56 protein-coding genes (2 of these 56 cut by a window edge) are annotated in these 57,671 nt (G+C 33.2%); 26 read left to right on the top strand and 30 right to left on the bottom strand.

Translation table 11 applies throughout. From position 1 onward, the window contains the following. The 6 genes from AC4FRF_RS03710 to AC4FRF_RS03685 all read right to left on the bottom strand — a co-directional run. A protein-coding gene (locus AC4FRF_RS03710) for a CopD family protein (RefSeq protein ID WP_491158110.1) crosses the window boundary here: on the bottom strand, nt 1–530 show its 5' portion. 16 nt of this gene lie to the left of the window's left edge; 530 of the gene's 546 nt are visible here — the first part of the coding sequence; its start codon is at nt 528–530; the stop codon falls past the left edge of the window. Next, on the bottom strand, nt 517–1,872 hold the full coding sequence (locus AC4FRF_RS03705; protein WP_491158109.1) for an MATE family efflux transporter: 1,356 nt from the start codon (nt 1,870–1,872) through the stop codon (nt 517–519). The genes AC4FRF_RS03710 and AC4FRF_RS03705 overlap by 14 nt, the downstream gene beginning before the upstream one ends. Then, complete coding sequence (hemH, locus tag AC4FRF_RS03700; protein WP_491158108.1) at nt 1,873–2,892, bottom strand: ferrochelatase; 1,020 nt, start codon at nt 2,890–2,892, stop codon at nt 1,873–1,875. 101 nt (nt 2,893–2,993) lie between these two features. Further along, the gene (locus tag AC4FRF_RS03695; RefSeq protein WP_491158107.1) at nt 2,994–3,860 is read right to left on the bottom strand and encodes an AraC family transcriptional regulator; all 867 of its coding nucleotides are present in this window, start codon (nt 3,858–3,860) and stop codon (nt 2,994–2,996) included. Nucleotides 3,861–3,998: 138 nt separating this feature from the next. Further along, on the bottom strand, nt 3,999–4,538 hold the full coding sequence (locus AC4FRF_RS03690; protein ID WP_491158106.1) for a YceI family protein: 540 nt from the start codon (nt 4,536–4,538) through the stop codon (nt 3,999–4,001). 16 nt (nt 4,539–4,554) lie between these two features. Further along, the gene (locus AC4FRF_RS03685) at nt 4,555–4,923 is read right to left on the bottom strand and encodes a hypothetical protein (protein WP_491158105.1); all 369 of its coding nucleotides are present in this window, start codon (nt 4,921–4,923) and stop codon (nt 4,555–4,557) included. A gap of 182 nt (nt 4,924–5,105) precedes the next feature. Here AC4FRF_RS03685 and AC4FRF_RS03680 point away from each other — a divergent pair, with 182 nt between their 5' ends. The 13 genes from AC4FRF_RS03680 (at nt 5,106) to AC4FRF_RS03620 (ending at nt 15,256) form a co-directional block, all read left to right on the top strand. Next, a complete protein-coding gene (locus tag AC4FRF_RS03680) occupies nt 5,106–5,495 on the top strand; it encodes an OB-fold protein (protein ID WP_491158104.1) in 390 nt (129 codons plus the stop codon). A 36-nt stretch (nt 5,496–5,531) separates the two neighbouring features. Then, a complete protein-coding gene (locus AC4FRF_RS03675) occupies nt 5,532–6,371 on the top strand; it encodes a DUF5777 family beta-barrel protein (RefSeq protein WP_491158103.1) in 840 nt (279 codons plus the stop codon). A 137-nt stretch (nt 6,372–6,508) separates the two neighbouring features. Further along, on the top strand, nt 6,509–6,937 hold the full coding sequence (locus AC4FRF_RS03670; protein WP_491158102.1) for a hypothetical protein: 429 nt from the start codon (nt 6,509–6,511) through the stop codon (nt 6,935–6,937). A 19-nt stretch (nt 6,938–6,956) separates the two neighbouring features. Then, nucleotides 6,957–7,544, top strand: a complete 588-nt coding sequence (locus AC4FRF_RS03665) for a globin family protein (protein ID WP_491158101.1) — start codon at nt 6,957–6,959, stop codon at nt 7,542–7,544. 403 nt (nt 7,545–7,947) lie between these two features. Beyond that, nucleotides 7,948–9,207 carry a glutamyl-tRNA reductase gene (gene hemA / locus AC4FRF_RS03660; protein ID WP_491158100.1) on the top strand — a complete coding sequence of 420 codons (1,260 nt, stop codon included), beginning with the start codon at nt 7,948–7,950 and terminating at the stop codon, nt 9,205–9,207. Between the two features lie 75 nt (nt 9,208–9,282). Then, nucleotides 9,283–10,209: a hydroxymethylbilane synthase gene (hemC, locus tag AC4FRF_RS03655; protein WP_491158099.1), complete on the top strand. Its 927-nt coding sequence runs from the start codon at nt 9,283–9,285 to the stop codon at nt 10,207–10,209. Then, on the top strand, nt 10,209–10,892 hold the full coding sequence (locus AC4FRF_RS03650; protein WP_491158098.1) for a uroporphyrinogen-III synthase: 684 nt from the start codon (nt 10,209–10,211) through the stop codon (nt 10,890–10,892). The genes hemC and AC4FRF_RS03650 overlap by 1 nt, the downstream gene beginning before the upstream one ends. Nucleotides 10,893–10,945: 53 nt before the next feature. Beyond that, nucleotides 10,946–11,974 carry a uroporphyrinogen decarboxylase gene (gene hemE / locus AC4FRF_RS03645; protein WP_491158097.1) on the top strand — a complete coding sequence of 343 codons (1,029 nt, stop codon included), beginning with the start codon at nt 10,946–10,948 and terminating at the stop codon, nt 11,972–11,974. An 81-nt stretch (nt 11,975–12,055) separates the two neighbouring features. Continuing rightward, nucleotides 12,056–12,436, top strand: coding sequence for a hypothetical protein (locus AC4FRF_RS03640; protein WP_491158096.1), 381 nt, complete (start codon nt 12,056–12,058; stop codon nt 12,434–12,436). Next, nucleotides 12,433–13,335 (top strand): oxygen-dependent coproporphyrinogen oxidase, encoded by a 903-nt coding sequence (gene hemF / locus AC4FRF_RS03635; protein ID WP_491158095.1) that lies wholly within the window; start codon nt 12,433–12,435, stop codon nt 13,333–13,335. The genes AC4FRF_RS03640 and hemF overlap by 4 nt, the downstream gene beginning before the upstream one ends. Before the next feature lie 45 nt (nt 13,336–13,380). Then, on the top strand, nt 13,381–13,734 hold the full coding sequence (locus AC4FRF_RS03630) for a four helix bundle protein (protein ID WP_491158094.1): 354 nt from the start codon (nt 13,381–13,383) through the stop codon (nt 13,732–13,734). Nucleotides 13,735–13,799: 65 nt separating this feature from the next. After that, nucleotides 13,800–14,795, top strand: a complete 996-nt coding sequence (hemB, locus tag AC4FRF_RS03625; RefSeq protein WP_491158093.1) for a porphobilinogen synthase — start codon at nt 13,800–13,802, stop codon at nt 14,793–14,795. A gap of 65 nt (nt 14,796–14,860) precedes the next feature. Next, a complete protein-coding gene (locus AC4FRF_RS03620) occupies nt 14,861–15,256 on the top strand; it encodes a c-type cytochrome (protein ID WP_491158092.1) in 396 nt (131 codons plus the stop codon). Between the two features lie 155 nt (nt 15,257–15,411). Here AC4FRF_RS03620 and AC4FRF_RS03615 read toward each other — a convergent pair whose 3' ends face one another. Beyond that, nucleotides 15,412–16,119 (bottom strand): class I SAM-dependent methyltransferase, encoded by a 708-nt coding sequence (locus tag AC4FRF_RS03615; protein ID WP_491158091.1) that lies wholly within the window; start codon nt 16,117–16,119, stop codon nt 15,412–15,414. Between the two features lie 305 nt (nt 16,120–16,424). On the opposite strand from AC4FRF_RS03615, the gene AC4FRF_RS03610 reads away from it, so the two are divergent. The 3 genes from AC4FRF_RS03610 to dcm all read left to right on the top strand — a co-directional run bounded on the left by AC4FRF_RS03610 (nt 16,425) and on the right by dcm (nt 19,134). Then, nucleotides 16,425–17,303, top strand: coding sequence for a LysR family transcriptional regulator (locus AC4FRF_RS03610; RefSeq protein WP_491158090.1), 879 nt, complete (start codon nt 16,425–16,427; stop codon nt 17,301–17,303). A 3-nt stretch (nt 17,304–17,306) separates the two neighbouring features. Continuing rightward, nucleotides 17,307–17,792, top strand: a complete 486-nt coding sequence (locus AC4FRF_RS03605) for a methylated-DNA--[protein]-cysteine S-methyltransferase (RefSeq protein WP_491158089.1) — start codon at nt 17,307–17,309, stop codon at nt 17,790–17,792. A gap of 88 nt (nt 17,793–17,880) precedes the next feature. Next, nucleotides 17,881–19,134, top strand: a complete 1,254-nt coding sequence (gene dcm, locus AC4FRF_RS03600; protein ID WP_491158088.1) for a DNA (cytosine-5-)-methyltransferase — start codon at nt 17,881–17,883, stop codon at nt 19,132–19,134. On the opposite strand, the gene AC4FRF_RS03595 is transcribed toward dcm, so the two are convergent. Then, on the bottom strand, nt 19,106–19,819 hold the full coding sequence (locus AC4FRF_RS03595) for a PmeII family type II restriction endonuclease (protein WP_491158087.1): 714 nt from the start codon (nt 19,817–19,819) through the stop codon (nt 19,106–19,108). The genes dcm and AC4FRF_RS03595 overlap by 29 nt on opposite strands. A gap of 169 nt (nt 19,820–19,988) precedes the next feature. On the opposite strand from AC4FRF_RS03595, the gene AC4FRF_RS03590 reads away from it, so the two are divergent. From AC4FRF_RS03590 to AC4FRF_RS03575, 4 genes are all read left to right on the top strand, one after another. After that, nucleotides 19,989–21,158 (top strand): serine hydrolase domain-containing protein, encoded by a 1,170-nt coding sequence (locus tag AC4FRF_RS03590; protein WP_491158086.1) that lies wholly within the window; start codon nt 19,989–19,991, stop codon nt 21,156–21,158. A 6-nt stretch (nt 21,159–21,164) separates the two neighbouring features. Further along, nucleotides 21,165–21,878 carry a 3'-5' exonuclease gene (locus tag AC4FRF_RS03585; RefSeq protein WP_491158085.1) on the top strand — a complete coding sequence of 238 codons (714 nt, stop codon included), beginning with the start codon at nt 21,165–21,167 and terminating at the stop codon, nt 21,876–21,878. 110 nt (nt 21,879–21,988) lie between these two features. Then, on the top strand, nt 21,989–23,428 hold the full coding sequence (locus tag AC4FRF_RS03580) for a nucleoside recognition domain-containing protein (RefSeq protein WP_491158084.1): 1,440 nt from the start codon (nt 21,989–21,991) through the stop codon (nt 23,426–23,428). A gap of 387 nt (nt 23,429–23,815) precedes the next feature. After that, nucleotides 23,816–25,417 carry a fumarate hydratase gene (locus tag AC4FRF_RS03575; protein WP_491158083.1) on the top strand — a complete coding sequence of 534 codons (1,602 nt, stop codon included), beginning with the start codon at nt 23,816–23,818 and terminating at the stop codon, nt 25,415–25,417. A 91-nt stretch (nt 25,418–25,508) separates the two neighbouring features. Here AC4FRF_RS03575 and AC4FRF_RS03570 read toward each other — a convergent pair whose 3' ends face one another. From AC4FRF_RS03570 to AC4FRF_RS03495, 16 genes are all read right to left on the bottom strand, one after another. After that, nucleotides 25,509–25,706 carry a hypothetical protein gene (locus tag AC4FRF_RS03570; protein ID WP_341699153.1) on the bottom strand — a complete coding sequence of 66 codons (198 nt, stop codon included), beginning with the start codon at nt 25,704–25,706 and terminating at the stop codon, nt 25,509–25,511. A 3-nt stretch (nt 25,707–25,709) separates the two neighbouring features. Next, entirely contained in the window at nt 25,710–27,107 is a 1,398-nt protein-coding gene (locus tag AC4FRF_RS03565; protein ID WP_491158082.1) for a radical SAM protein, read from the bottom strand. After that, on the bottom strand, nt 27,097–27,837 hold the full coding sequence (locus AC4FRF_RS03560; protein WP_491158081.1) for a prolipoprotein diacylglyceryl transferase: 741 nt from the start codon (nt 27,835–27,837) through the stop codon (nt 27,097–27,099). Before AC4FRF_RS03560 ends, AC4FRF_RS03565 begins: the two co-directional genes overlap by 11 nt. Nucleotides 27,838–27,840: 3 nt before the next feature. After that, a complete protein-coding gene (locus AC4FRF_RS03555; RefSeq protein WP_491158080.1) occupies nt 27,841–28,500 on the bottom strand; it encodes a CoA transferase subunit B in 660 nt (219 codons plus the stop codon). 112 nt (nt 28,501–28,612) lie between these two features. Further along, entirely contained in the window at nt 28,613–29,314 is a 702-nt protein-coding gene (locus tag AC4FRF_RS03550) for a CoA transferase subunit A (protein WP_491158079.1), read from the bottom strand. Between the two features lie 120 nt (nt 29,315–29,434). Next, nucleotides 29,435–31,744, bottom strand: a complete 2,310-nt coding sequence (locus AC4FRF_RS03545) for a penicillin-binding protein 1A (protein WP_491158078.1) — start codon at nt 31,742–31,744, stop codon at nt 29,435–29,437. Between the two features lie 6 nt (nt 31,745–31,750). After that, nucleotides 31,751–32,230: a gliding motility lipoprotein GldH gene (locus tag AC4FRF_RS03540; protein ID WP_491158077.1), complete on the bottom strand. Its 480-nt coding sequence runs from the start codon at nt 32,228–32,230 to the stop codon at nt 31,751–31,753. Beyond that, nucleotides 32,214–33,515: a PSP1 domain-containing protein gene (locus AC4FRF_RS03535; protein WP_491158076.1), complete on the bottom strand. Its 1,302-nt coding sequence runs from the start codon at nt 33,513–33,515 to the stop codon at nt 32,214–32,216. Before AC4FRF_RS03535 ends, AC4FRF_RS03540 begins: the two co-directional genes overlap by 17 nt. Before the next feature lie 185 nt (nt 33,516–33,700). Next, a complete protein-coding gene (gene trhO / locus AC4FRF_RS03530) occupies nt 33,701–35,059 on the bottom strand; it encodes an oxygen-dependent tRNA uridine(34) hydroxylase TrhO (RefSeq protein WP_491158075.1) in 1,359 nt (452 codons plus the stop codon). 187 nt (nt 35,060–35,246) lie between these two features. Further along, the gene (locus AC4FRF_RS03525; RefSeq protein WP_491158074.1) at nt 35,247–37,517 is read right to left on the bottom strand and encodes a helix-turn-helix domain-containing protein; all 2,271 of its coding nucleotides are present in this window, start codon (nt 37,515–37,517) and stop codon (nt 35,247–35,249) included. Between the two features lie 22 nt (nt 37,518–37,539). Beyond that, complete coding sequence (locus AC4FRF_RS03520) at nt 37,540–39,312, bottom strand: ABC transporter ATP-binding protein (protein ID WP_491158073.1); 1,773 nt, start codon at nt 39,310–39,312, stop codon at nt 37,540–37,542. Between the two features lie 6 nt (nt 39,313–39,318). Beyond that, on the bottom strand, nt 39,319–39,939 hold the full coding sequence (cysC, locus tag AC4FRF_RS03515; protein ID WP_491158072.1) for an adenylyl-sulfate kinase: 621 nt from the start codon (nt 39,937–39,939) through the stop codon (nt 39,319–39,321). A 285-nt stretch (nt 39,940–40,224) separates the two neighbouring features. Continuing rightward, nucleotides 40,225–40,659, bottom strand: coding sequence for a lasso peptide biosynthesis B2 protein (locus AC4FRF_RS03510; protein WP_491158071.1), 435 nt, complete (start codon nt 40,657–40,659; stop codon nt 40,225–40,227). Continuing rightward, the gene (locus AC4FRF_RS03505; RefSeq protein ID WP_491158070.1) at nt 40,643–40,921 is read right to left on the bottom strand and encodes a PqqD family protein; all 279 of its coding nucleotides are present in this window, start codon (nt 40,919–40,921) and stop codon (nt 40,643–40,645) included. Before AC4FRF_RS03505 ends, AC4FRF_RS03510 begins: the two co-directional genes overlap by 17 nt. A gap of 16 nt (nt 40,922–40,937) precedes the next feature. Continuing rightward, nucleotides 40,938–41,783: a sulfotransferase domain-containing protein gene (locus tag AC4FRF_RS03500; RefSeq protein ID WP_491158069.1), complete on the bottom strand. Its 846-nt coding sequence runs from the start codon at nt 41,781–41,783 to the stop codon at nt 40,938–40,940. Continuing rightward, a complete protein-coding gene (locus AC4FRF_RS03495) occupies nt 41,773–42,687 on the bottom strand; it encodes a hypothetical protein (protein WP_491158068.1) in 915 nt (304 codons plus the stop codon). Before AC4FRF_RS03495 ends, AC4FRF_RS03500 begins: the two co-directional genes overlap by 11 nt. A 57-nt stretch (nt 42,688–42,744) precedes the next feature. On the opposite strand from AC4FRF_RS03495, the gene AC4FRF_RS03490 reads away from it, so the two are divergent. The 4 genes from AC4FRF_RS03490 to AC4FRF_RS03475 are packed head-to-tail and all read left to right on the top strand — an operon-like array spanning nt 42,745 to nt 47,013. Continuing rightward, complete coding sequence (locus AC4FRF_RS03490) at nt 42,745–44,538, top strand: asparagine synthetase B family protein (protein WP_491158067.1); 1,794 nt, start codon at nt 42,745–42,747, stop codon at nt 44,536–44,538. Nucleotides 44,539–44,555: 17 nt separating this feature from the next. Further along, on the top strand, nt 44,556–45,221 hold the full coding sequence (locus tag AC4FRF_RS03485) for a sulfotransferase family 2 domain-containing protein (RefSeq protein WP_491158065.1): 666 nt from the start codon (nt 44,556–44,558) through the stop codon (nt 45,219–45,221). Further along, nucleotides 45,211–45,729 (top strand): aspartyl/asparaginyl beta-hydroxylase domain-containing protein, encoded by a 519-nt coding sequence (locus AC4FRF_RS03480; RefSeq protein WP_491158064.1) that lies wholly within the window; start codon nt 45,211–45,213, stop codon nt 45,727–45,729. The genes AC4FRF_RS03485 and AC4FRF_RS03480 overlap by 11 nt, the downstream gene beginning before the upstream one ends. Nucleotides 45,730–45,762: 33 nt before the next feature. Continuing rightward, entirely contained in the window at nt 45,763–47,013 is a 1,251-nt protein-coding gene (locus AC4FRF_RS03475; RefSeq protein ID WP_491158063.1) for a nucleotidyltransferase family protein, read from the top strand. A gap of 31 nt (nt 47,014–47,044) precedes the next feature. Here AC4FRF_RS03475 and AC4FRF_RS03470 read toward each other — a convergent pair whose 3' ends face one another. The 5 genes from AC4FRF_RS03470 to AC4FRF_RS03450 all read right to left on the bottom strand — a co-directional run bounded on the left by AC4FRF_RS03470 (nt 47,045) and on the right by AC4FRF_RS03450 (nt 54,755). Further along, nucleotides 47,045–47,662, bottom strand: coding sequence for an OmpH/Skp family outer membrane protein (locus AC4FRF_RS03470; protein ID WP_491158062.1), 618 nt, complete (start codon nt 47,660–47,662; stop codon nt 47,045–47,047). A gap of 259 nt (nt 47,663–47,921) precedes the next feature. Beyond that, entirely contained in the window at nt 47,922–48,770 is an 849-nt protein-coding gene (locus tag AC4FRF_RS03465; protein ID WP_491158061.1) for a class I SAM-dependent methyltransferase, read from the bottom strand. 248 nt (nt 48,771–49,018) lie between these two features. Then, nucleotides 49,019–50,890 carry a tRNA uridine-5-carboxymethylaminomethyl(34) synthesis enzyme MnmG gene (gene mnmG / locus AC4FRF_RS03460; RefSeq protein ID WP_491158060.1) on the bottom strand — a complete coding sequence of 624 codons (1,872 nt, stop codon included), beginning with the start codon at nt 50,888–50,890 and terminating at the stop codon, nt 49,019–49,021. A gap of 164 nt (nt 50,891–51,054) precedes the next feature. After that, nucleotides 51,055–51,474 carry an rRNA maturation RNase YbeY gene (ybeY, locus tag AC4FRF_RS03455; RefSeq protein WP_408080353.1) on the bottom strand — a complete coding sequence of 140 codons (420 nt, stop codon included), beginning with the start codon at nt 51,472–51,474 and terminating at the stop codon, nt 51,055–51,057. Then, complete coding sequence (locus AC4FRF_RS03450) at nt 51,471–54,755, bottom strand: hypothetical protein (protein WP_491158059.1); 3,285 nt, start codon at nt 54,753–54,755, stop codon at nt 51,471–51,473. The genes ybeY and AC4FRF_RS03450 overlap by 4 nt, the downstream gene beginning before the upstream one ends. 145 nt (nt 54,756–54,900) lie before the next feature. Between AC4FRF_RS03450 and gltX the strand changes: the two genes are divergently transcribed. Next, nucleotides 54,901–56,406 (top strand): glutamate--tRNA ligase, encoded by a 1,506-nt coding sequence (gene gltX / locus AC4FRF_RS03445; RefSeq protein WP_491158058.1) that lies wholly within the window; start codon nt 54,901–54,903, stop codon nt 56,404–56,406. A gap of 35 nt (nt 56,407–56,441) precedes the next feature. Here the strand turns inward: gltX and AC4FRF_RS03440 are convergent, their stop codons facing one another. Next, the gene (locus AC4FRF_RS03440; RefSeq protein ID WP_491158057.1) at nt 56,442–57,083 is read right to left on the bottom strand and encodes an outer membrane beta-barrel protein; all 642 of its coding nucleotides are present in this window, start codon (nt 57,081–57,083) and stop codon (nt 56,442–56,444) included. Nucleotides 57,084–57,160: 77 nt separating this feature from the next. Between AC4FRF_RS03440 and AC4FRF_RS03435 the strand changes: the two genes are divergently transcribed. Next, nucleotides 57,161–57,671 carry the 5' portion of an SPFH domain-containing protein gene (locus AC4FRF_RS03435; RefSeq protein ID WP_491158056.1) on the top strand. The gene runs 470 nt beyond the window's last position, so the window shows 511 of its 981 coding nt (coding positions 1–511); it begins with the start codon at nt 57,161–57,163; the stop codon falls past the right edge of the window.

Here is a 57,671-nt window from a genome sequence, read left to right as displayed (position 1 = left end):
CTTTTATAAAATTTAAAGCCTAACATAATCAAAACCGAAAACAACACAATTCCGATTACGCCAAAAATCCAATTGAAAGCATTTTTTAAAACAACTAAAAACACAACCGCAAAAAGAATAATGGTAGCACCTTCATTCCACAAACGCATAAAATTAGTGGTGTATTTTACCTCATTATTTTGCAATTGTTTGAAAATTTGATGGCATTTTAAATGATACAAATACAGCACAAAAACAAAGCCAAGTTTTACATGCATCCAAGGCATATGCAACCAGGCATTTCCCGTAGGTGTGAATAATAGCATCCAAAAAGCAAAAATACTAGCTAAAATTGCCGATGGCCAAGTGATAATATACCACAAGCGATAACTCATGATTTTAAATTGGGCTTGCAAAATTTCCTTTTCTGGCGAAGCTTTATCGGCAGCTTCAATTTGGTACACAAACAAGCGTACAATATAAAACAAACCGGCAAACCAAGTAATTACAAAAATTAAATGCAGTGATTTTAAGTAGTTATAATATTCCATCCGTAGTTTGAATCAATTTGGTGTTCATTTCTTGTTTTAGAAAATAGGCTGTTAATAGCGTCGAACAAACGTCCGCAATTGGGAATGCAACCCAGACTCCAAAAATACCGAAAAAATTTGGTAGAATGATAACCAATGGAATTAAGAAAAATCCTTGCTTGCTTAATGTAAGCAACAATGCCTTTCTAGCTTTTCCTGCCGCCTGAAAATAGGCCGCTCCAATGAGCTGAATAGCAATAACTGGTGATGCCGCAAAAACCCAACGCAAAGCAACAATAGTATCGGTATTTACCTGTGTATCATGAGTAAAAACAGCAACAATCTCAGAAGCATAAAACAGAATAAAAAGATAAATAATAGTAGCTAATAAGGCTGCATATTTAATAGAAACTACAATAGTTTCATTAACTCGGTTGTAATTGTTGGCACCATAATTATAACCCGCAATAGGAATAAATCCTTGGGTAATTCCTAAAATAGGAAACAAAGCAAACATCAACATTCTACTCACAATTCCATAAACGGCAATAGCATGTTCACCTCCATAAGAATATAAAATATGATTAACAATAATGGCTAAAAGACTCACTACACTTTGTCTAGCAAAGGTTACAAAACTTAGTCCTGTAATTTCTTTTACTATGGGCAATTGGAATTTAAAATGGTGTTTTTTAAGTCGCAATTCACTTCTAAAAAGAAAAAACCATAACACAAACAAAAAGCACATAATATACGAAATGGTAGTTGCCATTGCCGCACCAAACATTCCTAAATTCAATAATTTTATAAAAACAATATCTAGTGAAATGTTTACAAATGCTGGAATAATCATAGCTACCATGGCAAACTTTGCTTTACCTTCGGCACGAATGATATTATTTCCCATCATGCATAAAGCCAAAAAGGGAACAGAAAAAATTAGTGGAGAAAAAAAATCGGCAGCCATTTTCATTATGGAACCCTTGGCCCCAAAAAGCAACAAAATTTGTGTTTTAAAAAACACACAAACGAGCACAAAAAATAAGGATAACAACAAGGTCATCATGATTTGATTTCCAAAAACCAACTCTGCTTTTTCCTTATTTTTTGCACCCAAAGCTCGAGAAAGTACTGAACCTCCTCCTACTCCAATGGCCATTCCTAAGGACGAAATCAAAAAAGTGATGGGCAATACAACAGTGATGGCAGCAATTGCCAATGAACCGATCCATTGCCCAACAAATATAGTATCTATTAAAATGTTTAGCGAAAGAAACAAGATTCCAACAGAAGCTGGTACTGCCTGTTTAACCAAGAGTTTTTTTATACTTTGAGAACCTAATTCTTCTGCTGATATGGCCATTTATGCAATCTTTGCCCAATCATTAATCCAATTGCTTACGGTTTTACACCAATCGTCGCTGTCGTTCAAACAAGGTACAGCAAAAAATGCTTCACCACCATGTTCTTTGAATTCTTTATTGGCTTCCATAGCAATTTCTTCTAATGTTTCTAGACAATCAGCCACAAAAGCTGGAGTCACTACGGCAAGTTTTTTAATTCCTTTTTCAGGCATTTTATTAACCTCAACATCTGTATATGGTTCTAACCATTTGTCTCCTGCTAGTCTGGATTGAAAAGTTTGACTGTATTTTTCTTTTGGAATTCCAAGCGCTTCTGTAACTAATCTCGTTGTTTCATAACATTGGTGACGATAGCAAAACTCATGTGCTGGCGATGGTGTATTACAACAAGATCCATCAATTTTACAATGTGATTTAGTAACATCTGTTTTACGAATGTGACGCTCCGGCAAACCATGGTAAGAAAACAACAAATGATCGTATTCAAAATCAGCTAAATGTTTTTGGATAGATTCCGAAAGGTTTTTTATGTAATCCGGTTTATTGTAAAAAGCAGGAACCGAAGAAAACTTCATATTTGGAAAATGCGCTTTACGCACTTCTTCGGCTTTTTCTAAAACAGTAACTGTAGATGACATGGCATGGTGCGGATACAAAGGAAAAAGCAAGACTTCAGTAACTCCTTTATCGGCTAATTCTTTTAATCCCGAATAAATATCCGGATTCCCATAACGCATAGACAATGCCATCGGGATTGAAACCTGTGGTTTTACTTTTTCAAACATTCTTTTAGAAAGCACAATTAAAGGCGAACCTTCATCCCACCAAACTTTTGCGTAAGCAGCAGCCGATTTTTCAGGTCTTTTTCTTAAAATTATTCCGCGAACTAGTAAAGCTCTTAGTAAAAATGGAACATCGATTACGTATTTATCCATCAAAAATTCGTCTAAATACGGTTTTACATCTTTGGGAGTTGGGCTTTCAGGCGAACCTAAATTGATCAATAATGTACCTTTCATCTTATTGTTTTTGTTGTCGCAAAAGTAATCTAAGCTGCGATTGTATAATTACAATTAACTATTTTTTATTTATTGTTTAATTTAAAAAATCAATACCCTAATTATGAATTGGGATTAATTGACATTAAATATTTTTTTGGTGTAGTTCCAAATTTTTTCTTGAAAGCAGCAATAAAATGACTTCCGGTGCTGTATCCTATTTTCAAACCTACTTCGTTTACATTATAGGAACCACTGTCGAGTAATTTTCGAGCAAAATCCATTTTGTAATCAAAAAGAAAACCATAAACCGTATCGCCATAAATTTGCTTGAAACCCATTTTAAGTTTTTTCAAATTCAAACCTACCTGATCGGATAATTCCTGTAATCCTGGCGGTTCTGCCATATTAGCAATAATAATTTCTTTGGCTTTCTTTAGTTTTAGAACATTTTCTTCGTCTACTAAAAACGGACATTGTTCGGCATTAGGATCTTCGTTTCTATTAAAAAACAAGCTCAATAATTCGTATCCTTTTCCTTTGTAATACAGATTTTTAATAGATGGATTTAGGTTGTAATGAAACATTTGATTCAAAACAATAGCCATCGACGGACTAATATCGCTTTCGTTATAATATTTTTTCTCCTGATTTTCTTTGCTTAAAAAAGGAATATGCTCTGCGTCATTGGTAAACAAACCATGAAACTTTCTGATGGAAACAAATATAGAAATCAGCCAAGTTTTAGGGGCAATTTCTACGTTTAATGGCAACTCTTTTTCGGTATTGTAAAACAATAAGGCTTTTTCTTCTTTTAGATTGAGTACATAATTCCCTTGATTAAAAATGTAGTTGGCGCTGCCTTTTAAACCAAAATGAAATTGTATCAAACCCAGCTGTACGGGACGTTGAAAGGTTAAAACCTCATCGGTATTATTTTGAAAACGAATTAAAATAAAATCATCGTCAATTTTTATTTCTTCCTCCATTTTTATTGATTTACTTAATTCAACTTAGTAGTGCCGTTTTTAATTAAACGTTACATTTGGTCTTTCAAAATTAAATCTTTTTGATGGTTTATTGTTTACTTCCTTCTAAATTTATAAAATCTTTATTGTTTTAATCCATTATTGCAAGACTGCATTGAGTTGAATATTAATTGTATTGGACAGCTTATTTTTAACTACTGCAGGAATAGAAATATCAAAATCACTAGCATTTACTGAAAAATTAGAAACTAAAATTATTCCTGAAGATGTTTGACTCATTTTTAATACGGTTTTCACATTTACCGCTTTGCCATGCAGTTCCAGTTTTCCATTCACCACAAAATCCTTAGGAGTTGGGGTTAAACTATTGGCATCAAAATTTTCTATTTTCCCTTTAAAAAGTGCTTTAGGATAGCGATCGCTTTCTATATAATTTTCATTAAAATGTTCTTCCATCAAAGCTACTTTAAATCGGAATGCTTTCATTAAAGCCAAACTGGCAATTTCACCTGTATTAGGATTTAAAACTACCGTAACGCTTTTATTGGTTGCTTTTACTTCTTCAAAAGAAGGCACCGAAGCTTCAAAACTAATCACCGCCGATTTACAAATCATTTTTTGTTGTGCTACGGTCATATTGACCACACATAACAGAGCAAAAATTATTATTTTTTTCATGCTTTCTCTATTTAATTTATTCTTCTAATAAACCATCTTGTTGCCATTTGGTCACAATATCAATGGTTTTTTGAGGCAATCTAGGTCCTCCCTGAGGCATTAACAAACTGTTGCCATTGTTTAATGAAATTCGATTTAACAATCCTCGGTTTTGAATAGCTTCTTTTACTTGGTTATAAGTAACTAAAGACATAGGCGCACCATTTCTAGGCGTTGCAGCGTGACAAGAAATACAATTATTATCAATAATAGATTTCACATTTTGCTTATAAGTTACCACAGCATCAATGGGAGTATTATCCATTAAAGTATCTGGATTGTCATTAGAACACGACAATAATAAACTGGCTATGGCCAACAAAGGAAAAAGGTTTTTGGTTTTCATAATAATTGGTTTTTAAAGATTAAAACACAGATTCTAATAGACCTTACAATCATAATAGCAATCCAACACTATCACTTACGAGGAAAAGTGCATTGCAGTTTTAAGGAAACATTTTTTTTTCTAAACAAAACCAAGCTTCCTCTTTTAGCGTACATAGCAATACACCACTAAAAACCAATCTCATGAAAAAAAAGATAGGATACGGAATTGTATTTGTTTTGGTTGCTGCCTTTGCCGGCTATCGCTACATATACCAAGACCACAGAAACATAAGCAGTGAAAAAGCTACTTATACTATAAGCCTTCCTGAATTAGAAAAGGAATTTGCTACTAATGACAGCTTGGCCTTTCTAAAATACCAAGACCAAACTATTGAGCTAACTGGAAAAGTAAGTTCAATAGATCCTAAAAACAAAGCGATTATTCTAGACTCTAAACTCTTTGCCACATGTACTGATAGCCTGCCTAAAGACATTATCTCGGGACAACAACTGAGCATCAAAGGAAGATTTCTAGGTTACGATGAATTATTAGACGAGTATAAAATGGATCAAAGTTCCATTATTCGCTAAAAAAACTATTACACTAACAACCCAAAACTATATTTTATGAAAAAGTTCCTTTTACTCCTAGCATTACTTCCTTTAGCATCCTTTTCTCAAAACGATTTACTAAGTGGAATCAGCACCGATACTCCAAAAGAAAAAGTGACAGCCGCTTTTAAAGGATTAAAAATTGTCAATTTAGAATCGACCAAACTGGCAGCTAAAGGCGATTTGTATTTTATTGTAGCCCATCGGTTTGGTTCCGTAAAAGATGGTTTTGAAGGTTTCTACGGATTAGACAATGCCAATACCCAACTAAAATTTGTTTATGGATTAACCGATTATTTGAGCATAAGTGGCGCCAGAAGTGAACTTGCCTATGATTTTGCTGCAAAATTTACTTTGCGCAATCAAATAACAGACGGTTTTCCGGTAACCATTGCTGGATTTAGCAGTTTAGCTATAAACAATACACTCAAAGAAAGCCTATATCCAAAATTGACATTCGACAATCGCTTGACTTATGTAGGTCAATTATTGATTTCTAGAAAATATTCCGAAAAACTATCCCTTGAATTAGCACCAACAATTTTTCACGAAAACTTTGTAGATAATCCCCAACAAGACAATTCTCAATATGCTATTGGTGTTGGAGGTCGTTACAAATTATCCAAACGCTGGTCACTAAACATTGATTATGCTGCCCATTTAAACCGAGCTTCAAATTCTATTTATAAAAACCCATTGTCCATAGGTTTTGATTTAGAAACTGGCGGACATGTTTTTCAAATGCATTTTACCAGCTCACAAGGCATTCACGAAGCGGGATACTTAGCACAAACCACAGGAGATTGGACTAAAGGCGATGTGTTTTTTGGATTCAATTTGCTAAGAGTATTTTAGAAAATCTGCCTTTTTTGCCTCAATCCAAACGCAGACAGTATTTAAAACAATTCTAAATTAATCTTTTTCTCATAAATCTTAAAACCATACTTAAGAGTCTCTCGTAAATGACATTGAAAACCTAAAAAATTATTAAAATGAATAAAACAATTAAAAAAGGGCTACTAATTCTCGGTGGAATTGTGCTACTATTCATTGCTATTTTGCTGTATCACATAATAACAGTCAAACCGGCTGAATATGATAATCCACATATCCAAGTGAGTCGTATTGATTTTGAAAACACAATAGATTCTTTGCAAGCCAAGCAAATTTGCACCGACCTAAGAACCATCAAAGGCTTGACCTCCGATTCTATTATTGTAAAAAGAAACGTTGTGGTGTATTTTCACAATAATACAATTACCAATTCAGAAAAAGTATTTAATGAATTAATGAGTAAAAGACCTTATAAAGCGAAACGTTTTTTAGTTCCAGCCAATTTAGCCAACAAAGAAGTTTGTCCAATGGATCGAAATAGTTTCAGCTATAAAGCATTTAAAACAATAAATCAATTTTTTAATTAATCCTTTAAATCCAATTATTATGAAAAATTATTCTAAAATTACACTTTGTGTGTTACTTATGGCATCGGCGGCATTTACTTCTTGCAGCAAAGACGATGATCCAGAACCAGAAGTAAAAGCATCTATTTACACTCGTTTAGGTGGAACAAAAATGGTTACTGATCCTGATGATAATAGTAAAATGATTGAAGCTGGAAGATTAGCTTATCGTAAAGTAGTAAATTCTACAGTTGGGTTAATTGTTGCTGATGTTGAAAATAATGCTTCAGGAAACCTAGGCGCACATTTTGCCCCTCTTTTAGCAGAAGTTGGTGCAGACAACACTACTAATTTAGCTAAATTAGTAGACAACTTAACTGATTTCTTTTCTTTCAATACAGGGGGAACTAATGCAGTAAATACCTATTCTGGTTTAAGCATGGCAGCTGCTCACAATCCAGCTATGAATCCTCGTATGGGAGTAAAATCAACTAATGCTGATTACACCAAATTTGAAGGTTATGTAGGTGCTGCTGCTGTTGCTAATGGTGTTCCTGCTGACTCAGAACTTTATGCAGATGTTGTTGCAGTATTAGAATCATTAAGAACAACAATCGTACAAAATTAATTTTGATAATACGATTAAAAACGCTGCCTTTTAGGTAGCGTTTTTATTTCTCTTGTGATTTATTTAATACCTCAATCACAAACATTTTAACCAACAACCAAAAAATTGAATTGTTATATATTTTTAAAAAAATACCCAAAACCGTATTTTAGTAACATTTCTTCAGAACCCTAAGCGATATTTTTTCGTATATAATATAGAAATCAGACAACAGTCTTATTTAGAACAAATCTATATAAAACACTAAAAAACGCCTGATTTTACTCTATTTCTAAATATAATCGATTTTGTAATTACTATTTTGAATCAATTTAACTCGAAGCGATACAAAAAGAACTTACAGCGTTGTTTTTATAAAATAGATAATAATAATTTTGTTGAACTTTTTAAGGAAAGTATAATTATGGAAAATTTTAATATGTCCAGAAACAGCACTTTTTACGCTTTAGGCCTAAGTTACAAAAAAGCAGATGCAACGATTAGAGGAAAATTTAGCTTAGATGCCAAAGCACAATCTATTTTATTAATGCAAGCTGAAGCCGAAGGAATAGAATCGTTAATCGTTACTTCAACTTGTAATAGAACAGAAATATATGGTTTTGCTAATCATCCCTATGAACTAATTAAATTACTTTGTGAAAATAGTAATGGTTCAGTACAAGAATTCCAAGAAGTAGCTTATATCTATAAAAATCAAGATGCTATCAATCACATGTTTCGTGTTGGAACGGGATTAGACAGTCAAATTTTAGGAGACTTTGAAATCATAAGCCAAATTAAAAATGCTTTTAACCAAAGTAAACACTATGGTTTGGTTAACACTTTCATGGAGCGTTTAGTAAACTCTGTGATTCAAGCCAGTAAAAAAATCAAAACTGATACTGAAATTTCTTCTGGTGCAACCTCTGTATCCTTTGCATCAGTTCAATATATCATCAAAAATGTAGCAGATATTTCTAATAAAAATATCTTACTTTTTGGAACAGGAAAAATTGGTAGAAATACCTGCGAAAACCTAGTAAAACATACTAAACACGAACAAATTACCCTAATAAACAGAACCAAAGATAAGGCTGAAAAATTAGCTGAAAAATTGGATTTGATTGTTAAAGATTATTCGGATTTACAATTAGAACTTCAAAAAGCAGATGTTTTAGTAGTGGCAACTGGCGCACAAAATCCTACTGTGGACAAAGCCATTTTAAATCTTAAAAAACCATTGTTGATTTTAGATTTATCGATTCCTAAAAACGTACATGAAAATGTTACCGAAATTGAGGGTGTTACGCTCATTCACATGGATCATTTATCTCAAATGACCGATGAAACTTTAGAAAACAGAAAAAAACATATTCCTGCTGCCGAAGCTATTATAGAAGAAATAAAAGACGAATTCAGAACCTGGACAAAAGGAAGAAAATTTGCTCCAACTATCAATGCCTTGAAAGCCAAGCTAAACGATATTAAAAATTCGGAATTGGATTTTCAAAGTAAAAAAATGGCTGATTTTAACGAAGAACAAGCCGAAATCATCAGCAACAGAATCATTCAGAAAATCACTACTCATTTTGCTAATCATCTTAAAGACGAAAACACTCTGGTAGATGAAAGCATTGAATGGATTGAAAAAGTGTTTAAAATTGAAGCACTGGTAAGTAAATAAACCAGAAAAAAAGAAAGAACCTCAATTCCTTAATGGATATTAATTTATATCCTATTTTTGGAATAAAATATAAAAATGGCAGATAAAACAATACGTATAGGTACAAGAGATAGCGAACTCGCATTATGGCAAGCCCACACTGTTCAAAATAAACTAAATGATTTAGGTTATAAAACTCAAATTGTAGCCGTAAAATCCCAAGGCGACATTATCCTCGACAAACCCTTATACGAATTGGGAATTACTGGTATTTTTACCAAAACTCTGGATATTGCCATGATTAACGGTGATGTGGATATTGCCGTACATTCCATGAAAGACGTGCCAACGGCTCTTCCTGTTGGAATTGTTCAGGCTGCTGTTTTAGAAAGAGCCAATACCTTAGATATTTTAGTGCATAAAGGAAGCTTAGACTTTTTGGAAGGCAACGGAACTATTGCTACCGGAAGTTTACGTCGTCAGGCACAATGGCTGAACAAATACCCAAATCATACTGTAGTTGATTTACGTGGAAATGTAAATACCAGAATGCAAAAACTACAGGACAACGACTGGAACGGAGCTGTTTTTGCAGCAGCGGGATTAGAAAGAATCAATTTAAAACCGGGCGATTATATTGACTTAGATTGGATGATTCCAGCACCGGCTCAAGGCGCTATGTTAGTGGTTGCTATGGGAAATGACAATTATACACTGGATGCTCTTTCTAATTTAAATCATGTTGAAACCCAAATTTGCACGCATATAGAACGCCAGTTTTTAAGAACTTTAGAAGGTGGTTGTACCGCTCCTATTGGTGCTTTGGCAAAATACAATGAAGAGGAAGACACCATACATTTTGATGGCGTTTTATTCTCATTAGATGGAAGACAAAAAATTGAAATCAATAAAATCGTGGATATTTCGGAATGGAAAAAACTAGGATTTTATATGGCAAAAGAAATTCTGGAAAATGGCGGAGCTGAACTGATGGCAGCAATTAAAACTAATTTGAAAAAATAATGAGTCAAATAAGTATTCTGTCTACCAAAACCTTATCCCCCGAACAAAGACAAGCATTTCTTGATGCTAATATTGATCTTTTAGAACAGGATTTTATCGAAATTAAAAACAGTAATTTCGAATTAAAAGACCTCAATACAAATCTGATTTTCAGCAGTCAGAATGCCGTTTTAAGTTTAATGGAACAAAACGGCTGGGAAAAACTGCAAACCAAAAGTGTTTTTTGTGTGGGCATAAAAACTAAAGAATTACTGGAGCTTAACGGTTTTACAGTAGATGTGTATATGGATTATGCGTCGGAATTAGCCGAAATTATTACGCTAATCTACAACAAAGAAAGCTATACTTTTTTCAGCGGAAACCTACGTAAAGAAACTTTGCCACAAGCATTAAAAAATGCAGGCATCACATTCAATGAAATTGAAGTGTATCAAACCGCATTAGCTCCTTTTAAAATATCCAAAGAGGAAAAATTTGATGGAATTTTGTTTTTTAGCCCTTCGGCTGTTGAAAGCTATTTTACCAATAATAAAATCAAAAAAGAAATTTGCTTTTGCATCGGCAATACCACCGCAAAAACATTAGAAGCAAATAAAATTAAAAAAATTATAATTCCGGAAACACCAACAATTGAAGATGTTATTGTTGAAGTTATAGAGTATTATAAATCTGAAAGTGTCTAGCTGACAATAAAAAAATCCAAAAAACCCGTTGAGGAATAAAAAAAGATAGAATTATGTTAAAAAATGACTTGTTTTTAAAAGCACTAAAAGGAGAAACTGTACAACGTCCACCGGTTTGGATGATGCGTCAGGCAGGAAGATATTTACCAGAATTTAGGGCTTTACGTGATAAATATGATTTTTTTACCCGTTGTGAAACTCCGGAACTGGCTGCCGAAATCACGGTACAACCTATTCGTCGTATTGCTCCGGATGCCGCTATCTTATTTTCGGATATTTTGGTAGTACCAAGAGCCATGGGAATTCATGTAGAATTAAAAGACAATTTGGGACCTATTATCCCAAATCCAATTCGTACCATGGAACAGGTAAATCAGGTTTATGTTCCGGATGTGAATGAAACTTTAGGATACGTTTTTGATGCAGTGAAATTAACCAAAGAAATGCTGAATGACGAAGTACCTTTAATTGGTTTTGCAGGTTCACCTTGGACTATTTTCTGTTATGCTGTGGAAGGAAAAGGTTCGAAAAGCTTTGATACCGCTAAAGGATTTTGTTTCTCAAATCCGGTAGCTGCTCACACTTTATTACAAAAAATCACCGATACTACCATTTTATACTTAAAAGAAAAAGTGAAATCTGGTGTAAATGCCGTTCAAATTTTTGACTCTTGGGGAGGAATGCTTTCACCTACAGATTATCAGGAATTTTCATGGAACTACATTAACCAAATCGTCGAAGCCTTAGCCGAAGTAACTCCTGTTATTGTTTTTGGAAAAGGATGCTGGTTTGCTTTGAACGAAATGGGAAAAAGTAAAGCCTCAGCACTTGGAGTAGACTGGACTTGTTCGGCTAGAAATGCGCGTTATTTATCAGGTGGAAATATTACTTTACAAGGAAATTTCGATCCATCAAGATTGCTTTCGCCAATTCCAACCATTAAAAAAATGGTACATGAAATGATTGACGAATTCGGAAAAGACAAATACATCGTAAACCTGGGCCACGGAATTTTACCAAATATTCCGGTAGATCACGCCAAAGCGTTTATTGATGCAGTGAAAGAGTACGGGAATAAATAGCTGACGGTTGTTAGTTGATAGTTGTTGAAAAAACACTTAACGACTATCAACTAACAACAATCAACCAACAACTAAAAAGAAATGCTCAACAAAGGCTTAAGAGATCAGGAAAAAATAAGAATAGATAACATTCTTAAAACACTTCACACTTTAGTTTATGTACCAAAGTGGAATGATGAAGCTATTCCTGCTATTGAGGAGCAATTAAAAAATTTTGGTTTAAACCTAGAAAGAATAAACGAAATTTCTGAAGACGAACTGATTGAACTCCTGCAACGTTGTCATCTGGACTGGAATCATCAGGAACATTTTGCCGATATTCTAGTGCAGATGTCGCAGAAAAATCAGTTTCATTTTTTAGAAAAAGCGATTGCGATTTACAATTATATCCAAGCCGAAAGCAAGATGTTTTCTTTTGGAATCAATAATAAAATTGTGGCTGTAAAAGCAAATTTATCATGAAAGACAAATTTTACCAATACATACAAAATCTTCAGGATCAAATAGTAGCTGGTTTGGAAGCTGTTGACGGTCAGGCCAAATTTAAAGAAGATCTTTGGAAACGCCCGGAAGGCGGTGGCGGAAGAACCCGTGTAATTGAAAACGGTGCCGTTTTCGAGAAAGGCGGAGTGAATATCTCTGCTGTTCACGGAAAATTACCCGATTCCATGCAAAAGCTTTTCAACGTAGGTGAAGCTGATTTTTTTGCCTGCGGACTGAGTTTGGTTATTCATCCTAAAAGCCCAATGGTGCCAACCGTTCATGCCAACTGGCGTTATTTTGAAATGTACGATGACAATGGTAATGTCATCCAGCAATGGTTTGGCGGCGGACAAGATTTAACACCTTATTATTTGTTTGAAGAAGATGCGGTTCATTTTCATCAGACTTGTAAAACCGCTTGCGATAAACACAATCCGGAGTTTTATCCCAAATATAAAAAACAATGTGATGGGTATTTCTGGAATGCGCACCGCAACGAAGCCCGTGGTATTGGCGGTTTATTCTTTGATTATTGCAAAGCAACAGAAGACATGACAATGGAAAATTGGTACAATTTTGTTACTGAAGTTGGAAATAGTTTCCTTCAGGCTTATGTTCCAATAGTTGAAAAAAGAAAAGATTTGCCTTATACAGCAGAGCAAAAAAACTGGCAGGAAATCCGTAGAGGTCGTTATGTAGAATTCAATTTGGTTCATGATAAAGGCACCTTATTTGGCTTAAAAACCAACGGAAGAATAGAATCTATTTTGATGTCATTACCACCACATGTACAATGGGTGTATGACCACCATCCAGAAGCCGGAAGCGAAGAAGAAAAGTTGTTGAAAGTGTTGGAAAATCCTGTTGATTGGATATAACAGCAATTAGCTCTCAGCTTTTAGCAATTAGCCTAAATTTAGAATATGAAAGATTATAAAAATTTTACAGTTTGGCAAAAATCACATCAATTAACACTTGACGTTTATAATATATTAAATACTTTTCCAAAAGAAGAACTTTTTGGCTTAACCAGTCAAATGAAAAGATCCGCAAGTTCAATACCGACTAATATTGCAGAAGGTTGCGGTAGAAATTCAGATAAAGATTTTTGTCGTTTTTTATATATTGCATTTGGTTCTGCAAATGAATTAGAGTACCAACTATTACTAAGCATTGATTTAAAATTCATTGAATTTGAAAATGGTCAAAAGCTTTTATTTCAAGTCGAAGAAATCAAAAAAATGCTCAATAGTTTAATATCTAAATTAAATAAGTAATTAAATTATAATTGCTAACGGCTAAAAGCTAATTGCTGAAAGCTGTCAGCTAAAAGCTAAAATATATGTTCCCATTACAACGAGGCCGCCGTTTAAGAGTAAACGAATCAATTAGAAGTTTAGTTAGAGAAACAACCTTAAGTCCAAGTGATTTTATGTTTCCCATGTTTATTGCCGAAGGCGAAAACGTAAAAGTAGAAATCCCATCGATGCCGGGAATTTTCCGTCGTTCGGTAGATTTAACGGTAAAAGAAGTTCAGGAATTATTCGCTTTAGGTATTCGTGCGGTAAATATCTATGTAAAAGTAGACGAAAAACTAAAAGACAACGCTGGAACGGAAGCCTGGAATCCAAATGGATTGATGCAAAATGCCATTCGTGCCATTAAATCAGCCTGTCCGGAAATGATTGTAATGCCCGATGTAGCTCTAGACCCCTACTCTATTTACGGACACGACGGAATCATTACCGATGGCGATGTTGCCAACGATGCAACCAACGATGCTTTGGTAAAAATGGCAATATCTCATGCTGAGGCCGGAGCCGATTTTGTTGCTCCATCAGATATGATGGACGGTCGTGTATTGCGTTTACGTGAAGGACTGGATGCTGCCGGTTTTCATAATGTTGGAATCATGAGCTATTCGGCTAAGTATGCTTCGGCATTTTACGGGCCATTTAGAGACGCTCTGGACTCCGCTCCCAAAGAAGCGGATGTCGTAGTGCCAAAAGACAAGAAAACCTACCAAATGGATTATACCAATCGCATTGAAGCGGTCAAAGAAGCCCTATGGGACGTTGAAGAAGGCGCCGATATGGTGATGGTAAAACCCGGAATTGCCTATTTAGACATCGTTAGGGAGGTTAAAAACGTCGTAAACGTACCAGTAACCGTTTATCACGTTTCAGGCGAATATGCGATGATTAAAGCCGCTGCCGAAAGAGGTTGGCTAGACAATGACGCAATCATGATGGAGCAACTCATGTGCATCAAACGTGCAGGTGCTAGTCTGATTTCGACTTATTTTGCCAAAGAAGCGGCCATTCTTTTGAACAAATAAACTGATATCTGTCATTTTTTACATTCATAATAAAGTGTAAATTTGAGTCTAAATAATAGTGAAAGATGAAAAAAATAATACTCCTTAGTTTTGCACTTATTGCCTTTTCATGTAAAAAAGAAAGTCAGGAATCTTTTGGAAAAGAAGAACCAACCGCTGTTGCAACCGTTGATAAAGAGCTAGCACCAGAAGAAATTGGAAAAGTTATTTTTGAGGGTAAAGGCGCTTGTATTTCTTGCCATAAAACCGATGAAAAGCTTATTGGACCAAGCCTACAAGAAATTGCCAAAACCTACAAAGATAAAAATGAGAGTATCGTTACGTTCTTAAAAGGAGAAAGTGACGCTATTGTTGATCCTTCGCAATTTGCAGTAATGCAGGCGAATCTAACACTTACCAAAACATTCACGGATAAAGAATTACAAGGTTTAGAAGCCTATATCAATTCAAATTTGAAATAATATAAGAAGCTATTCCTGCTGTACGCTATAGCTTTTATGGCGAACACCTCCATAAAAGGCTGCCGCTACCATCAGGGCTACATACACAAAAACCATTCGATTTCCCGAATGGTTTTTGCATTTATAAACAACCTATTTACGTCTTTCACAGCAAACTACTTTATCCCTCCAAAAGCGCCAAAACAAGCATTTTTATGTAAAATTTCAGTGCTTGCAAAACCTACTTTTTTCATTAAATCCAATTGAAAACTCATAGATCTTGGTGTATCTTCTTTTTCAATATAATCAAATACTTTTTGTTGGTATTCCTCTCCACCGTGTTGCCTTAAATAATCGGCATACATTTTCCATGTCAATTGATTTACCGCTTCGTTATCCTGAATCAATAAGTCCGAAATTAACAAACAACCACCCGAAGTTAAACTATCAAACAATTTTTGAAACACCATTTCCCAATCGGAATCATCACGCAAATGATGCAAAACCGCTCCAGCCAAGATGATATCAAAATGATTTTTAGGTAAATCAATATCTCTAATATCTCCCTGAATAGTTTCTACCTTGGAAGCTGTAACTTCTGAAACACGCTCCAATGCTTTGTCTAACATATTCCGACTCAAATCAACCAAAGTACAATTCAAATTCGGCACTTTTGACAACATTTTCAACGTATAATTCCCTGCTCCACATCCTAAATCTAAGATAGTTTTTGCTTCTGGTTTTACCGCTCTTGCGGTACAAGTAATTAATTCTAAGCTTAACTTAGCATCCATTGTGGCCACTTGACCGGTTTCTAAATTCGAGAAACGTTCTACTTCATTGTCAAAACGTTCTCTGATTTCTGTTACAGTTGATTTTTTCATGATTTCAATTTTTAAATTCTTCATATATAATTTATTAGCCACGAATTCACGGATAAGAGTTTTTACTAAACTCAATTATTCCACTAATTTTTAAGTTGAAACTAGATTACTCATTTTTAGATTCGAATTCACAAACAATAATTTTAATTAGTGAAATGGCGCATTCCTATTTTCAATTTAAATTCGTGAATTAGTGGCTTAAAAAATACTTTTTCTCTAAAGCTTGTTTATTTCACAAACCTATAATTTTTATATATGACATAAAAATACTTATTTTGTCAACTATTGATACTTAAAAAGTATTTATGGAATTAAGACACTTAAAATATTTTCTAAAATTAGCCGAGGAACTCAGCTTTGTTCGTGCGGCCGAAAAGCTATTCATTTCTCAACCGCCATTAAGCAGGCAGATTAAAGAATTAGAAACCGAACTGGGAGCCACACTTTTTGAACGCAATAACAAACGCGTCATCCTTACCGATGCTGGAAAATATTACCAAAAAGAAATTCAGGAATTGGTACAAAACCTAGAACGAATCAATGCTACAACCAAAAAAATTAGTGAGAATCAAAGCGGCGAATTCCGAATTGCCTACGTAAGTTCTACTTTTTCGGGAGATATTTCGGCATTAATTCAATTTTTGTCAGCTCAATATCCATTTGTCAATTTCAGATTGTATGAAGTTCCCACAGTCAAACAAATTGCCGCTTTAGAAGAAGGAAAAATCGATTTTGGAATCATTCGTGCGCCCTTGCATTCGCCTAAAATTGATTCCCAATTGTGGTTTAAAGACAGCTTTTCCTTGGTTTTTAATCAAAATAATTATTCCTTAACTTCTGAAGAAGATATAGAGCAATTAAAAACAGCTACTTTTGTGTTTTTCAACAAACAATATGCGCCTTATTTCTATGATTCCTTATTAGAAATTTGTGCTCGATATGGATTTAAACCCAAAGTTGTCCACGAATCTAACAATATTTCATCGATAATTCAGTTGGTTAAAAACGGACTGGGAATTTCAATTGTACCAACGGCAATAATGAAAAGTCATAATTATCCGGAATTAGCATTTATTGAACTTAAAAAAACAGGCTTGTTTACCGATATTTTATTGATTACACCAAAAGGAAATCCTTCGGAAATAGCACAAACTGCAATTGCATTTTTAACATCAAAAAACTAAAAAATGTCTGAAGAAAAAACCATCGCTTATTTTCAAACACCTCTGGGAATTGCCAAAATCCTTGGCGATCAAAACGGCATTTCTGTAATTTCCATTGATGATGAAGGTCAAATTTCAAAAAACATCCCTACTGTTCTACAAGACGCTGTTTCACAATTGAATGATTATTTTGAAGGAAAAAGGACCGATTTCAATTTTAAACTGAATCCTTCGGGAACCGAATTTCAACAAAAAGTCTGGAAAGCTCTGCTGGAAATTCCATTTGGAAAAACCTGTAGTTATATGGATTTATCAAAAAAACTGGGCGATGTCAAAGCCATTCGAGCCGTGGCTTCTGCCAATGGTAAAAATCCGCTCTGGATAGTAGTTCCCTGTCACAGAGTCATTGGGACTGATGGTTCGCTTACTGGTTATGCCGGTGGTTTGTGGCGTAAAAAATGGTTGTTAGAACACGAAAATCCGGCACGAAGACAACAACTTTTGTTCTGAAAATAAAATAACTAATCACTTTTTTCTTCTTTAATAATACTTTTTCACATATATTTGTAACCACTGTATAATGTTTAACAATGTGGTTATGAATGAATATCTATCTCTCTCTGAAACAGCAGAACTCGTTGGCAAATGTAAAGAAACTCTCAGAAGATGGGACAATGAGGGAATTTTAACTGCTGTTAGAGAACCTGTTTCAAATTATCGAGTGTACAGAAAAAGTGATGTGCAAGCTTTAATGGGAAGTCTTTTTGAAGGTCATGTCATTGAAAAAGAAATTTCTAACTATGTTAAACCAGAAAATGAATATACCGTTATTGAATTATTTGCAGGTGCTGGAGGGCTTGCTGTAGGTCTTGAAAAAGCTGGATTAAAATGTATTGCATTAAATGAAATTGACAAATGGGCTTGTACAACATTAAGAAATAACAGACCCAATTGGAATGTTTTGGAGGGAGATATAAAAAATTTAGATTTCACAACTTATAAAAATAAAGCCAATATTGTTACCGGTGGATTCCCTTGTCAAGCATTTAGTTATGCAGGAAAAAAATTGGGTTTAAATGATGCTAGAGGTACATTGTTTTACGAATTTGCCAGAGTTGTTAAAGAAGTATCTCCTGAAATATGTATTGGTGAAAATGTACGAGGTTTATTAAGTCATGAAAATGGAAAAACCCTACAAGGAATGATTTCTATTCTCGACGAAATTGGATATAATGTCGTTCCTGTTCAAGTTTTAAAAGCTTTAAATTTCAAAGTACCTCAAAAAAGAGAACGACTTATATTAGTAGGCATTAGAAAAGATATAGATATAATTTATAAATATCCAAAACCATATAAGAAAATCTACAATCTTTCTGACGCATTAAAAAAAGGTGAACTATTTGATTGCGATGTTCCTAAATCTGAGGGTGTAAAATATCCAAAGTCAAAAAAAGAAATACTTGATTTAGTACCTCCTAAAGGTTATTGGCGTGATTTACCTCTTGATATTCAAAAAGAATATATGGGAGGAAGTTTTTATCTTGGAGGAGGAAAAACTGGTATGGCTCGAAGAATTGGATGGGATGAACCTAGTCTCACTTTGACTTGTAGTCCTGCTCAAAAACAAACTGAAAGATGTCATCCTGATGAAACTCGTCCATTTACTGTTCGAGAATATGCCAGAATTCAAACTTTTCCAGATGACTGGAAATTTGCAGGTTCCATAGCTCAACAATATAAACAAATTGGAAATGCCGTACCAGTAAATTTAGGTAGAGAAATAGGTTATTCTATTATTAATTTTTTAAATGAATTTTATGGTTCTAAAAATCAAAAAGTGATGAATTTTTAATTTCTTCCTCTAAATCCGTGCAACCTTTATTGATTAAATCTTTAGTATCAAGTGTAAGTATGCGTTTATGCAATTCTTCAACTAAGCCGTTATAAAAATTTGGAAAACCGGTTATCCGATGCCATAAATCTTTTCCAATAATTACAGGATGAGATTTATCTATTGTTTTATAGTGCATACTCAATTCATCAGATTCACCGTACAAAACACCAACTATAAAATCAGTATTATTAACATCCTTAAAAGCCTTATTCGTTCTAGCTAAATTAATTGTGTTAGTAAATTTAGTAATCAAAGGTTTTACATCTTCAGAATTAATCGTGTTTGGACCAGATTTTAGTTGACACCATTTTTTTCTTTTATCTACTTTATCTGTAAATTCAATATCCATCCCTTTTATCAATGAACCACTTGCCAATTCAAGTTCTACAAACATATTTTGAATTCGAGTTCCAAAAGATGTATTTATTGAAGTTCCTAATACTCTAGGATAATATAAAGCTTTCGCAACACCTTTTGCTGTAAAATCACCTTCTAGTACTTTAGATAAATATTTTACAACTATAGGATTTATATTGTAAGATTTTAATTTAGCATTGTTTTTTAAAGATGACTCTATATGATTCTTAAAAATATAAGTTTCGAAATAATCTACAATTTTTACAATCAACTCTTTTTCTGACATTATTATTTTTTTTTATAATACCCAAAGATAACAATTTGCAATAATTATTCACATAATTCTTATAGAATGGCAACCAATTGTATATTAAAATTCGATTATTTTTTTATTTCACAATTAAAATAAAACATTATTTTTTTATGTAAATTCGTACTGAACAAACTCCAGATCCATGAAAAAAGTCAAAAAATTTCTGTTTAGATTACTAGTATTTATAGCAGTTTTGATTCTTTCCCTCTATATTTTCAAAAAGGATTATTTATTACGAGCCGTAAGAATTACGTATTTCAATGGACATTCCACTGCTTTTTTAGATGATTATCAATATTTTGATAACTCTATTATTCAAAAAAGCAACCAACCACAACCCTGGTCTATTGCCAAAGATTACAATCTAGTAAAACCAACGGAAAGACTTGAAAAAACACATCAACAAACGGGAACCGTAGCTTTTTTAATTATCAAAAATGATAGTATCTGGAACGAAAACTATTATGATAATTACAGTAAAGACTCCAAATCCAATTCCTTTTCAATGGCCAAAAGTATCGTATCTGCTGCCTTAGGAAAAGCGATTATGCAAAGAAAAATTAAAAGTCTGGACCAGAAAGTGGGCGACTTTTTTCCCGAATTTAAAAAAGGAAAATCGGCTCAAATGACCGTTGGTGATCTTGCTTCCATGGCATCGGGATTAGATTGGGACGAAGCCTATTACGATCCTTTTTCGATAACTACTCGCGCTTATTTTGATGATAATTTAAGAACCCTTATTTTAGGATTAAAAGGAATTGAAGAACCTGGAAAAGCTTATAAATATTTAAGCGGAAATACCCAACTCTTAGCCATGTGCATCGAAAAAGCAGTTGGAAAAAATCTGGCTGACTATGTTTCAGAATCATTCTGGAAACCTATGGGTGCCGAAAGTGAAGCCTTTTGGCAAACTGACAAAAAAGGATTGGTCAAAGCTTTTTGCTGCATTGCCAGTAATGCTAGAGATTTTGCGCGTTTTGGCAAACTCTACCTTCAACACGGAAAATGGAACGGCGAACAAATTCTAGACAGTACTTTTATTGCCAAATCGGTACAGCCACGCTTTAAAGAATCACCGGAATATGGCTATGGCTGGTGGTTAAGCCATTATAAAAACAAAGAAATTTTCTATATGCGTGGTCATTTAGGTCAATATGTAATTGTAGTTCCTGAAGATCAGCTCATTATTGTGCGCCTGGGAAATAAAGAAAATCCAAGTACCAATGGAACTCCACACAGTGATGATTTTTTTGTGTATGTAGACGAAAGCTATAAAATGTTGACAAAAAAACAATTTCAAACTAAAAATTGATTTGCAATGATTGAAAAAATAAATCTCAATAACATTTTGTTTTTGGACATAGAAACTGTTCCGGAAACCGCCGATTTCAATGAATTAGATCCTGAAATGCAAAATCTGTACGAACAGAAAACTCAATACCAACGCAAGGATGATTTCTCGGCAGAAGAATTTTACGATCGTGCCGGAATTTGGGCCGAATTTGGTAAAATCGTCTGTATTTCTGTTGGTTTTTTTGTGATTAAAGGAGATATTCGAAATTTTAGAGTGACTTCTTTTTTTGGCGAAGAAGCTAAACTTTTAAAAGATTTCAATAATCTGCTGAACAATCATTTCAATGGGCCGCAACATCTTTTATGCGGACATAATGCCAAGGAATTTGATATACCGTTTCTGGCACGCCGAATGATTATCAATCAAATTCCAATTCCAGAAAAGCTCAATCTCTTTGGAAAAAAACCTTGGGAAATAGCCCATTTGGATACTTTGGAATTATGGAAATTTGGCGATTACAAACATTTTACTTCTTTAAAATTACTGTGCAAAATCCTCGGAATTCCTTCTCCCAAAGGCGATATCGATGGCAGTCAAGTAGGTCATGTTTTTTATGTAGACAAAGACATTGACCGCATTGTTACCTATTGTGAAAAAGACACGATTGCAGTAGCTCAAATTTTCCTTCGATTAAGACGGGAAGATTTATTGATTGAGGATGAGATTATTCATGTGTAAATTTCAATAGCAATGGCAAAATTCAATGACAAAATATCCTGTTGGATTGAAATTGATTTTTGATATTTACATTGACATTGAATTATTACATTTACAAAAATTAAAATAATATGGTATTAAGTAGATTCTGGTTGGTGATTTTTATCTCATCAATTGTTTTTGTGGTAGTAAGTTTGTTTACTGGTAGTAATTACACGATTGATCATGTTCTAAATGGTCAAAAAGGTGATCCAATTTTAATTGCTGAAAAATATGCCGAAGAACTGCCTGCTTTTATCAAAGACAGCATTAAAAATGCGCCGGAGCAAACCATGATTATCAATCGGATTACACTGAATGCCGATACGACTTATGTCTATAAAAACAAAACCGTAAAAATTTACAGCGGAGTTCAAAAATCGGATGGATTATTACCCACCTGTAAAAGCACTTTGGTCGATTTAATCCTTCCGCTTATCGCCTATCTGGCCTTTTTCTGTGGATTGATGGAACTGTTAATCATTTCAGGAGCTTCTGGAAAACTAGCTGTTGTTTTGAGTCCCGTTTTTGTAAAAGTGTTTCCAAGCATCCCTAAAAACCATCCATCCATATCGTATATGACCTTGAATTTTGCTGCAAATTTCTTGGGATTGGATTCGGCTGCAACGCCTTTTGGACTTAAAGCCATGGAAAGTTTGCAGGAACTCAACCCCGAAAAAGACAAAGCCAGTGACGCCCAAATTATGTTTATGTGTTTGCATGCTTCGGGATTAACCCTAATTGCCACTTCAATCATCGGTTATCGTGCAGCAGCGAATGCAGCTAATCCTGCCGATGTGATGTTGCCTTGCATTATCACTTCTTTTATAGGAACCATAGCCGCGTTTTTGATTGTGGGAATCAAACAAAAAATTAATTTCAAAAGTGCTTCTTTAGTGGCGGCATTGATGGCTTTGATTGCAGCTATAGTTGGTTTGTTGATGTATGTAAATCATTTGGATTTGATAGGAAAGAATTATTTTACCACTAACCTTTCGGCTTTGATTTTATTAGGAATTATTATCGCTACTCTCATCTTGTCCTTTATGAAAGAAAAGAAATTTGCCGAAGCCAACACAACGGTTTTTGATGCTTTTGTTTCGGGAGCCAACAACGGAGTAAAAACCGGAGTTACCATTTTTCCATATGTTTTAGGGATGTTAGTAGCTATTTCCTTGTTTAGAAATAGTGGTTTATTTGAAATTATTAGTGACGGAATTGCTTTTGTATTTTCGAATATGGGCGTGAATAAAGAAATCGTGGATGCCTTACCGGTAGCAATGCTTCGCCCGTTTAGTTCCGCAGGTTCCAGAGGATTTTTGATTGATTCAATGAATACTTTTGGTGCCGATTCTTTAACTGGAAGATTAAGCAGTATTTTTCAATGTAGTGCCGAAAGTACGTTCTACGTAATTGCAGTTTACTTTGGTTCGGTAAACATCAAGAATACCCGTTATGCCTTGCCAACGATGCTTTTAGTGGATTTAATTTGTGTGATAACAGCCATTTTTGTGGCGAGCTGGTTTTTTTAAATCGAATGTTCCGAGCCGATGGCTCTCATTTGGATAGATTTGATTATCTCAACAGATTTATCTAAAAATAATTTTAGGATTTTCAATCAATTTTTCATTCTTTTGATTTCTTGAAAAAAAACATTTATTAATCATTAAACCAACTAACAAAATGTCAAAATACACCAAATACATCGCGATAGGATTGCTTATTCTTTTTTTAGCAACTAGCTTATTAACCTAATTTTCAAAAGATTAATCATACAAACTAAGAGATGATATTTGACAAATATCATCTCTTTTTGTTTGATTTTATAACAAAATGTCTGATTTTACCAAAGAATAGCAACTGTTAAAAGACTGTGCCTACGTTAAATAATTTTTATATTTGCCAAAAATAAAATACCCATGGACTTTATATACCAGGATCCTTATCCTATTTTAAAAGACGATACCCAATACCGCAAAATCACTTCTGATTATGTAAAAGTTGAAAAACTAGGCGATAGAGAAATTTTGACCGTTGACCCAAAAGGTTTGGAATTACTTTCTCAGGAAGCTATGAAAGATGTTTCTTTTATGTTGCGTACTTCGCATTTAGAAAAATTAAGAGCCATTCTTGACGACCCTGAAGCAACAGACAATGACCGATTTGTGGCTTATAATTTATTGCAAAATGCTGTGGTGGCTATTGATGGCGAATTGCCTTCGTGTCAAGACACCGGAACAGCGATTGTAATGGCTAAAAAAGGAGAAAACGTATATACAGGCGTTGATGATGCCGAATGGCTTTCTAAAGGGATTTTTAATACCTATCAGGAAAGAAACTTACGTTATTCTCAAATTGTACCGATTAGCATGTTTGAAGAAAAGAATTCCGGTTCTAATCTTCCGGCACAAATTGATATTTATGCTAAAAAAGGCGCTTCTTATGAATTTTTGTTTTTAGCAAAAGGAGGAGGTTCGGCTAACAAAACCTATTTGTACCAACAAACCAAATCCTTATTGAATGAAAAATCTATGGATGCTTTCATTCGTGCAAAAATCATGGATTTAGGAACTTCAGCTTGTCCACCGTATCACTTGGCTTTAGTGATTGGAGGAACTTCTGCCGAAGCAAATTTAGCCGCAGTTAAAAAAGCATCTGCAGGTTATTTCGATAATTTACCAACTACTGGAAACATGGCAGGTCAAGCTTTCCGTGATTTGGAATGGGAAAAAAGAGTACAACGCATTTGCCAGGAAAGTGCCATTGGAGCGCAATTTGGAGGAAAATATTTTACGCATGATGTTCGTGTGATTCGTTTGCCTCGTCATGCTGCTTCTTGCCCAGTTGGATTGGGAGTTTCTTGTTCTGCGGATAGAAACATAAAAGGTAAAATTACCAAAGACGGAATCTTCGTAGAACAATTAGAAGTAAATCCAAAACGATTATTGCCTGAAACACCACCACATTTGGAAGAAGCGGTTGAAATTGATTTGAACCAACCGATGGCTGATATTCTTAAAAAATTATCACAATATCCAATTAAAACCCGTTTGAAACTAAACGGAACGCTGATTGTAGCCCGTGATATTGCACACGCTAAAATCAAAGAATTGTTAGATGCTGGTAAACCAATGCCGGAATATTTCAAGAATCACCCGGTATATTACGCTGGACCAGCTAAAACGCCAGACGGAATGCCTTCAGGAAGTTTTGGTCCAACAACCGCAGGACGTATGGATGTTTATGTAGAAGAATTCCAAAAGAATGGCGGAAGTATGGTGATGCTTGCTAAAGGAAACCGTACTAAAGATGTGATGAATGCCTGTAAAACTTATGGTGGATTCTATTTGGGTTCTATTGGAGGTCCCGCAGCTATTTTAGCTCAAGATAATATCTTGAAAGTAGAAGTAGTTGATTTTGAAGAATTAGGAATGGAAGCAGTGCGTAAAATCACAGTTAAAGACTTCCCTGCTTTCATTATTACTGATGATAAAGGAAATGATTTCTTTGAGAATTTATAATCTAAAATTCTAAGTTTAGACATATTTTAACCGCAAATTCGCAAATTAAATCTGTGAATTTGCGGTTTATTTTTTCCGTTTAAAAGTGTTTTTAGGTTAGTAAACTGCCGCAAATACCTAATCCAATTAATAAATATAAAGCCGCTAAAATAAACAAAACTTTAGCTCCTTTTGGACTCTGTTTTTTTACTGCAAAACCTATTAAAGTTAATATTATTGGTGGTCCAATCATTATTCCCAGAATAAAAATAATCAGACCATTTAGATTTCCAACTTCTAAAGCGATCATAGTTTAAAATTTAATTTCATTACGTAATTCTTCTAATCTTTCTAACTTTTCATCTCTATAAAACAAATTCATTGTTTCAAACGGAATGATTTTATTGTCTTTATTGACAATATGCACACAGGATTTTTTAATCGCTCTGACATCAAAATTATAGGCATCAATAAACTGCATAATGATAATTCTAAATAAATTATCATAACCTAAATTAGGCGCATCAATATTAGGCAAACAACACATAATGGATTTTAGGTTTTCTTCAGCTACTTCAACCGAATTACCTGTACTAAAAAGTTCTATCATTTTTTCCTGTAACACATTGTCTTGCTCATAAATGATGGTGTTTTTGCTATTATCCAATAAATCATTTGGATTAATATATCGTGTTAATGGAAAGACTTCATTATCTAATTTTAAAGCATAACCCATTACTAAAGCATCCGGATTACAAGGCACTGGTAATAAATCATCGGGATTAAATATTGAGGTTTGTTCTAATATTTTTCTTCTTACTTCGGTTAAAGTCATTCGGTCCGTTTCAGGATTGAAATTCTCTAATCTTCCAGCAATTTGGGTAGGTTGAAAAGTAACACCACGAACACATTTTTGCTGTAAAGCAAATTCGACAATCTTACCTATTTCATTATCATTCAATCCTTTTTGTAAAGTTACAACTAAAGTGGTTGATAGATTAAGTTCATTTAAATTCTCTAAAGCTTGTTTTCGAATATCATTCAAATCAGCGCCACGTAGTTCTTGAAGAACTACATTTTCAAAAGAATCAAATTGCAGATAAATTTCAAAATCAGGAGTATAATTTTTTAGTTGTTTTGCAAACTCTCTGTCCTTAGCAATCTTAATTCCATTGGTATTTAACATCAAATGCCGAATAGGTAATGATTTGGCATAATCCAAAATCTCAAAAAATTGCGGATGGATGGTAGGTTCTCCCCCACTTATTTGAACTACATCAGGTTCTTTTTCATTATGAACAATGGTGTCTAACATGGCTTTTACTTCATCTAATGTACGATGTCTGCCATAAGTAGGTGACGATCCTGCATAACAGGTTGGACAGCTTAAATTACATCTATCTGTAACTTCAATAACCGTTAAACAAGAATGTTGTTCATGGTCTGGACATAAACCACAATCATACGGGCAACCATAATCTGTTTTAGTGTTAAATTTATAAGGTGTTTCAGAAGGTTTATTGTAATTTCTTATGTTTTTATAATAGGGAATATCATCAGCAATTAAAACCTTAGAATTTCCATGTTCTGGACAGCGTTTTAGCATATACACTTTGTCGTTTTCAAAAACAATTTTAGCATCAATTCGTTTTAAACATTCGGGACAAAGGCTTAAGGTATAATCGTAATAGGTGTAGTTTCTAACGGGCATTTTTAAAAAGGTGTAAAATGGTTTTGCGATAATAAATTAAGCATAATAAACACAATAACTGAATTGTGCTTAATCCGAAAACAAAGAAAACATTGGGTTTTAAAAATTCAATTCCAAAACGAAATGCAAAATAGAATATCATGAAATACTGAAATAATAATCCATTCTTCAATTCCCTATTCTTTATTTTTAACAAAAATACAGATAAAAAGATTACAAATATTAATTCATATAAAGCTAATGGATGTCGTATTAAACCATCACCTAAATTCATTCCCATAAAAAATGTGGTTACTTTTCCATAGGTAAATTCATTTATCCCAGATAGCATGCAGCCTATTCGGCCAATAAAAATCCCTAATAAAATTGGGAAAACAAATAAATCGCCAGATGATTGCTGTTCGCCAATAATCTTTTTAGAAAGTTCTACACCTAATAAACCTCCAAATAAGCCCCCCATAATGGTTTTATAATTTAAAACATTTACTAGCGTTTCTAAAGAATGAGGAAATACAGGATTTTCTAAAAAACCCATTATTCTGGAACCTAAAAAAGCACCAATTACCGCTCCTAAAATAATAGAGAGTCTATTAGTGTTCGAAATCGTATCAGTCGTTTTTTTTCTTAAAAACAGATAATATCTAAATCCAAAAAAGAAAGCCAAATATTCTAGAACTAAATGAATGTTGATTGTATAGCCTAAAATAATGGGGTCAAAAGGAATCTTCATAGTTTAAAAAATCAACATTTCAGGAATTTCGCCTTCAATGATTAAATTGGCTTCGGTGGAAGCGATAATGTGTTCTACTGAAACTCCAGGTGCTCTTTCTAATAATTTAATTCCTTTTGGGGTAATTTCCATCACAGCGAGTTCGGTTACTATTTTTTTAACACAGCCCACTCCTGTTAGTGGCAAAGAACATTTTTTTAGAATCTTACTTTCTCCTGCTTTATTGACATGCATCATGGCTACGATGATATTCTCGGCCGAAGCCACTAAATCCATGGCGCCTCCCATTCCTTTAACCATTTTTCCGGGAATTTTCCAATTGGCTATATCTCCGTTTTCAGCCACTTCCATAGCTCCTAAAATGGTTAAATCAACATGTTTGCCTCGAATCATCCCGAAACTCATAGCCGAATCAAAAAAGCTTGCACCGGGAAGCGTGGTAATGGTTTGTTTGCCCGCGTTGATAATATCTGCGTCTTCTTCGCCTTCAAAAGGGAACGGACCCATACCTAAAACGCCATTTTCGCTTTGTATTTCGACGTTTATTCCTTCAGGTATATAATTCGCCACCAAGGTTGGAATTCCTATTCCTAAATTCACGTAAAAGCCGTCTTGAAGTTCTTGGGCAATTCGTTTTGCTATATCTTCTTTAGTTAAAGCCATAATTTTGTTTTTTAAAACATATAAGTCATATAAGTTTTCTTTTCAAATAGAAATTTTTTTTGAACCATATAAGAAATGGAAGTTCATTTAAGTCTTGTATCTATACTGATCACTATTCTCTTTTTCGAACCGTCACCTTCTCAATACGTTTCTCATATTTCTCTCCCTGGAAAATACGTTGCACAAAAATTCCCGGAATATGGATTTGGTTAGGGTCTAAAGTTCCGGCTTCCACGAGTTCCTCCACTTCAGCAACGGTAATTTTAGCAGCACCGGCCATAGCAGGATTAAAATTTCTGGCGGTTCCTTTAAAAATTAGGTTTCCAGCGGTATCGCCTTTCCAAGCTTTTACAATGGCAAAATCGGCATTGAAAGCCAATTCCATTACGTGCATTTTTCCGTTAAATTCTCTGGTTTCTTTACCTTGACCCACTTCAGTTCCATAACCTGCCGGAGTGAAAAAAGCGGGAATTCCTGCCTGAGCAGCCCGACAACGTTCGGCTAAAGTGCCTTGCGGAATCAATTCTACTTCGAGTTCGCCCGAAAGCATTTGGCGTTCAAATTCGGCATTTTCTCCCACATAAGAAGAAATCATCTTTTTGATTTGTTTTTTTTGCAAAAGCAAACCCAAACCAAAATCGTCAACACCGGCATTATTAGAAATACATGTTAGGTTTTTAGTTTCTTTTTGGACTAATTCAGCAATAGAATTCTCTGGAATACCACATAGTCCAAAACCTCCTAACATTAAAGTCATTCCATCTTCAATTCCTTGAAGTGCTTCCTGAACCGAATTTACTTTTTTATTAATCATAACGAATTGATTTCTTTTCCATTCTAAAAATAAGGCTTTATTTCCAAAAGAAAAAACAATATTTCAATTCGTTACTAAACAAAAAAAGCTTCCCAATTGGGAAGCTTTTTGATATTGATTTTAAAATTCAAATTCGTCTGTATCTTGAATTACATTAGTAGCGGTGCTATCTTTTACTTTTGGAGCTTGATAACAATCTACTTTAATAGAAAGATTTGCCGGTCTTTCAAAATCTTTTTTGGATACTTTTAATTCCGGATCCTGATAACACAATTTCATAAAATATCCCCAAACTGGTAAGGCTGCTGTAGCACCTTGTCCGTAGGTAATGCTTTTAAAACGTGCGGAACGATCCTCACATCCGACCCAAACACCAGTCACTAAATTAGGAACCATTCCCATGAACCAACCATCAGATTGATTTTGTGTGGTACCTGTTTTACCTGCAATTGGATTTGTAAACGCATAAGGATATCCTGTCCAACGATTATCTCCGCTACCACCGTATTGCGTACGTAATCTTGAACCAGATCCGCCTTCCGTTACTCCTTCTAACAATTTAATTACTGCAAAAGCAATGTCTTTATTCAATACATCATGGGATTCAGGTATTGGTTCATAAATAACTACCCCACTCTTATCTTCAATTCGAGATAAAAATTGTGGTTTATTATACACTCCTTGATTTGCAAATGTGCTGTAAGCAGCCACCATTTCTTCAACAGTAATATCAACAGCACCAAGAGCTATGGAGGGTTGAGCAGGAATATTAGTTTTAACTCCTAATTTATGTGTTAATTTAATAACCGCTTCTGGTCCTACTTTATCAATTAATTTAGCTGAAATTGTATTAATCGAATTGGCCAATGCTTTTTTCAAAGTCACCATTCCAAGGTATTTGTTATTAGAATTTCTTGGAGTCCAATTTGCTGTAACATGATGACGACCTACAGGAATGGTAAACGGAGCATCGATAATAGAATCACAAGGTGACATATTTAGTTGCTCGATGGCTGTGGCGTATACAAAAGGCTTGAAAGTAGAACCTACCTGTCTAGCTCCCTGCGCCACATGATCGTATTGGAAATATTTATAATTGATACCTCCTACCCAAGCTTTAATATTTCCTGTTTGTGGTTCCATAGCCATCAAACCTGATTGTAAAAAGTGTTTGTAATAACGAATGGAGTCCAAAGGAGTCATCAAGGTATCTTTTTCTCCTTTCCAAGTAAAAACAGTCATTTTTACTTTTTTACTAAAAGATTCGATAATTTCATCTTCTGATTTATCCATTGATTTCATTACATACCAACGGTTAGAAGATTTCATTGCTTGCATTAAAATACGGTTGGTTTCTTTGTCTGAAATATTAACAAAGGGAGCATTTTTATTTTTTTTCTGATCAATAAAAAATTGTTCTTGAAGATTAGCCATATGTGCTGAAACAGCTTCTTCAGCGTGCGCTTGCATTCTGGAATCAATAGTTGTATAAATCTTTAATCCGTCTTTGTAAATATCATAATCAGAACCATCTGGTTTTTTATTGGTTTCAGCCCATTTCTTCATGTAATCACGTAAATATTCTCTAAAATAGGTTGCCATACCATCACGATGACTTTCTAATTTGAAATTCAAATTGATTGGCAATGCCTGATATTTTTCCTTTTCAGACTTAGTAATCATGTGCGATTTTTCCATTTGTGCCAATACTACATTTCTACGATTTTTAACACCTACAGGATTTTTAATCGGATTGTATAAACTTGAATTTTTAAACATTCCCACTAAAATTGCCGATTCATCTACCGTTAATTCTTTTGGTGATTTAGAAAAATAAGTATGCGCTGCTGAACTTACTCCTACTGCATAATTTCCAAAATCATACACATTGCAATACATAGCAAGAATTTCATTCTTAGTATATTGCCTTTCTAATCGAATAGCAATAATCCATTCTTTTGCTTTTTGAATAATACGAAATGGTAAAAATTTAGATCCTTCTCCATGAAACAATTGTTTAGCTAATTGTTGGGTTAATGTACTGGCACCACCATTAGTTCCTAGCGTAAAAATAGCTCTCAATGTACCTCTTCCATCAATTCCTGAATGCTCATAAAAACGCTCGTCTTCGGTGGCTACCAAAGCATCTACAAGATTTTTAGGCAAATCAGAATATTTTAATTGCGAACGATTGGTTTGAAAATACTTTCCAATAACCACACCATCAGATGAAATAATTTCGGTAGCCAAATTAGAATCTGGATTTTCTAAGTCTTCAAAAGAGGGCATTGAACCAAGTAATCCCCAAGAAGCAAATAGGAAAAAAAGAACAATTGCTCCCATTCCATATATGAAAAGCTTCCAGAATTTTTTAGTATACTGCTTAAAATCAGTAGCTGAATTATTCGTCTTTTTATTAGTAGTTGCCATAACTATTTATTCTTTTTTTTCAATTCTTAAACCTACATCTGTAATTCCTTCTAATTCTGTAACACCAGGGACTTTTCCACCTTCTCTAACGGCTTGTTTGATGTTGAGTTTGTATTTACCTCTAAATTTCACATTCTCTTTAAAATACAATTTACTTTCTTTTATGTCAGTAAAACCATTTCCTAACAAGGTTCCATCTGGAGCTGCCATTTCGTATTCTAAAGTATCCACTTTAGTATAACCGTTTGGTTTTTCTAACGTTACAATCAAGAAAAGATTATTAAAAGGATAATTATTATTGTCTCGTATATTTATAAAAACATCATATCTTATAGTAGAATCTAATTCGGGCAAATTAAAAGAAACAATACTGTCTTTATGCCAGGCACTTCCAACAGATTTGTATTCATCAAAAACCCTTTTTTTATCGCATGAAAAAAAGAGTATGCTAACTAAAAGTATTACAACGCTATTTTTTAGCCTCATTTTTTTTAATAATTATAGGTTTTCTAGGTCCTTTAGGCTTTTTTTCACCAGCTGGTTTTTGTTGGGCTGGAGCAGCTTGATTTCCTTGAGCTGGTTTATTGCCTTGTTTGTTAGCTGGTTTTTTATTGTTTGGACCACCCGCAGCATTTTCAACTGCTTTTTTAGGCTTTTTATTGTTTCTTTTATTTCTTTTTGGTTGATCAAAACGGGTTAAACTTTCTTGACCCATTGCGTTATTAAAGTCTTTTTCAACTTCTTGTGTAACTTCAATAGCAAAATCTTCAAGAGAAGAAACTTTCTTTTTTAACTTATTTTCAGCAATAATTTCCTTAACCTTATCAATTTTCAAAACATGCCAATTTGCAAAATTATTGGTGTAAGCAAACCACATTAAGCCTTTAAAAATATCTTGTTTTTGACAAACTGCATCTCCTTTTTCGGTAACTAATTTGGTTTCAAATTCAGGAAATCCTTTTAAGGCATCCATGTAAGTGTCTAATTCATAATTCAAACAACACTTTAATTTACCACATTGTCCGGCTAATTTTTGAGGGTTTAAAGACAATTGTTGGTAACGCGCTGCCGAAGTATTTACACTTCTAAAATCAGTTAACCAAGTAGAACAACACAATTCGCGTCCACAAGAGCCAATACCTCCCAAACGAGCTGCTTCCTGACGGAAACCTACTTGTTTCATTTCGATTCTGGTGCTGAATTCTTTAGCAAAATCTTTGATTAATTGTCTAAAATCGACACGATCATTAGCGGTGTAATAGAACGTAGCTTTTGAACCATCTCCTTGAAATTCGATATCCGAGATTTTCATTTCTAGTTTTTGAGCAATCGCTAATTCACGCGCACGAACTTTCATTGGTTCTTCTCTGTTACGAGCTGCGGACCAAATATCGATGTCTTTTTGAGAAGCTTTTCTATAAATTTTTGGAATATCATTTGCATCCGGATTAACTCCTTTTTTCTTCATCTGGATACGAACTAATTCTCCTGTTAGAGTAACTATTCCAATATCATGACCAGGAGAAGCCACTGTGGCTACAATGTCTCCCATGCTTAAAGTTAATTTTTCGGTATTGCGATAAAATTCTTTTCTTCCATTTTTAAAACGGACTTCTACACAATCAAAAGGAGCATCGCCATTAGGCAAACTCATATTAGAAAGCCAATCGAAAACCGTTAATTTGTTGCAGCTATCGGTGCCGCAAGTCCCATTATTTTTACAACCCTTAGGTGCGCCACCATCAGAAGTTGAACAACTTGCACATGCCATAATTTTATATGTAGTGTTGTGACCAGCACAACTTAAGTTCTTAAAACGTTTAATCCGTAAAGATAGTATTTTTTAATCTTAACTTGCAAGGGCTTAAATTTTCCAAAAGATTAAAATTTTTATAAAAAAAGCCTGTTACAAATAGTTTGAAACAGGCTTTTGAAGGTATTTTGAACAATGTTTTTTTAGTCTAAAATCTTGTATAATTTATCCGATAGACGAATTCTAAATGGTACCGCAAAAGTCAATTTATCACCTGCTACAGCCTGAATTCCTTCGTATCCGTTTACAAACATTTTTTCTAAAACCAATTCCTGATTTCCAGTTGTAGGTCCGGAAATTAAAATTTTGTCTCCTAAATTTAATTCTTGATTTTCAATAGTAAAAAGTCCAATTTGAGCTTTCACATAATAATGCTCTGCTTTACCTACTAAAATCTTTTTTACTTTTATCTTCTGACGAATATCGTTGGTTTTAGGAGCTGTTGCCAAAGCTATATCCGTTAGTTCTCCAGAATGTTTGAACTTTAAACTTTCTGATTTTCCTTTTCGGAATACTTTATTTCCTACTTGTTTTCCTTTTCTTAATTTCAATTGTTCTTCCCAAGGCAAATGGATAATTTCATGACATTCTACCGAACAACAATTTTCCATAGCAGCCTTGCAATCATCACATTGGATAAACAATAAATGACAACCATCATTAGCACAATTGGTATGATTGTCACAAGGTTTTCCACATTGATGGCATTGCGAAACAATATCATCGGTAATTCTTTCGCCTAGACGATTATCAAAAACAAAGTTTTTCCCAATGAATTTACTTTCTAAACCTTCCTCTTCAATTTGCTTGGCATAATTAATAATTCCACCTTCTAATTGGAACACATTTTTAAAACCTTGGTGTTTGAAATAAGCACTGGCTTTTTCACAACGAATTCCTCCAGTACAATACATCACTAGATTTTTGTCTTCTTTGTGGTCTTGAAGTTGGTCATTTATTATGGGTAAACTTTCTCTAAAAGTTTCTACATCAGGAGTGATAGCACCTTTAAAATGCCCTACTTCACTTTCGTAATGATTTCTAAAATCAACTACAATGGTGTTTGGGTCTTCCAGAATTTCATTGAATTCCTTGGCTTTTAAGTGTACGCCTTTGTTTGTTACATCAAAAGTATCATCGTTTAGTCCGTCAGCAACAATCTTGTGGCGCACTTTGATGGTTAATTTTAAAAAAGCATGATCGTCTTGCTCAACGGCTACGTTCAAACGAATGCCTTTCATGAAATCATAAACTTCCAGCGTTTCTCTGAAAGCTTCAAAATTTTCGGCAGGAACGTTCATCTGGGCGTTAATACCTTCGTGAGCAACGTAAATTCGACCCAGTGCATCCAGTGCGTTCCAGGCTAGAAATAAATCGTCGCGAAATTTTTTGGGATCTTCAATTTTGGCATACGCATAGAAAGACAACGTAAGACGTTGTTTACCCGCTTGATCTATCAATTCAGCTCTTTCTTCTGCGCTTAAGGTGTTGTACAGTTGCATGCTATAAACGGTTTAAGTGAGAATATTTTTTGCAAAAGTATAAAAAATTAAATTAACTACGAATTACACGAATTTTCACTGATTAACTAAATTATAAGGAATAACAACAAAATTTTACGACTTTATCAAATTCGAGAAATAGTACCGCATTTTTTTCGTGATAATTCGTGGAATTCGTGTACCAAACCTAATTCAAACTCGCTTTAAACATACGCAGTTCTTCCCAAGAGTATTTCTCGCCAAATTGTTCTTTCATTGGCGTAAGTGATTCTTCTTGGTAAAATTTAAAAGCTTCCGCCAATTCATCGATTTTATCCTGAGGCAAAATTTCACTAATGGAAATTCTTTTGTCCTGAATTAATTTGACCAAATGACTTTGAATAGTGCTAACTGTTAATTTTCGAATATCAGCAATATCCTGAATCGAATTTTTGGCTATCCACAAATCAAAAGTTTCTTCAACAGTCGATTTTTTGGGTGCTTTTTTATCTTTTTTCTTCGAAGTGTAACGGTTCAAATCTTCTTCATCTTCAATCAAAGTCACATTAACTTCTTTAAATTGATTTTGAATGGCTTCTTTTTTTCTTGAAAGGTATTTTTTTACTTCGTCTGAACTTAGTTTTTCTTTCGAAATCGCCTCATTTGCAATCACGGTTTCCATTAACAATTTGGCCTTCATCAAGCGCAAAACGGCTTTGGATTGTAATTCTTCTAATTCGGATAATTCTTCAAAATAAGCTTTGGCTTTCTTGAGTCGTTTTACTTCTTCAATTTTCCACAAAATCTCAAAAACCAATTCGTCCATGGGTTTGAAAAAATAAGCAATGGCTGCCTGAATTCTTTCGGAAACATGAATTAAATCGACGATTTCATTGGCAAATATTTTATTCAATTGGATAATAAATTTTTTGGATGGATCCAAAAGCGATTCGATATTTTCCAATTGTTTGGCTGCCCAAAGTGCATTTTTAGATTTGGCCGAACTTTCCGTTTTATCCGAATAACTGAACTTATGATTGCGCCATTCTTGTGCCAAATCCTGCCAATCAAAGCTGTTAATCAAATAATTATGAATAAAATTCTTGGTTTCAAAATGCAACGATTGCTTCAAAACTTCTTCCGAAGCTTTATTTTGCGCATAATCCATCACATCCTGGTCATTAGAAATCCCATTCATACGCAACGGAGAAAGCAAAACCAAGCCTTCTAACGAACGCAAACGCGACAAAGCCACATAAGCTTGTCCGGGCATAAAAACCTGCGAAACATCTATTGCTGCTTTATCAAAAGTTAATCCCTGACTTTTATGCACCGTAATGGCCCAAGCCAATTTGATAGGATAATGCACAAAAGTTCCCAAAACCTCCTCCTCGACTTCTTTAGTCAAAGGATCTACTTTATAGCGAATGTTTTGCCATTCGTAACGCTCTACTTCTATAGTTTTATTTTCTTCAGGAAAATGAACCAGAATTTCCTGGCTCGAAAGTGATTTAATAATCCCCATTTTGCCATTGAAATAATTCTTCTCATAATTCAAATCATTTTTGACAAACATAATTTGGGCACCCACTTTCAACTGCAAATTATATTCAACGGGATAAATTTTCTCCGGAAAATCGCCTATAATTTCTGGTGTGTAGGTAATTAATTCTCCTTTTAAATCTTCCAAAGCTTGAGCATTCATTGCATCGGCTTTAGCATTGTGAGTCGTTAAAGTGATATAACCTTTGTTGGCCTTTAAATCAAAATCAGGTTTGACATATTGGTTTAAAACCTGAACATCTTCGGGCGTGATTTGGTTGTTTCTTAAATTATTTAAAACCGAAATAAAACTAGAATCTGTTTGCCTAAAAATTTTAGACAATTCAATATACAAAGGCGGATATTGCTGAATAACATGCGAATGAAAAAAGAATTTTCCACGGTAATAATTGCGTAGAGTACGCCATTCTTCATCACGAATTACGGGAGGTAATTGCAATAAATCTCCAATAAACAGTACTTGCACACCACCAAAAGGAGTCGCTTTTTTCCGAACCGTTTGCATCATATAATCCATAGCATCCAGCAAATCGGCACGAAGCATACTTACTTCGTCAATAACGAGCAATTCCATATTTCGAATCACCGCTTTCTTCAAGCCATTCATTTTAAAATGCCTGCGTAAACTTTCTTTAGTTTCAAATTTTACGGTGTCTGAAAATTGTGATTCGGCCGTAAGCGAAGGAATAAAACCGCTAAACGGCAATTGGAACATTGAATGGATCGTAACTCCGCCCGCATTTAAAGCAGCAATTCCTGTAGGTGCCACCACCACAGTATTTTTATGCGTAGTCTCAATAATCTCCCGAAGCAAAGTAGTCTTTCCTGTACCTGCTTTTCCTGTCAAAAAAACCGACCGTTGGGTTTGATTGATGAACTGTAAGGTATATTGAGCGGCTTGGGATAAGGTTTGCATAGAGTGTAAAAATTAAATATAATTACAATTGGTCTTCAAACATTTCACAAAAATAACTTTTCTGAGCGATTAATGCATCAAAATCCCCTTTCTCTACGATACGTCCCCCTTTCATTACATAAATAACATCGGCTTTTTTCAATTGAAACAATCGATGTGAAACTAACACAATCATCTTTTCTTTACCCCAAACTCGCAATGAATTGTACAATTCGCTTTCTGAAAAAGCATCCAAAGCACTTGTTGGTTCATCCATAACCACCAAATCAGCATCACGGTAAAACAATCTGGCTAATGCTAATTTTTGCCATTCGCCACCGCTCAATTGTTCGCCCATCCAGAAAGTACGACCTAATTTGGTATCAAAACCCTGTTTCATTCTATCAATAAAAACATTAGCTCCACTATTTTTTGCAGCTTGATTTAATCGTTCTAAATTGATTTCCTCTTTAGAACCTAAACTGATACTCTCTCCAACGCTTAAAAAATATTTTTCAAAATCCTGAAAAAGAAAAACACTATTTTCCCGGAATGTCTCTTTATCAATATTTTTTAAATCTAATCCATCAATGACAATACTTCCATTTTCATAATCATACAATTTCCCTAACAATTTTACCAAAGTAGATTTTCCCGAACCATTAGCACCAACAATGGCTATGATTTGTCCTTTTTCACAGGATAAAGAAATATCATTTAGAATTTCTCTTTTGGTATCCGGATAAGAAAAATGAAGATTTTTAACTTCTAATTTAGATGGCTTTAGAGGAAAAGAAACTGTGTTATTCTTGTAAGTTCTTTCAGAAATATTTAAAAACTGAAAAAGATGATTGATAAACATTCGGTGTTGAAATAATTGTACCAAAGCCGTCAAAAAGCTTTTTGTTCCGGATTGTAATTTTTGAAAACCCTGCAAATAAATCACAAAAAGACCCGGTGTTATAATTTGTTCCCAGGTATTTCGAGCCAAAGACAGAAAAATAAAACCGACTAAAACAATCTCGACAGCTTCTATAATTACGCTGTAAAAATTTTGCCTGTTTTGAATTGATTTTCGCTGTTTGAACAAGTATTCCCTTAAAACGCTATAACGGGAAATGAATTCTTTTCCAAACCCAAAAAGACGTACTTCTTTGGCATAACTCAATCCCGTTAAAACCTGTTGTAAATAATTAGATTCTCTTTCTATTTTGGCTAGCTTCGTTTCTTCAGTAAAACTTTTTCTGGAAAAAAACCATTTAACTGCAAACAACGGTAAAGAAAGTACCACAATGATTACTGCATATTGCCAATAATAATATGCCAACATACTCGCAATCATAATCACACTGGAAAATTGCATCAACAAATTACTAAAGCCATTTAATAATTGGGCCGCTTTAAAAACCGCCTGCTGTTGCGCCAAATGCAGCGTATCGTGATAGACAGGATTTTCATAATAGGAGAAATCAACTGAAATAGCTTTGTCCAATACACGTTTCGATAAATAATCACCTACTTTTTGTTGGTACAAACCATTTACATATGTTGCTAATTGTGAACAAATGGAAGCAATCAATTGCAAAAGACAAAAACCAATAACCCAAAAAATAATTTCGTTAAAATCATGTCCTTTGGGAGTGGTAATAATATCAATAATTTCTTTGGTAATATAAAGTGTAGCAACCGGAACTACCGACTGAAACAACACCAAAACAAAATAACTCACCGCATTTCCGGGAGAAGCTTTGTAAATGATTTCTATGATTTTAAGATAATCCTGAATGATTTTTTTGAATTGAAACTGTTTTTTCAAAATGATTTATTGCTTTTGTTCAACTATTGGTTGTAACTTATTATCTAACAACCAATTGGTTATTATTTCTAATGAGGCCTCGATACTTTTATTACTAGTATCTACAATAATATCCGGACTCACTGGTACTTCATAGGGACTATTGATTCCCGTAAAATCCTTAATTTCACCTTTTTGAGCTTTGGCATACAATCCTTTAGTATCTCTTTGAATACAGGTTTCCAGTGGTGTAGCAATATAAATTTCGATATAATTTTCAGAACCAACAATGCTTTTAGCTGCAATTCTGTCTTCTTCAAAAGGCGAAATAAAAGAACTGATAACCACTACTCCGGCATCGTTAAAAAGCCTGGCAACTTCAGCAACTCTCCGAATATTTTCTTTTCTACCTTCTCTGCTAAAATCTAAATCCGAGTTAAGATGCAATCTGGTATTATCACCATCGGTAATGTAAGAACGTATTTGTTTATTGTAAAACCATTGATCCAGTGCAGCTGCAATAGTTGATTTGCCTGAACCCGAAAAACCACTAAACCAAATTGTAAAAGACTTATGCCCATTTAATTCCTCCCGGTCTTTGCGGGATACCGAATACTTTTGCTGAAATAAATGGTTTTTAACACTCATGTTTGTAAATTATAAAGGCTCAAATTTAGTCTTTTGACTTTGTATTTTATAATAAAAACTACAACCGATTTTTTAATTTTTATTGTAAAGTCTTTTTTTTGTAAAAAAAGACTATTTTTGTTTTACATTTTTAACAACTAAAATAATTTATTTATGAACACAGAAAAAAAACAATGGATAGCGCCTCAGGCTACTGAAATTGAAGTAAACGGTGGTACGCATCATGCTCATCCAAATGAAACACCATACCATAATCATCCATATGATTCTTAAAAAAACATTTTTTTATTCAAACACTATTTGATAATTATTAGTTTTACACTTACCACTAATAAATTTATCATTAACTTTTACCCAGGAATGCCCTTCATTCTTGGGCTTGTTTTTTTGAACACCTACAAGATATTCAAAAGGGATTTGGTATTTCAAAAGTAAATACACTGCCTGCCAGGATTGATGGCGGCAAACGTTTTTCCAAGGAAGATATTTGTTAACAATGTGAATAGCCAGTGCAATATCTTTGGCAATAGCTATTTTTTCAACCGTCAAGTCTCTATTTCTTTCCTGTTTTTTACAGATATGTTCGGAGAAAGCTTTCTTAGATTTTACCGCTAACAACAGATTTCTATAAGCAGCAAGCCAACACACCATCAAAACTAACTTTCGCTGGCGCCGGCTTAAAATAACTGCATTTTTAAGCTTCTTAAGGAAGAATTTCATTAATGTACTCTTTAGCAATTAAATCTGCTAATACTATTTTTAATTGGGCTTCACAGAGTTCTTGTTCTACTTCATATTCTTCCATTAATTGAGCTACAATTTCATTATACACTAAACCTTCAGATACATATTGCATAATCGAAGTATAAGTACTATTCAGACTAATGTATTTGCTTTCTTCAATAGCATACAATACACCTTCTTCTTCTAAAGGGGTAAACAATACTTTGTCGGTATTTAAAAGGTATTTTTGATTTTCCATAATTATTATGATTGATTTATGCTTCTTCCCAGTAATTAAATCGTTTCATCATCGATTCGTTGACTGTCATGATTTTCCGTATTTGTTCTTTAGTTAATTCCTTTTTCCAGCGTCCCGTTTCTCCTTTAAAAAAGAAAGCCGAAGACGGAATTTGTTTTTCTTTAAATCCCTTGTTTTCTTCCTGCTGTTTTAATTTCTTAAAATCTGTCGCTTCAATAGCTTTCAATATAGCTTCATCAGAATAATTCAATTGCATTTTATCCACCGCTGTTTTAAAAGTTTCAAATGGATTGGATTTCATATCTTCATAACGAATAACATGTACTGGAATATCTTTTTGCTTCATCCAACTTGAGACATGCATCGCCCAGGTACCCATCAGTTGGTAATATTGCTGTGCTGATTTTGCTTTTTTAACAAAAGCTCCTTCTTCGCTATTGATGAATTTATCAATCGTATCATCCACATTCAAACCGCTATGATTAGCCAATGAAAGTACTACATCTAATGGATTTCGAACCAAATAAATGGCTAACCGACTTCCTTCAGCAGGAATTAAAGGCAATCCATCCCAACGGGAATAAGTATAAGCATCATGTATTTTAACGAATAATTGTTTTTGGGCGAGCTGTGCTTTGAATGAAAAAGCAATTTTTCTAAACGATTCGAATTCTCTTGGTCTCAAATCATCGGTAGATAAGTCTAAAACACTCTCTATATATTCTTTTGCCGAGAAAATACCATCAGTTTCCATTCTGTTAATATCAATTTCACCTTCATTCAATAAAGCGGTCAAAAAACTGCGAAACCAGGTATTTCCTGATTTTGGATAGGAAGCTAACCAAATAATATTATTTTCCATCCGCTTCTATTATTTGTTCTATTATTGCATCGGCAAAACTATCAAAACTCGGTTGGTCTTTAGGTCTGGTAGCCTTCCAAAAAGATATTTTTTGAGAAATAGTACTCACGGTTTTAAATTGTAGCAATTGCTTATTCATTCCATGAACCCATTTATTACGATAGATATTATTTCCTAAATGCTGCATCCCTTTAGCTGGCTTAATTCGTTCAATATGAATACTATCCCCTTGCATTTCCAGAAAAACAATTCCTTTTACTTCTGGGGAAGTAGTTATAAAATCATCATGAAAAGCAATACCAAATTTATTAATTTCAGCACGGAGTTGCTTTCCATCTGATAAAGCATAAACCTGTTGATTATTCATGGTATTTTCCCAGGCTCTTAAAACGGGATAGGACGCAATAGCCACACAAACACCATTTTCAATTGTTATCAAAGCGGTATCATCAGTAAAAAGGGTATAACCTCTCTCTTTTAATTTTAAAGCTGTGGTTGATTTTCCAGTTCTGGAAGGAGCTGCAAAAAGCCATAATCCACCTTTTTTATCCAAAACACCTGAAACATGAAAAGGAATTTGGTTCTTCTGAAAAAGAACTGTGGCAATACAATTCGAATAAAAAAATAATAAAATACTGTCCCAATCTTCACAAAGTGGCTCAATGACTACTTTATTTCCATCGCTAACAAAATAACGGGCAATATCAGGTACCTGATAAAAAAATTCTTTTTCATTATATTGAGTAAAAGGTTTTTTTATAGTTGGTTCATTTTTAAAATCAGGTGCTACAGTACCTAAAACCACTTCAAAATCAGGAATTATTTTTTCTTGATTCACCACAAATGACGGAAGCGGAATGCTTGAAGTACAGCATAAATTAAAAACCTTGTAATTATATTGCATTAGCTCACTTTATTTTAATATTTTATTAACTTCGCAAATGTAAAAAAATACAGTGAAATGAAAGGTTTTTTTGGAATTTTAAACTTGAATAATGGAAATTTTCAAGAAGTAACGAATAAGTATCTCAATACTAAATCACTAAAGAATGAAAATATTTCATTGCTAACCAATGAAATCCTGTTGGAAGATTTTACTTCAGCAATTTCTAAAAACAATCCATTCCCTAATATTCAATTTGTAGGCTGGTGCAGAATTGATAATGTTGACGAATTACAATTGCAACTACAACTTTCTGATGATGCTGAAGAAAAAGAAATAATATTAGCTGCCTATCAACAATGGGGAAAAGATTGTGTCAAACATTTCATTGGTGATTTTAGTTTTGCCATTTGGGATGAAATAAAAAAATCGATTTTTTTAGCTAAGGATCAAATGGGTATCCGTCCGCTTTTTTACATGGAGCAAGATGGACTGCTTTATTTTGGAACTACAATTCCTTCGATAAAATCTGCTTTACTTAAAAAACCAGAATTAAATCAAGAATATATAGCCAAAGAATTACGCAATTATCCTCAGCAAGTAGAAGACACTTTTTTTAAGGACATCAAAAGACTCAAACCAGCTCATTCTATTACTATAACTACCGGAGAAAAGATAGAAGAAGTTCGTTATTGGGAACTCAATACAGTTGATTTAAGTTATTGCAAAAACAACGAAGATTATTATGCCCTTTTAAGAAAAACACTTACTACAGCCATACAATCAAGAATCAGAGGTAAAAAAAATGTAGGATACCAACTTTCGGGTGGTATGGATTCCTCAGCAATTGCAGTTCTTTCATCCAGATTAATGAACAAGAAACAGCTGCACACCTATTCTTTTGTTTTGAATGAAACCACAAAAGGGTACTCTGATAAAGGTATCGACGAACAAGACACTCAGGAAGAAATTATTAGCTATGCTGATTTAATTCGTGAAAATCATCATCAAGTTACTTCATTTTATTACGAAAATGTATATGAAGAATTAATTAAAAGGAATGAAATTATGGGAGGTATTGCCAATAGTGACTGTATCTGGCAAGACAGCCTGTATAAAATTGCCGCAGAACAAAACCAAGTAGAAGTAATTTTTAGTGGTTTTCCCGGAGATGAGGGAATTTCTCAAAACGGTAACAATTACTTTTATGATTATTTGAACGATTTTAATTTTAAAGGCTTATTTCAATTTTTAATAGACTTTAGACGTACTGCAATTCTAAAAACAATACATTATTACAAAGCTAAAAAAGCCAAAACCACAGTATTAAACTATTATGAAGTACAAGAAAAAAGAAATCTGTTAAATCCTAATTCTAAATTATACTCCGAATTAAAAGATAATTCTTTCACTTTTAATCCTAGTTTTAAAAGTTGGCAAAAAGAACAAATTTGCAGAGCACATACCAGTTTACGAACCGAATCAGAAGGGGCATATGCTAATCAATATGGTATTGAAACAGTATATCCGTTGGCAGATATACGCTTATTAGAAATAATTTATAGCCTACCTGCTGATTTGTTTAAACCCAAACCCTATTCAAGAGCCTTATTTAGGAACCTATGCGAAGGTATTTTACCTGATAAGGTTCGTTTACAACCCAAGAGAAACGGAGCCAAAACGCTGGCTTTTGTAGAATATTGGAAAAAGAAAAAATCCGAAGAATTGAAATTTTATAATGTAAAAAACCACACCGGATTAATGATATCGACTGAAGAATATGAACAACAAGAAGGAGAAAGCGAAGTAATGAAAATCAACAGATTTAATAGTATGAAAGAAATGGATTATTTGATTGATTTAAACTTTTAAACTAATTTCAAGTAATTATGATTATAGAAAAAGAAAAAATAATTCTGCTCTTACCTCCAAAAACAGCCTCTAACTCCTTGAGAAAACTATTTCAAGATTCAGGCTTTCACTTTCGTCCCCCTTTGCGAAAAGTGGATTATCCTGTTTATCATCTAACCTTATCTGAAATATGTTATGTTTATAATATCCCTAACAATGAATTAGATAATTATACAATTATCCAAATAGTTAGAAATCCTTATGATCGCTTTGTCTCGGCTTGGTTTCATCAAATGGATATTTTGAAAACAAAAATGAGTATTGATAATCTAATTGAAAAATTAAATCAATACAAACATTTACTTCCTCACCAAACTGACTCATTTTATGAAAGTTTTTATGGATCTCTTTCTCATAAAGAAAAATCATTTGCAAGAGGAAATTGGGGAGGCTTGAGATTCTATTTTGATCAAACCTATTGGAATGACCTTGATGTAAATGTCCATTATTTTAAATTAGAAGATTTGACTCAGGATATAAGTTCGCTATCGGAATTAATTAATTTCAAATTAACTGATTTACCTAAAATTAAAGTAAACTCTTCTACAAGAGAAGAGTTTACTATTTATTACAACGAAGAACAAAAAAAACAAATTCAAGAATTATTCAAAGACGATTTTAAAAAATTAGATTATGAATTTTAATTTTAAATATTTTGGTTCAATTGACATCAGTAGTTTATTAGAAAAACTGGAAAATTTAGACTGGAATGATTATAAATTCAGACAAATTGCACATAAAGTACATGCCGAAACCCTTACGGTTCCGTTACTATTTGACGAAAGATTACAGTCAGTAAAAATTCACAAAAATTTTGGACATTTTATTCCTGAATTGGAAAAAATTAAAAAAAATCTATCTGAAACAATAGGGAAAGGAGAATTTCAATCAGCCATTTTAATTAACCTACCAGCTGGAAAAAAAATAATCCGACATATCGATAAAGGAGAAAGCTTTAAAAAATACCATCGAATTCACATCCCAATAATAACTAATCCAAAATGCCTATTTGAAGTTGATAATGAAATTATCAATATGAAAACAGGTGAAATATGGGAAATCAATAATGATGATAAATATCATTCTGTAGAAAATAAAGGCGAAACAGACCGAATACACCTTTTAATTGACTGGAAGCCTATTAATAATTAAAAAACTCTTACTAAATAAAATCAATATAAATCAATGATTACTATTTCAGACATCAAAAACGAATATGGAATTTCTATGGCATTAGTGATACTATGCACTAGAATACACTTTAAAAATGCTGAAATAGACGATTTAAACGCTTTTATCAAGTTCAATGATATAGAATGGTCAGATGTATTTAAAACATGCAGAAAACATCAAATTTGCCCCCTAATTTTTAGGGTTCTTTTAAAAGCAGAATTAGATCATACAATACAAAAGCAAATAAGCAATCAATTAAAAAAATTTACCTTACAAAGTTTTGAACAAGCTAAAGAAACTGAAAGATTGATTCTTTTACTTAAAAAAAATAACATTTTAATAATTCCTTACAAAGGAACTTCATTTTCAAAACAATTCTTTAGTAATATCAGTATGAGGCAATCCAGTGATATTGATTTGGTAATCGATTCAGATGATATTCCAAAAGCAATTAAAATTTTAGAAAAAGATGGTTTTATAGCTTATCAAAAAGAATATTACTACTGGATAGGACATAAAAAATTTATCAAAAAACATAAAGATTTTAGTTTTGATAAATACATTGGATCTAAAAGAATAGATCATGTTGAATTACATTTTAATATTATAAGTAAAAACCTACATATACCGGATAAGTCAAATACATTTGATATAAAGGATACAAGTAAATGCCTCTTATTTCAAAATGAAATTGATTGTCTAAAATTAACAACTCATTATAGAGCTATTGCATTGCATCATATGTTGATGGATCAAATGGGTTATTTAAAAACAGTTGTAGATATATGTCAAATTCATTTAAATATTTTTAAACAAGAAAATGAAACTTTATCTTATAAACAATCAATTATAAAAGAATTCAATGAGAATTATAATTTAGATTTAATACATCAGATAATTTCAGATCTTATTGGAATTAAATTTAACAAAATTAATAAAGACAATAATGACCTAACTAAAAGGATATTAGATAGTTCTTATAAAAAAGTTAGAGAAAATAAAAATCCTTTATTTGATACTATTTCATATAACTACAAACAAATTAAATATACTTCGAATTTTTATAAAAAGAGAAAAGATAAAATACTTTATTATTTAAAAACCATAATTAGTATTACTTATCCTCAACCAGATGATTATATGGCAATTAAAATGCACAAAAACTTATACTTTTTATATTATATTATCAGGCCTTTCAGATTATTATTTTTTCCAGGTAATCCTAATAAAAAAATTAATAAAAAAGCCTTCAATCCAAATTAGAATTGAAGGCTTTTTTGACTTTTAAATCAGATTATTTTTTTTCTTCTTTTTTATCTTCAACTTTTTCTTCTGATTTAGATGAAGATTTGTATTTGTCATTTAATGCTGTAATAATTTCTTTAGTGATATCGTATTTGTCTTCGGCATACAAGATAGAAGCTGCATCACCTGTACCGTAGATATAAGCATAACCATTTTTCTTACCGTAATCTTTGATGAATTTTTTAACACCTGTAATTAAAGTATCCATTTCAGCACCACTTTCTTGTTGTAATTGTTGTGCTAAAGCTTGTTGTGCATAGCCTAATTGTTGCTCTCTTTTTTGTAATTCGGCTGCTCTTTTTTGAGCCCATTCCTGACCATTAGCTTGCGCTTGACTTTGAAAATTAGCAGCATCTTGCTTAAAACGTTTTATCTCTGCGTCTAACTGTCTTCCTTTTTCTTCTGATTGCGCTTTGTATTTTGCTTCCAGATCTTTTGCTTCTGTATACTGTTTCATCAATTCAGAAGTATCTACATAAGCTGTTTTAACTTCTTTAACTCCTTCTGTAGTTTTATTACAAGCAACAACTGAAATAGAAATTGCAATCATTAATAATATTTTTTTACTCATATTAAAAATATTTCCTTTTTGGTATTCGTGAATCATTGATTTCATTTTGAACTAAATTGTAATTAAAAAATGTGTGTGTGAGCAAAAATATAAAAAAATAGACAGCATCCTAAAAAACACTGAAAAAATGGCAAAAATTTAAACTATTATCATTTACTATGCCATAAACAAAAGCAATAATTTAAATTTATCAAAAACGGATTAAATAAATTAAATTTAAAGCTAAATCGAAAAAAGGAGGATATAATTTATATTTAAAGGTAAAAAAACCTCTAAAACAGCTTTAAAATGGGTTTTAGTTGTTTTTTAAGACGTATATCAATGAAGAATACTCTAAATTTTGTTTTGCTTTCCAATTAGACTGTAATCCTATGAAAAATGCTTTTACAAAATTCATTTTTCCATTTTTATACTTTTCGGAAAGTAGACTCACATAAAAAGAATCAAATTTCATGGGAAGTACTTTTTTCAAAATCATATTCTCTTTTTCAAAAAGCATCTGGATTGCTTTTTTTGAAAAATGCCAAAAATGGATAGGCACATCAAAAGCTGCCCAAAATTCTTTGTAATGGTTTGCATCAAAAGATTTAAAATTAGGAACCGCAACAATCAAAGTTCCATCCGGTTTTAGCAAACGTTTTAATTCTTTGATTTGAAAATCTAAATCTGGAACATGTTCTAAAACATGCCACATCGTAATGACATCAAACGAATTATTTTCTAATACAGTTGTATTTTCAACAAATGAAATTCCTTTGTTAATTGCAATTCCTTTTGCTCTATCGCTCGGTTCAATTCCGACAGTTTGCCAACCGTCATTTTTAGCAACCGTTAAAAAGTCACCTGTTCCTGCACCTATATCTAAAATTCGACCTTTTGCAGTTTGTTGCGAATTGATTAAATTCAATTTGTTTTTTAAAGCAATTCTTTTTACAAAATGATATGCTTTTTCAAATAGAGAACGTTTATTATCGGTATGCGAAATGTAATCCTCACTCTCGTAATATTTACCTAAATTTTCAAGACTGGGTTGTGGATGTGTAATTAGCATATCCAAATCTTTATCATAATACAATTCGAAAATTTCCTTTGAAACAGAATGATCTTTTACAGTAAGGAAATGTGTTTTATTTGAAATATCCATTTTTTAGCGGTTAGTGGTCTTTTTAGTATTCAGTTAAATCGAGGACGAAATTATACATTAAAATTTATTCTAATTTTTAAAAGGAGTAATAAATCAAAATATCTATTACTCCTTTTGTTTTTTTTAAATCGAAACTTTTCAGTGATATCAAGGCTTACGGCCGTAGTTTCACGTGGAACATAACTTTAGTAATCAGAAATCAGTGTTCAACTTAAAGTAAAAAAAACTTACTGAACTGATTCCTTTTTTTATCTACCCATATAAATCAACAAGACTGAAATATCGCTAGGAGAAACCCCGCTAATTCTGGAAGCCTGAGAAATCGTAACCGGACGAATCTTATTTAATTTTTGTTTGGCTTCAATAGACATTGATTTGATTTTATTATAATCAAAATCAGCTGGAATTTTCACATCTTCTAAACGGGTCAATTTATCAGCATTGTTTCTTTCCTTTTCAATATAACCTGAATATTTGACTTGAATTTCTGCCTGTTCTAAAATTTCTTCGTCTAAATCATTCTCAGCAACGTAAGCCTGAACTTTTTCAAACTTAATCATGTCTTCTAAATCAATTTGCGGCCGAGAAAATATTTTAAACATCTTATCCCCTTGTGAAATTGGAGCAGTTCCTTTTTCTTCCAAAATAGGATTTGTTTCAGCAACTGAAACGGAAGTCTCTCTAAAGAAGGCAACCATCTTTTCCGATTCATTTAGCTTACGCTCCATTCTGCGTAAACGCGCTTCAGAAGCCAAACCTATTTCATACGACATTGGTGTTAATCTAAAATCGGCATTATCCTGACGTAATAATGTTCTGTATTCCGCTCGAGAAGTAAACATTCTGTATGGCTCTTCAGTTCCTTTTGTAATCAAATCATCAATTAAAACACCAATATAAGCTTCATCTCTTTTTAAAATCAACGGCGCTTTTTCATGCACTTTTAAATGCGCATTAATTCCCGCCATCAATCCTTGAGAAGCTGCTTCTTCATAACCTGTAGTTCCGTTAATTTGTCCAGCAAAATACAATCCTTCTACTAATTTAGTTTCTAAAGTATGCTTTAACTGTGTTGGAGGAAAATAATCATATTCGATAGCATAACCAGGTCTGAAGAATTTTACTTTTTCAAAACCAGCAACAGAACTCAATGCTTTAAATTGAATATCCTCTGGAAGTGAAGTTGAAAATCCGTTCACATACACCTCACAAGTATTCCAACCTTCCGGTTCTACAAATAATTGGTGGCGTTCTTTATCAGCAAAACGATTAATTTTATCTTCAATAGAAGGACAATATCTTGGTCCTAAACTTTTAATTCGTCCGTTGAACATTGGCGAACGATCAAAACCTTCACGCAAAATATCATGTACGTCAAGTGAAGTATAAGTCATATAACAAGAACGCTGATGCGCTAATGGCGCAGTCAAATCAGAATAGGAAAACTTAGAAGGTTTCGCATCTCCTTTTTCTTCATTCATTTTTGAATAATCCAAAGAACGACCATCCACTCGGGGAGGAGTCCCCGTTTTCATTCTTCCTGCTTCAAAACCTGCTTTGATCAAATCTTCGGTAATTCCATGAGCAGCACTCTCTCCTGCTCTACCTCCACCAAATTGCTTTTCGCCAATATGAATCAATCCATTCAGGAAAGTTCCATTGGTCAACACCACCGATTTGGATCTAATTTCAACTCCCAAAGAAGTCGTGATTCCTTTTATTTTTCCATTTTCAATAATCAAACCTTTAACCATCTCCTGATAAAAATCAAGATTTGGAGTTCCTTCTAACATCATTCTCCATTCTTCGGCAAAACGCATACGGTCACTTTGAACACGCGGAGACCACATTGCAGGTCCTTTTGATTTGTTCAACATCTTAAATTGAATTGCTGTTCTATCAGAAACAATTCCTGAATAACCACCAAGCGCATCAATCTCACGAACAATTTGACCTTTTGCAATTCCACCCATAGCAGGATTACAAGACATTTGGGCAATGTTTTGCAAACTCATTGTAACCAATAAAGTTTTCGAACCCAAATTTGCGGCAGCGGCAGCAGCTTCTGAACCTGCGTGACCAGCACCAACAACAATTACATCATACTCTTCTAGAAACATTTTTTTTATTATTTGCCCTGAAATCAGGGATGCAATTTTAATCTCAAAAACATTTTTGAAATCAAAACCCGAGTTTAAATTCCGTCTCGAAAACGAGACATTTCAATATTCAATTTTAAAATGTTCCACGTGAAACATTTTATATCGAAAGACAAAAAAGAGCTTTATTGTTCCACGTGGAACATAGCAATTTTTTCATCTTCCTTTGAACGCATCAACCGTTCACTTTCTTCATCTTTATCTTTATAACCACAGTAGTGTAAAACACCATGAACCAATACACGTTTTAATTCTTCTTCAAAAGAAACATTAAAATCAGAAGCGTTGTCCTGAACACGTTCTACAGAAATAAATATATCTCCGTTTAATTCATTACCAACCGTATAATCGAAACTAATAATATCTGTCAGCGTATCATGGTTTAAGTATTCAAGATTGATTTTATGCAGATAATCATCATCACAAAAAATATAATTAATTTCTCCTTCTTTCTTTTTTTCAGATACAATTACAGCAGATAACCATGAAGCAATAGCTTCTTCATTATCCAGATTAAAGTCGTTCTCGTAGTTAAAATTTATCATTTTGTTTTAAAATATTCTTGAACCTTACGGTTGAAATTGGAGCGCAAAGGTAATGATTGTCTATTTAAAATTTCTATACTATTCAAATATTCTAACAAGCTGTTAGGTAGTGCCCTTGATTGATTATTAAACTCTTTATTATTTGTTTGAGATTGTCTTTTGTTTTCTTCTCCTTGTTGTTGAATAGCATTGTTTAATTTCAATAATTCTTGTTTAATATTCATTACTTTCTGAAGCGTTTCATTTTTAAAACCTTTATTTAATAATTGTTTTTCAAGTTGCTTCATTTGGTCCAAAGCATTTTGCCCAGCATTACCCAAACCTTGCTTTTTCAATTCACTTTCCAGAGCATCTCTCAACTCCTTTTGCTGTTTGTAAATCTCCATTATAGCTTTAGCATCTCCTTCCCCGTCTTCACCTTCTCCAGCATCCTTCCCGTTTTTATCATTCCCTTTGCCTTCTTTACCTTCACCAGGTTTCATCCCTTGCTTCATCTTGTCACCCAAAGATTCTTGTTTAGCAATAATATCTGGTAATTGCATCCCTTCACCCTGACCCGGTTTTGGTTTTCCTTGTCCCATAGAGGACAAAGACATTTGCATATTATTCAAAACTTCGCTTAAAAAATCCCCTAATTTATTAGCAGAAGCGACTGCATATTGCTGATGAGAAACTCCTTTTGAAACTTGAGAATCGGATAAGGTTTCTAAAGCTTTATCTACATTATACTGTACATTACCCACTTCTCGAGTAATGTCTTCCGTAAATTTAGGATTACGCAAAGACATAGCAAACAAACTATCATCAACATGCTTGAATTGTAAACGTAAATCCTGTTGTAATTTTATATTCTTATTGAAAGCTGGTGAAACAGTATTCAATGATTTAAAACGCAACATTACGGCTTCTTCAGAAAGAGAAAACGCTAATAGATTATCTAAAATTTGGCGTAACATTTTTACATCTTCTTCCATTTGATCCATCTCAGCTCCTTCCATACCTTGATCCATTTTCTTAGACATGGACTTCATTTTCTTAGCAGCATTTTTTTGATTCGGTTTAGCTTTAGAAGAATTGTTATTCTTTAATTCTTCGGATGCTTTATTCAAATCAGTATCAATAGATTTTTCTGTATTATCATCTTGAGGCAAATCCAAAGGAGCTTTTAACGCTTTATTATCCTTTTTTAAATCATTTAAATCCTCCTGAATTTTATCAAATTCTATATTAATTTCCTGTTGTTTGGAAAGTGAATTTTCCTTTTCATTTTCCGCAAGCTTATCCTGTTTATCTGAAAGTTTATCTAATTTATCAGCAATTTGTTCTGCCTTTTTCTGAACATAATACTTCTTAGTAAGCTCAACTAGTTGTTGCAAATTCTTAACTTGATTTTTACTTTTTTGTTTGAACTGATCCAACTTATCAAGTAAATCTTCGTTCTTCATCTTCTCATTTAAAGCTTTTAACTCGTCTAACAGTTTCTTGTTTTTTTCTATTTCTTCGTTATTAGATTCTAAACGCTTTTCTAATTCTTTTTTAAACTCATCCTCTTTTTTAGTTTTAGATTCCTCTAAATTATTTTTCATTTTATCCATAAAATTACGCATCAATTCATCTTGCTTTTTTTGCTGTTGGATAAAATCATTTATCTTTTGTTGATCATTAAATTCAAAATTTTCTTTTTCTTTTCCGGATTTTTGAATCTTATCTAATTGAGAAAATTGCTTATCCTGGCTCTTTAAAGATTTTTGTAAACCTTGAATATTATCTGATTGTTGCTGTAAAACCAAATCTTGTTTTTCCTGTGCAGTACTTATTCGATTAGAAAACACTGCTGACTTAGCGCTTTTAAAATGATGCAACACATCATTGTCAAAAACTTCAAAATAATAATCATAATTGACTCCTTCCTGAACAGGAAGATTAGCAGGAAAAGCAAATACAAACTGATCAAAAACTCCTGACTTGATTGCAATTGTTCCACGTTTGGCAGTGGTCGGTTTATTCGATTCATAATACACCACCTGTAATTGGCATAAGCCATAATCATCTGAAATTTTTCCTAAAAGATAATTGGTTGCCAACTTTAAACTGTCTGGTGCCTGGTTAACAGTGATAGTAGGAAACTGATCTTTGATAACCGTTAACTGATAATTGAGTTTTTCATAGTCAACTACAGCATTATTAGAGCTAATGATTTGATAATCTGTATTTTCACTGATATTTTTGGATAAAATGAAGTTATTTTCCGATTTATTGAATTCAGAAACTGAATTAGCGTTCGAAAACACTACTTTTTGAGTAGATTGAGTATTAATTTTCCAGGTAACTTTAGTTCCTTCGGGAATAATAGCATTTCCGGTTCCTTTGATAATTTCAGCTTTTCTATTGAGATGAGCAGGAAAGTTTAACTGCATTTCAAAATTTAAAATAGAAGGAACGGCAATAACTTTCAATTGATATTCCTGAGAAAAAACAGCATTCCCTTCAACATGGAAAGAAATGTCCTGAGTAGGTTTTTCTATTTTGAATTCAAATTCGCCAGCTTTAGTACTTTCCATAAAATAACTTTCGTCATTTATGAAAATCATTGCATTTTCAGGAACGATTTTTCCAACCGTTTTAAGCTTAACAATAAAATCTTTGTTTTGTTCCGTTTGTAAATTAGAATTCAAAAGCACAAATTCAAAAGGAGCTGGTGGTAAAAAAGTAGCATTAAAATGAACTATTCTATTCAAGCTTTGAGTAATGATTCCTTTATTTCCAGAAAAATAAAAAGAAGCAAACAATAAAACAGGAACAATAGCTAAGGGTAAATATTTTTTATTGGAGTTGAAATTTACTGCTTTACTAAATGCGATTGGTTGCAAAGCATTTGCTTTTTGTTCAATAGAAGCCAAAAGCAATTCAGATTTATTCTGATGAATATCAGAATCTGACAATTGAATAAAATTGAGCAACTTGTCTTTAACATCTGAAAAATGATTTCCTATAATAGCTGAAGCTTCATTATAATCTATTCCCTTTTTGAATTTGAACAATTTAAAAAGGGGAAATACAATATAACGAAACAATAAAACCACTTCTACTCCAACAAAAGTCCAAAACAAAATAGTTCTTGCAGTAGGTTTCAACCAAAGAAAATATTCTACAAAAAGTGTAAATAGAAAATACAGTAAACCCAAACCGATAAAGAAAACTACGCCTCGAATCAATTCATTCAGATAGTACTTTCTAATAAAAGCCTCTAATTTTTGATATATGAAATTGGAACTGTTCAAATTTATTTTGCTTTTTAATAACCCATAAAAGTAATAATTATAATGACATATTTTTAATTTCAAAAAATCAATAAGAACTACATATTCAAATCTAAACTGGACAATCTAAAATCTGAATTGTATCTTTGTATAAAATATATATCAAATGTCAAACCCAATTCGTGTGCGTTTTGCACCTAGTCCAACGGGACCTTTACATATTGGCGGAGTTCGTACTGCCTTATTTAATTATCTGTTTGCCAAAAAAAACGGTGGAACCTTCTTTCTAAGAATTGAAGATACTGACCAAAACCGTTTTGTACCAGGAGCGGAAGAATACATCATGGAAGCATTAGAATGGTTAGGAATTGCTCCGGATGAAACCATTGGAAAAAATGAAAAATTTGGCCCTTACCGTCAAAGCGAAAGAAAAGATTTATACAAGCAATATGCTGACCAATTGATTAATTCCGGTTGGGCTTATTATGCTTTTGATACTCCAGAAGCTTTGGATGCTTATAGAAAATCTGAAGAAGAACAAGGAAAAACTTTTATTTACAATCATACCAACAGAGAAAAATTAGATACTTCTTTAGTTATTTCTGCAGATGAAACAGCTCAAAGAATTGCTAACGGAGAACATTATGTGATTCGTTTTAAAACTCCGGTAGATGAAATTTTACATTTAAAAGACATCATTCGTGGACATGTAAAATTTGAAAGTAATCTTTTAGACGATAAAGTTTTGTTTAAAAGTGACGGAATGCCAACCTATCATTTGGCTAACATTGTAGATGATCATTTAATGGAAACTACCCATGTAATACGTGGTGAGGAATGGTTGCCTTCTATGCCATTGCACGTTTTACTGTATCACGCTTTTGGATGGCCTGCACCAGAATTTGCACATTTACCTTTGATTTTAAAACCTGTTGGAAACGGAAAACTATCCAAACGTGATGGAGATAAATTAGGCTTTCCAGTATTTCCTTTAGAATGGAAAACAGCTGAAGGAATTTCATCGGGGTACAGAGAAAACGGATTCTTCCCGGAAGCTGTTGTTAACTTCTTAACTTTATTAGGTTGGAATGACGGAACGGATAAAGAATTATTTTCATTAGAAGAATTAGTGGAAGCATTTGATTTGAATCGAGTTCATAAAGCGGGAGCTAAATTTGATCCAGAAAAAAACAAATGGTTCAATCACCAATATTTAATTCAGGCAGAAGATTTAAAATTAGCAGAAGATTTTGCTGTTATCTTAAAAGAAAAAGGCTTCGATACTTCACTTGAAGTAGTTACAAAAATTGTATCCTTAATCAAAGAAAGAGCAAACTTTGTATCTGAATTTTGGGAATTAAGTGATTTCTTTTTTGTAGCTCCAACTTCTTATGATGAAAAAGCAAAGAAAAACTGGAAAGCAGAAACACCAGCCTTAATGCAGGAATTAGTTTCTGTTCTAGAAGAAATCACCGATTTTACTTCTGTAACTATTGAAACAATTGTAAAAGACTGGTTAACTAAAAACGAAATTGGAATGGGTAAAGTAATGCAGCCTTTCCGTTTGAGTTTGGTTGGAGCCTTAAAAGGCCCTCACCTATTTGATATTGTGGAAGTCATTGGAAAAGAAGAAACCATTTCAAGAATTCAAAAAGCAATTGAAAACATATAAAACTAAAAAGTCCCGATTAATTGTCGGGACTTTTTTTATAAATAAAGAATAATATTTCCGTTTAAAATTCCGGGATTTCCTTTGAACTTATATCCCAGATTTTTAGAATTCAAATTACCCAGCATATTTGAAATTCCATATTGATAAGAAACATTCAATCTAATATGTTTAGCTCCTGCTGTAATTCCAACGGTGGGATAAAAATTAAATTTAGAGATATCAACAATGTCTTTAGCTTGTAATGTAGTTCCAGAAATTATATTGTTTTCTTTGCCTGACTCCACTTTAAATTTTCCATTCACTTGTACCAATGGGCCAAATTCAATGGACAAATGATTATCAATTAATGCATAACTCAGTTGTAAAGAAATTTGAGCCGAAGGCAATGTATAATTGACATTTTCAGTTCCAAAAACCAATTGGTCAGTAACAACTGAAAAATTGTTTTCAGAAAACTGAATAGCATATACCATATCCCAGTTGTCATAAAAATTGCCTCTCATAGATAAACCAGCATTCCATCCCGTTTCGGGTTTGGTATCAAAATTATTGGTATTTAAGGTAAACTGATTGATTCCTGCTGTAATCCCAATTCTATTAGAATCTCGATAACCATATTGAGCAAAACTACCCAAGGAAATCAATAGAAAACAAAAAGATAACGTAAGCTTTTTCATAATAAGGGTTTTAAACAGACACAAACCTAAAGTTTTTTTGTAATTTAACAGAGTATTTTTAACTAATTTATAAACTTATGAACATTCCATTTATTTTCTTGTTATTTGTTGCGTTATTTATTTTCCTTTCCTCCTTCTTTACAGTCAAGCAACAAACGGCTGTAATTATTGAACGTTTTGGAAGATTTTTGAGTATTAGACATTCCGGACTGCAATTAAAAATTCCAATAATTGACAAAATTGCCGGACGTGTTAACCTAAAAATCCAACAATTAGATGTTATTATTGAAACTAAAACCAAAGACAATGTATTTGTTAAACTAAAAGTTTCCGTTCAATTTATGGTAGTTAAAGAAACTGTTTATGATGCCTTTTACAAATTAGAATACCCACATGATCAAATTACATCTTACGTATTTGACGTAGTTCGTGCCGAAGTTCCAAAATTAAAATTAGATGATGTATTTGAAAGAAAAGATGATATTGCCATTGCTGTAAAAAGAGAATTAAATGAAGCGATGACAACTTATGGATATACTATTATCAACACTCTGGTAACTGATATAGATCCGGATATTCAGGTAAAAA

The organism is Flavobacterium sp. ST-158, from assembly GCF_058309975.1.
The sequence above is the reverse complement of the archived record's forward strand: the minus strand, read 5'-3'. Positions and strand labels throughout refer to the sequence as shown.

What these genes read in the sequence shown, in the direction of transcription:
- AC4FRF_RS03605 (WP_491158089.1), top strand. Translation starts at nt 17,307, where the DNA reads ATGTCTGAAGAAAAAACCATCGCTTATTTTCAAACACCTCTGGGAATT.
- AC4FRF_RS03665 (WP_491158101.1), top strand. Translation starts at nt 6,957, where the DNA reads ATGAAAAATTATTCTAAAATTACACTTTGTGTGTTACTTATGGCATCG.
- AC4FRF_RS03560 (WP_491158081.1), bottom strand. Translation starts at nt 27,837, where the DNA reads ATGAAGATTCCTTTTGACCCCATTATTTTAGGCTATACAATCAACATT.
- hemA (WP_491158100.1), top strand. Translation starts at nt 7,948, where the DNA reads ATGGAAAATTTTAATATGTCCAGAAACAGCACTTTTTACGCTTTAGGC.
- AC4FRF_RS03565 (WP_491158082.1), bottom strand. Translation starts at nt 27,107, where the DNA reads ATGCCCGTTAGAAACTACACCTATTACGATTATACCTTAAGCCTTTGT.
- AC4FRF_RS03490 (WP_491158067.1), top strand. Translation starts at nt 42,745, where the DNA reads ATGAAAGGTTTTTTTGGAATTTTAAACTTGAATAATGGAAATTTTCAA.
- AC4FRF_RS03545 (WP_491158078.1), bottom strand. Translation starts at nt 31,744, where the DNA reads ATGGCAACTACTAATAAAAAGACGAATAATTCAGCTACTGATTTTAAG.
- AC4FRF_RS03525 (WP_491158074.1), bottom strand. Translation starts at nt 37,517, where the DNA reads ATGCAAACCTTATCCCAAGCCGCTCAATATACCTTACAGTTCATCAAT.
- AC4FRF_RS03570 (WP_341699153.1), bottom strand. Translation starts at nt 25,706, where the DNA reads ATGATCGCTTTAGAAGTTGGAAATCTAAATGGTCTGATTATTTTTATT.
- AC4FRF_RS03620 (WP_491158092.1), top strand. Translation starts at nt 14,861, where the DNA reads ATGAAAAAAATAATACTCCTTAGTTTTGCACTTATTGCCTTTTCATGT.
- AC4FRF_RS03485 (WP_491158065.1), top strand. Translation starts at nt 44,556, where the DNA reads ATGATTATAGAAAAAGAAAAAATAATTCTGCTCTTACCTCCAAAAACA.
- trhO (WP_491158075.1), bottom strand. Translation starts at nt 35,059, where the DNA reads ATGCAACTGTACAACACCTTAAGCGCAGAAGAAAGAGCTGAATTGATA.
- AC4FRF_RS03510 (WP_491158071.1), bottom strand. Translation starts at nt 40,659, where the DNA reads ATGAAATTCTTCCTTAAGAAGCTTAAAAATGCAGTTATTTTAAGCCGG.
- AC4FRF_RS03680 (WP_491158104.1), top strand. Translation starts at nt 5,106, where the DNA reads ATGAAAAAAAAGATAGGATACGGAATTGTATTTGTTTTGGTTGCTGCC.
- AC4FRF_RS03480 (WP_491158064.1), top strand. Translation starts at nt 45,211, where the DNA reads ATGAATTTTAATTTTAAATATTTTGGTTCAATTGACATCAGTAGTTTA.
- AC4FRF_RS03470 (WP_491158062.1), bottom strand. Translation starts at nt 47,662, where the DNA reads ATGATTCACGAATACCAAAAAGGAAATATTTTTAATATGAGTAAAAAA.
- AC4FRF_RS03535 (WP_491158076.1), bottom strand. Translation starts at nt 33,515, where the DNA reads ATGGCATGTGCAAGTTGTTCAACTTCTGATGGTGGCGCACCTAAGGGT.
- AC4FRF_RS03575 (WP_491158083.1), top strand. Translation starts at nt 23,816, where the DNA reads ATGGACTTTATATACCAGGATCCTTATCCTATTTTAAAAGACGATACC.
- AC4FRF_RS03610 (WP_491158090.1), top strand. Translation starts at nt 16,425, where the DNA reads ATGGAATTAAGACACTTAAAATATTTTCTAAAATTAGCCGAGGAACTC.
- cysC (WP_491158072.1), bottom strand. Translation starts at nt 39,939, where the DNA reads ATGAGTGTTAAAAACCATTTATTTCAGCAAAAGTATTCGGTATCCCGC.
- AC4FRF_RS03595 (WP_491158087.1), bottom strand. Translation starts at nt 19,819, where the DNA reads ATGTCAGAAAAAGAGTTGATTGTAAAAATTGTAGATTATTTCGAAACT.
- AC4FRF_RS03495 (WP_491158068.1), bottom strand. Translation starts at nt 42,687, where the DNA reads ATGCAATATAATTACAAGGTTTTTAATTTATGCTGTACTTCAAGCATT.
- AC4FRF_RS03630 (WP_491158094.1), top strand. Translation starts at nt 13,381, where the DNA reads ATGAAAGATTATAAAAATTTTACAGTTTGGCAAAAATCACATCAATTA.
- AC4FRF_RS03440 (WP_491158057.1), bottom strand. Translation starts at nt 57,083, where the DNA reads ATGAAAAAGCTTACGTTATCTTTTTGTTTTCTATTGATTTCCTTGGGT.
- AC4FRF_RS03550 (WP_491158079.1), bottom strand. Translation starts at nt 29,314, where the DNA reads ATGATTAATAAAAAAGTAAATTCGGTTCAGGAAGCACTTCAAGGAATT.
- hemE (WP_491158097.1), top strand. Translation starts at nt 10,946, where the DNA reads ATGTTAAAAAATGACTTGTTTTTAAAAGCACTAAAAGGAGAAACTGTA.
- hemF (WP_491158095.1), top strand. Translation starts at nt 12,433, where the DNA reads ATGAAAGACAAATTTTACCAATACATACAAAATCTTCAGGATCAAATA.
- dcm (WP_491158088.1), top strand. Translation starts at nt 17,881, where the DNA reads ATGAATGAATATCTATCTCTCTCTGAAACAGCAGAACTCGTTGGCAAA.
- AC4FRF_RS03650 (WP_491158098.1), top strand. Translation starts at nt 10,209, where the DNA reads ATGAGTCAAATAAGTATTCTGTCTACCAAAACCTTATCCCCCGAACAA.
- ybeY (WP_408080353.1), bottom strand. Translation starts at nt 51,474, where the DNA reads ATGATAAATTTTAACTACGAGAACGACTTTAATCTGGATAATGAAGAA.
- AC4FRF_RS03675 (WP_491158103.1), top strand. Translation starts at nt 5,532, where the DNA reads ATGAAAAAGTTCCTTTTACTCCTAGCATTACTTCCTTTAGCATCCTTT.
- AC4FRF_RS03690 (WP_491158106.1), bottom strand. Translation starts at nt 4,538, where the DNA reads ATGAAAAAAATAATAATTTTTGCTCTGTTATGTGTGGTCAATATGACC.
- AC4FRF_RS03670 (WP_491158102.1), top strand. Translation starts at nt 6,509, where the DNA reads ATGAATAAAACAATTAAAAAAGGGCTACTAATTCTCGGTGGAATTGTG.
- AC4FRF_RS03590 (WP_491158086.1), top strand. Translation starts at nt 19,989, where the DNA reads ATGAAAAAAGTCAAAAAATTTCTGTTTAGATTACTAGTATTTATAGCA.
- AC4FRF_RS03500 (WP_491158069.1), bottom strand. Translation starts at nt 41,783, where the DNA reads ATGGAAAATAATATTATTTGGTTAGCTTCCTATCCAAAATCAGGAAAT.
- AC4FRF_RS03585 (WP_491158085.1), top strand. Translation starts at nt 21,165, where the DNA reads ATGATTGAAAAAATAAATCTCAATAACATTTTGTTTTTGGACATAGAA.
- gltX (WP_491158058.1), top strand. Translation starts at nt 54,901, where the DNA reads ATGTCAAACCCAATTCGTGTGCGTTTTGCACCTAGTCCAACGGGACCT.
- AC4FRF_RS03580 (WP_491158084.1), top strand. Translation starts at nt 21,989, where the DNA reads ATGGTATTAAGTAGATTCTGGTTGGTGATTTTTATCTCATCAATTGTT.
- AC4FRF_RS03615 (WP_491158091.1), bottom strand. Translation starts at nt 16,119, where the DNA reads ATGAAAAAATCAACTGTAACAGAAATCAGAGAACGTTTTGACAATGAA.
- hemB (WP_491158093.1), top strand. Translation starts at nt 13,800, where the DNA reads ATGTTCCCATTACAACGAGGCCGCCGTTTAAGAGTAAACGAATCAATT.
- AC4FRF_RS03685 (WP_491158105.1), bottom strand. Translation starts at nt 4,923, where the DNA reads ATGAAAACCAAAAACCTTTTTCCTTTGTTGGCCATAGCCAGTTTATTA.
- AC4FRF_RS03695 (WP_491158107.1), bottom strand. Translation starts at nt 3,860, where the DNA reads ATGGAGGAAGAAATAAAAATTGACGATGATTTTATTTTAATTCGTTTT.
- hemC (WP_491158099.1), top strand. Translation starts at nt 9,283, where the DNA reads ATGGCAGATAAAACAATACGTATAGGTACAAGAGATAGCGAACTCGCA.
- AC4FRF_RS03555 (WP_491158080.1), bottom strand. Translation starts at nt 28,500, where the DNA reads ATGGCTTTAACTAAAGAAGATATAGCAAAACGAATTGCCCAAGAACTT.
- AC4FRF_RS03465 (WP_491158061.1), bottom strand. Translation starts at nt 48,770, where the DNA reads ATGGATATTTCAAATAAAACACATTTCCTTACTGTAAAAGATCATTCT.
- mnmG (WP_491158060.1), bottom strand. Translation starts at nt 50,890, where the DNA reads ATGTTTCTAGAAGAGTATGATGTAATTGTTGTTGGTGCTGGTCACGCA.
- hemH (WP_491158108.1), bottom strand. Translation starts at nt 2,892, where the DNA reads ATGAAAGGTACATTATTGATCAATTTAGGTTCGCCTGAAAGCCCAACT.
- AC4FRF_RS03540 (WP_491158077.1), bottom strand. Translation starts at nt 32,230, where the DNA reads ATGAGGCTAAAAAATAGCGTTGTAATACTTTTAGTTAGCATACTCTTT.
- AC4FRF_RS03505 (WP_491158070.1), bottom strand. Translation starts at nt 40,921, where the DNA reads ATGGAAAATCAAAAATACCTTTTAAATACCGACAAAGTATTGTTTACC.
- AC4FRF_RS03705 (WP_491158109.1), bottom strand. Translation starts at nt 1,872, where the DNA reads ATGGCCATATCAGCAGAAGAATTAGGTTCTCAAAGTATAAAAAAACTC.
- AC4FRF_RS03475 (WP_491158063.1), top strand. Translation starts at nt 45,763, where the DNA reads ATGATTACTATTTCAGACATCAAAAACGAATATGGAATTTCTATGGCA.
- AC4FRF_RS03640 (WP_491158096.1), top strand. Translation starts at nt 12,056, where the DNA reads ATGCTCAACAAAGGCTTAAGAGATCAGGAAAAAATAAGAATAGATAAC.